This window comes from Enterobacter sp. RHBSTW-00901, assembly GCF_014103115.1.
GTDB lineage: Bacteria > Pseudomonadota > Gammaproteobacteria > Enterobacterales > Enterobacteriaceae > Enterobacter > Enterobacter cloacae_P.
Genome location: NZ_JABXPB010000001.1, coordinates 4,427,461 through 4,485,131, shown reverse-complemented (window position 1 = coordinate 4,485,131; position 57,671 = coordinate 4,427,461). Strand labels below are relative to the sequence as shown.

Below are 57,671 nucleotides of genomic sequence, written 5' to 3'. Positions count from 1 at the left end.
TGACCGGCGACAGTGGTGAGTACACCTGTGACGCGCTGATCGTTGCCACCGGTGCATCCGCCCGTTACCTGGGTCTGCCGTCTGAAGAAGCGTTCAAAGGCCGCGGCGTATCTGCCTGCGCCACCTGCGACGGTTTCTTCTACCGCAACCAGAAAGTCGCGGTCATTGGCGGGGGTAACACCGCAGTGGAAGAAGCGCTTTATCTGGCGAACATCGCCTCTGAGGTACACCTGATCCACCGCCGCGACACCTTCCGTGCGGAGAAAATCCTGATCAAACGTCTGATGGATAAAGTGGCGAGCGGCAACATCGTGTTGCACACCAACCGTACGCTGGAAGAAGTCACGGGCGATCAGATGGGCGTTGCGGGTCTGCGTATCCGTGATACCCAGAACACCGATACCGTGGAATCGCTGGAAGTGGCTGGCCTGTTTGTGGCGATCGGCCACAGCCCGAACACGGCGATCTTCGACGGTCAGCTGGAGCTGGAAAACGGCTACATTAAAGTGCAATCCGGCATTCACGGCAACGCAACCCAGACCAGCATCCCGGGAGTATTCGCCGCAGGTGACGTCATGGATCATATTTACCGTCAGGCAATCACCTCCGCCGGTACCGGTTGTATGGCCGCGCTGGATGCTGAACGCTATCTGGACGGGCTGGCCGAGCAAGGCAAATAATCTTTACAAGTCAGTAACAAACGTAAATAAAGGCGGCGATAAGTCGCCTTTATTGTCTCTCCGTTGTAACATTGCGCTGCCCAATTTCTAATAACGTCACCTGCAAAGTACGCAATGGAAAAAACCCGTCAACAAGAGTTAACACGCTGGCTGAAACAGCAAAGCGTTCTTTCCCGCCGCTGGCTCATGATTTCCCGCCTTCTGGGGCTGATCAGCGGTCTGTTGATTGTTGCCCAGGCATGGCTGCTGGCCCGCATTCTTAACCACATGATCATGGAGAATATTCCGCGCGAAGCACTCCTGATGCCGTTTATCGTCCTTGTTCTGGTTTTTGTTCTGCGCGCCTGGGTGGTCTGGCTGCGTGAACGCGTCGGTTTCCATGCGGGGCAACATATACGCTATGAAATCCGCCGTCAGGTACTCGACCGTCTGCAGGAAGCCGGGCCCGCCTGGATCCAGGGTAAGCCTGCCGGAAGCTGGGCGACGCTTATCCTTGAGCAAATTGACGATATGCACGACTACTATGCCCGCTATCTTCCTCAGATGGCGCTGGCCGTTTGCGTGCCGCTGCTGATTGTGATCACCATTTTCCCGACCAACTGGGTAGCGGCATTGATCCTGCTGGGTACCGCCCCGTTGATCCCGCTGTTTATGGCGATGGTGGGAATGGGGGCTGCAGACGCTAACCGCCGCAATTTCCTGGCGCTGGGTCGTCTGAGTGGCCATTTCCTTGACCGTCTGCGCGGTATGGAAACCTTGCGTATTTTTGGCCGTGGTGAAGCGGAAACTGAAAACATCCGCCTGGCGTCGCAGGATTTCCGCCAGCGCACGATGGAAGTGTTACGCCTGGCGTTTCTGTCGTCTGGCGTGCTCGAATTCTTTACCTCGCTGTCGATTGCACTGGTGGCGGTTTATTTCGGTTTCTCCTACCTCGGTGCGCTGGATTTTGGCCACTACGGTACGGCAGTGACGCTGTCTTCGGGCTTCCTGGCGCTAATCCTGGCTCCGGAGTTTTTCCAGCCACTGCGCGATCTCGGTACCTTTTATCATGCTAAAGCGCAGGCCGTTGGCGCGGCCGATAGCCTGAAAACATTCATGGAAACGCCGCTGGCACACCCGGAACGGGGTGACGTTACGCTGAATACCAAAGAACCAGTGACAATTGAGGCGAGTGATTTTTCTATTCTGTCGCCTGAAGGCAAAGTGCTGGCAGGCCCGCTGAATTTTACCCTGCCCGCCGGGCAGCGAGTGGTGCTGGTCGGTACCAGCGGTTCAGGTAAAAGTTCGCTGCTTAATACACTGTCCGGCTTTATGGCTTACACCGGTTCGCTACGGATTAACAAAACCGAGCTGCGCGATCTCGACCCGGATGCCTGGCGCAAACAGCTAAGCTGGGTGGGACAAAACCCACAGCTACCGGCCGCCACGCTGCGGGAGAACGTGCTTCTGGCTCGCCCGGATGCACGCGAAGATGAGCTGCAATCCGTCCTTGACCGCGCCTGGGTCAGCGAGTTTCTGCCCCTGCTTGTGCAGGGGGTCAACACTATCGTTGGCGACCAGTCTGCCGGGCTGTCCGTAGGCCAGGCGCAGCGTGTAGCCGTTGCCCGTGCTCTTCTTAATCCCTGCCAGTTGATGCTGCTGGATGAGCCTGCCGCCAGCCTGGATGCACACAGCGAGCAACGCGTAATGCATGCCCTTAACGCAGCCTCATTGCAGCAAACCACCCTGATGGTCACACACCAGCTGGAAGGCATTGCCGACTGGGATCAAATCTGGGTGATGGAAAACGGTCAAATTGTTGAGCAAGGCGATTACGCCTCTCTCGTTACCGCGCAGGGGCCATTTGCCACCCTGCTGGCGAATCGTCAGGAGGACATCTGATGCGTGCCCTGCTCCCGTATCTTGCGCTGTATAAACGCCATAAATGGATGCTGACGCTGGGCATCGTACTGGCGATCGTCACTCTGCTTGCCAGCATTGGCCTGCTGACGCTCTCCGGCTGGTTCTTATCGGCGTCTGCCGTCGCGGGCGTCGCCGGGTTATACAGCTTTAACTACATGCTCCCGGCCGCGGGCGTGCGTGGCACCGCCATTACCCGTACCGCCGGACGCTATTTTGAGCGGCTGGTCAGCCACGATGCGACCTTCCGCGTGCTGCAACACCTGCGCATTTACACCTTCAGCAAACTATTGCCCCTCTCCCCTGCCGGGCTGGCGCGTTTTCGCCAGGGTGAATTGCTCAACCGCGTGGTCGCGGATGTCGATACGCTGGATCACCTCTACCTGCGCGTCATTTCGCCGCTGGTCGGCGCATTTGTGGTGATCGCGGTGGTTACGCTGGGGTTGTGTGTTCTGGATGTTCCCATTGCGCTGACGCTCGGCGGCATCATGCTGTTGACGCTGATGATTCTGCCGCCGCTGTTCTACCGCGCCGGTAAATCCACCGGGGAAAATCTGACTCGCCTTCGCGGTGAATATCGTCAGCAACTCACCTCCTGGTTACAGGGGCAGGCCGAGCTGACCCTTTTTGGTGCCAGCAAACGCTACCGCGCCCGTATGGAAAGCACGGAGTTAAACTGGCACGAAGCGCAACGTCGCCAGTCTGAACTGACGGCGTTCTCCCAGGCCTTGATGATGTTAATTGGCGGGGTGGCTGTCATTGCTATGCTGTGGATGGCTTCTGGCGGAGTGGGCGATAACTCACAGCCCGGCGCACTGATTGCCCTCTTCGTCTTCTGTGCGCTGGCGGCCTTTGAGGCACTGGCACCGGTGACGGGGGCATTCCAGCATCTTGGGCAGGTTATCGCTTCTGCCCTGCGCATCACGGAGATTGCCGGGCAAGAGCCGGAAGTGACGTTCCGCGACGGGCAAACCGTTGTGCCAGAGCGCGTCACTCTGACACTGAATGACATCACGTTTGCTTATGACAAGCAGGCACAAAACGCGCTGGAAGGCATCAATCTCGTCGTGAACGCAGGCCAACGCATTGCGCTTCTTGGCCGCACGGGTTGCGGTAAATCGACGCTCCTGCAGCTGTTGACCCGCGCCTGGGATCCGCAGCAGGGACAGATCCTCCTTAACAATGTGCCACTGGCAGACTTCAGCGAACAGACGTTGCGCAAGGCTGTCAGCGTGGTACCGCAGCGTGTGCATCTCTTTAGCGCAACGCTGCGCGATAACCTGCTGCTTGCCGCGCCAGATGCCTCTGATGCGCTGCTTAGCGTGGTGCTGGAGCAGGTTGGGCTGCATAAGCTGCTTGAAGATGACGGGTTAAACAGCTGGCTGGGTGAAGGGGGTCGTCAGCTCTCCGGCGGTGAGTTGCGCCGTCTGGCAATTGCGCGAGCACTGCTGCACGATGCCCCGCTGATGTTGCTGGATGAGCCGACAGAAGGGCTGGACGCCACTACCGAGAGCCAAATCCTTGATTTACTGGCCACTGTCATGGCCGGTAAAACCGTGTTGATGGTGACACACCGACTGCGCGGACTGGCGAGTTTTGATCAGATAATTGTGATGGACAACGGGCACATTATTGAGCATGGTAGTCACGCAGAACTGTTGGCGAAACAGGGTCGCTACTACCAGTTTAAACAGCGTCTGTAGACTATATTTGTACCGATCCTCACTCGCGTATTGGAGTTCTGCTGTCATGCGCCTGGTCCAGCTTTCTCGTCATAATATTGCGTTCCCTTCTCCGGAGGGGGCGCTGCGTGAACCCAATGGGCTACTGGCGCTTGGCGGTGACCTCAGTCCTGCACGGCTATTGATGGCTTACCAACGCGGGATTTTCCCGTGGTTTTCCCCCGGTGACCCTATTTTATGGTGGTCGCCCGACCCGCGTGCTGTACTGTGGCCAGCCCAGTTTCATCTGAGCCGCAGCATGAAACGTTTCCATGCGAAATCACCGTACCGTGTAACGCTCAACCACGCGTTTGGTCAGGTCATTGAAGGTTGTGCCAGCGATCGTCATGAAGGCACATGGATAACCCGCGATATTATCGACGCCTATCACCGCCTGCATGAGCTTGGCTACGCCCATTCAATAGAAGTGTGGGAGAAAGGTGAGCTGGTTGGTGGCATGTATGGCGTGGCACAGGGTACGTTGTTCTGTGGCGAGTCGATGTTTTCCCGCGCAGTTAACGCCTCGAAAACTGCACTGCTGGTTTTCTGCAACGAGTTTGCCCTACGTGGCGGACAGTTGATGGATTGTCAGGTACTTAATGAGCATACCGCCTCGCTCGGTGCCGTAGAAATCTCCCGTCGTCACTACATTGAGCACCTGGATACCTGCCGCCAGGAGAAGCTTCCGCGCGACTTCTGGGTACCAAGGACACTCTTTATGCCCAATGTCTAAATGTTTTCCGCACATTTTTCATGAGGGTGTTATAATTACGCCGCAGAGTAGCTTCTGCCTGTTGCCCCGCCGCCGTTTGGGACCTTCGCTTCAGATAACGTCCTGACGTTTATCCTGTCGTCTCCCCTTTACGAATGCGCTTTTCGTTCGGTAGTACCGTGACGCTTGGGCAATGCGCCGAAACTGTTTTGCTGCGTTTTAATCGCGCAATTCTTTACTTAATTGATGAATTTCGGCATTATCTTGCCGGTTCAAAACTTGGTAGTGATACCCCAGAGGATTAGATGGCCAAAGAAGACAATATTGAAATGCAGGGTACCGTACTTGATACGTTGCCTAACACCATGTTTCGCGTAGAGCTGGAAAACGGTCACGTGGTAACTGCGCACATCTCCGGTAAAATGCGCAAAAACTATATCCGCATTTTAACGGGCGACAAAGTGACTGTTGAACTGACCCCGTACGACCTGAGCAAAGGCCGCATTGTCTTCCGTAGTCGCTAATTATTTTCGCCTGTAATGGCAGATGAATATATACAAGGTCGGGATAATCCCGGCCTTATTTTTTTGTAGGCCACGACACCTTTAATCCCTCCGCTCTTAATGCGCAAAAAGTATCCATTCCATAAGTCATGACAAATGACTATACTTCCCTATGACAAATGACATTCATCAGGAGGTACAGATGAGAACATGGGTTCCCGCGCAGAAACCTGCTGACAACGCACTTTGGCGTTTTGCAGGTTTGCCTGCAAACAGAGGTATGCGGCTGATTGAATATCTCAATCAGGGCTTGCCCGTCAGCGTACTTGACAACATTCATGAATGGACCGCGATGTCAAAAGCGGACATTTTACGCGTGACAGGGATTAACGAGCGCAATGTCGCGCGCCGCAAAAGTGCGAGCCGTACGCTGACGCCCGATGAAAGCGAACGCGTGGCTCGTTTCGTTCGGGTACTGGATACCGCTGTCGATTATTTTGGCAGTAAAGACGAGGCATGGAACTGGCTGCAATCACCGGTTCGCGGGCTTGGCAATATAGCACCTGTCGACCTGATTGCCACAGAAACCGGCGCACTGGAAGTCACCGACCTGATTGGCCGTCTGGAACACGGAGTGCTGGCATGATTTTTTATCGTCTGGTGACGGGACGTTATGCCAGCGAAGCGTGGAGTGGAAGCGGTGCAAACCAGTATGGTGGCCGCTGGAATCATAAAGGACACCCTGCGGTGTACGTCTCCACATCCATCTCGCTGGCAGCGCTCGAAATTCTGGTTCACGTTAAAAGGGATACCGTACTGAATCAATACCAACTGTTCAGCATCGATATCCCGGACGATCAGATTGATCATCTGGATAAAGAGTGGCTGCCCGGGGACTGGCAGGAAAATCCAGCTCCGGTTTCAACGATGGACCTGGGAACCAGCTGGCTACAGGCCAGTGATGCACTGGCACTTATTTTACCTTCCTGCATTATTCCTTATGAAAACAATGCCATTCTCAACCCATTGAACCCGGCATTTCAACAGGCTTTATCCTCCGTTCAGCGCCACTCTTTTGTATTCGATACCCGGCTGGCAGAAAAAACCGCACCCTGAAACAGATGCGGTTGTTATTTCTCAGAACCAGGGAACCGTCGCTGTCGCGCTTAGCCCGTAAGTCGCCCGTAGAAAGGTCCCCCAGTCAGCGAGCCGATCCTTATTTAATAAGAGTTGCTGACCTTATTTTCCACTTCCCATTTTCCTGAATCAGGCAATCTGCAACGACATGCTCCTGCTTCTGTCCGAATGCGATATAGATGTTTGTGCACACAGCGTCAAAATCAGATGAAACTACCGCAACATGATCCCAGTCATTACCCCAGTCCTGGGCTTTTATAAACATGTCAGCATCTGGCATGTCTTTATCATTGCTGTCACCTGAATAAAGTTTTTTTATCGCTGCGATCGTTTCTGATGCTACGTAATCACCCATAGTGTCCGGGTTGAGGACAGGTGCATTATTCTGATTAAGCTGACTGATATACCACTGATTAAATTTTATGGCTATGGTAGCGGGTTGATTGTGTTCACTTGCCACAGCAATTGAAGACAGCGTGAAAATGATTATCAGGAGCGATCTCATTAGTTATCCCTGAAAATTTCATAATGGGATTTTAATTATTCACTAAAGTGGCCCCCATACTTTTTGCTTCTCTCGTGTTTGGGATGTCCAGGCCACCACCATTTCTTATCACATCCGTGACGTAATGGGTGCAAGAACCCGTACCGATGCAACAAATCAGATTCAGGGAATAATATGGATTACGGTTTTTTCACGACAAGGCGTAATCACATCTGCGGCCATTGAATGCGCTATGTCATGCAATAAACCCGTAAGATGCGGCAACATATCGCGATCAAAATGCGAAATCAGCAATACGTGATTTAATGCCCGGCAGTAATCGCATTTGGTTTCGGTATCTTCCAGCATCCACTCTTTATACCGCGGCGGCTCCTCTGCGTCTTCAAATTCCACCACCTGAAAATCGCGCATTGATTCTGTGAGTCCCGTTTTAACTTCTTCCAGATAAGCGCCCAGACAGCGGCAAACGGGCTGGGTTTGAGGAAGCGAAGTGCAATCCAGCAGGATTTCGGTGAGCAACTTACAACGCTCGGCAAGGGTTGGGAGATCGGGGTTGAGGGAGAGTTCGCTGTAGAGTTGGGAGAAAGATTGGTTTTCCATATCATAATTTCCATATTTAGAAGCCGAAAACTACCACCAGAAACGCCAACTTCAGGTGGCAGACTGAACCGGTTTGGCGTACCGACCATATGGAAAATCGGCGCTTCAAAAGAAGCCCCAGTTCAGCCCACCATATTTGAAGATACGGATTATACCGCAGCTAAAAAAAGAGTGAACGAAACCAGTAACGTTGCTGTGAGCAACATCTTTCCATATGTGTGTATCAGGACGCCAATCCTGACACCTGATTTTGCAGGTGTGTCGCCATTTTATTACTGTGAATTTATCCAGCAATCGGCATCATCAAATACTGGAAAGCGCCTCGCAAAATTCCTCTGCGCCCTGATGCCCTCACCCTAGCCCTCTCCCACAGGGAGAGGGAACAGATAGTGCGGTCTGCCAGAATCAGGCATAAAAAAACCGGGCAAATGCCCGGTTTTTAAGTTTAACGTTCAACTCAGTGAGCCGCTTCCGGCTTATGCTTCGCCGCACTCTGGAAATCGTACGTCAGCTCATTCTTCGCCTGATCCAGCGCCACGGTCACCTGACCACCGTCCACCAGCGAGCCAAACAACAGCTCGTTCGCCAGCGGTTTCTTCAGGTTATCCTGAATCACACGCGCCATCGGACGCGCACCCATCGCACGGTCGTAGCCTTTCTCAGCCAGCCAGTTGCGGGCCTCCTGGCTCACTTCCAGCGACACGCCTTTCTGATCCAGCTGAACCTGCAACTCGACGATGAACTTATCCACCACCTGATGGATCACCGCGGTAGAGAGGTGATCGAACCAGATAATGTTGTCCAGACGGTTACGGAATTCCGGCGTAAAGATCTTCTTGATCTCTTCCATCGCATCGGTGCTGTTATCCTGGTGGATAAGGCCGATAGATTTACGTTCAGTTTCACGCACCCCGGCGTTGGTGGTCATCACCAGCACCACGTTGCGGAAGTCCGCCTTGCGCCCGTTGTTGTCGGTCAGCGTCCCGTTGTCCATCACCTGCAGCAGGATATTGAACACATCCGGGTGCGCTTTCTCGATTTCATCAAGCAGCAGTACCGCGTGCGGATGCTTGATCACCGCATCGGTGAGCAGGCCGCCCTGATCAAAGCCCACGTAGCCCGGAGGTGCACCAATCAAACGGCTGACGGTGTGACGCTCCATGTACTCAGACATATCAAAACGCAGCAGCTCAATGCCCAGCGCTTTGGAGAGCTGAACCGTCACCTCGGTTTTCCCGACACCGGTCGGGCCGGCGAACAGGAAGGAACCAACAGGTTTATGATCATGCCCCAGTCCGGCGCGAGCCATCTTAATCGCTTCGGTTAAGGCCTCAATGGCTTTGTCCTGACCAAAGACCAGCATTTTCAGGCGGTTGCCGAGGGTACGCAGCGTATCACGGTCGCTCTGAGAAACGCTCTTCTCAGGGATACGCGCGATGCGTGCCACCACCGACTCAATATCCGCCACGTTAACGGTTTTCTTACGCTTGCTGGCTGGCATCAGACGTGCCCGCGCGCCCGCCTCATCAATCACGTCAATCGCCTTATCCGGCAGATGACGGTCGTTGATGTATTTCACCGCCAGCTCCACCGCCGCACGCACCGCTTTGGCGGTATAACGCACGTCGTGGTGGGCTTCATATTTCGGCTTCAGACCGTTAAGGATCTGCACCGTTTCCTCAACGGACGGCTCCGTCACGTCGATTTTCTGGAAGCGGCGCGCCAGAGCACGGTCTTTTTCGAAAATGTTGCTAAACTCCTGGTAGGTCGTGGAGCCAATCACGCGGATCTTGCCGCTGGAAAGCAGCGGTTTGATCAGGTTAGCAGCATCCACCTGGCCACCGGAGGCTGCACCTGCACCGATGATGGTATGAATTTCATCGATAAACAGAATGCTGTTGGTGTCCTGCTCCAGCTGTTTTAACAGCGCCTTGAAGCGTTTTTCAAAATCACCACGGTATTTGGTGCCCGCCAGCAAAGAACCGATATCCAGCGAGTAGATGGTGCAATCGGCAATCACTTCCGGCACATCGCCCTGCACAATACGCCAGGCAAGGCCTTCGGCAATCGCGGTTTTACCCACGCCAGATTCCCCCACCAGCAGCGGGTTGTTCTTACGGCGACGGCACAGCACCTGGATAGCGCGCTCCAGCTCTTTATCGCGGCCAATCAGCGGGTCGATACCGCCAACGCGAGCGAGCTGGTTAAGGTTGGTGGTGAAGTTTTCCATACGATCCTCCCCTCCTGCTTGCTCTTCATTGTTATTGACCTGATTGCTGGAGTCCGACGCCGGGTTAGGCTCGTCTTTCCGCGTTCCGTGAGAGATAAAGTTAACCACGTCGAGTCGGCTGACTTCGTGTTTGCGCAGCAGATAGGCCGCCTGGGACTCCTGCTCGCTGAAGATGGCGACTAATACGTTTGCACCAGTCACTTCGCTACGTCCGGAAGACTGGACGTGGAATACCGCACGCTGCAAGACACGCTGGAAGCTGAGCGTCGGCTGCGTGTCGCGCTCCTCTTCACTGGCTGGCAGCACCGGTGTGGTTTGTTCGATGAAGGCTTCGAGTTCCTGACGTAGCGCCACCAGATCCACAGAGCAGGCTTCCAGCGCTTCGCGGGCGGATGGGTTGCTAAGCAGCGCGAGCAGTAAATGCTCGACGGTCATAAACTCATGTCGGTGCTCACGCGCTCTGGCGAAAGCCATGTTTAAACTGAGTTCCAGTTCTTGATTGAGCATAGGCACCTCCCCCAATTTTATGCCTTATCAGGCCTTTTCCAGCGTACATAGCAACGGATGCTCGTTCTCCCTCGCGTAGTCGTTCACCATCGCCACTTTGGTTTCCGCCACTTCGGCTGTAAAGACACCGCAGATAGCTTTGCCACGATAATGAACGGTAAGCATCAGTTGCGTTGCACGTTCTACATCATAAGAAAAGAACTTTTGTAGCACGTCAATAACAAATTCCATCGGCGTGTAATCATCGTTCATTAACATAACTTTATACATGGATGGCGGTTTTAGCGCGTCACGCACTTTATCTTCCGCCAGCTGGTCAAAATCCAGCCAGTCGTTAGTCTTACCCATTTTGCATAATCACTTTGAATCTACCTCAGATGTTAGATAACAATCATCTATTACTGTCATCCGCGATGTCTGTCACAAACCGTAGCAATAGCGTTAACTGCTTCAAACTTTGGTTGATTGTTGTCCCAACTCCAGCGCCAAACGCTTGACGGCTTCTTTCGTTTATCTAAATTGTACAAGCGTGAGATGGCGAGGTTTTGAACAGCCCCCACTCCACCACCGGTTCATTCCATCTTAATTTATAAGATTTACGAAGGATGTCGAAGCATGGAAATGGGTACTGTTAAGTGGTTCAACAACGCCAAAGGGTTTGGCTTCATCTGCCCCGAAGGCGGCGGCGAGGATATCTTCGCTCACTATTCCACCATTCAGATGGATGGTTACAGAACGCTCAAAGCCGGGCAATCCGTCCGGTTCGATGTACACCAGGGGCCAAAAGGCAATCACGCAAGCCTTATCGTGCCCATTGAAGCAGAGACGGTTGCATAGCTCTCTGTTTCATTGTGTACATCCCGCAGGCAAAATGCCAGCCCGATCGGCTGGCATTTTTATTTTCGGGTTATTCCCGAGCCAGCGCATCCACCGGATCCAGCCGCGCCGCATTTCGCGCCGGCAGCCAGCCAAACAAAATACCGGTAACGGTTGAGCATAAAAACGCCGTCAGGATCGCCACCGGTGAGAAGCCAATTTCCCAGCCGGGTAAAAAGAGCTGAAGCATAAAGGCGATCATCATCGAGAGTGCAATGCCCATCGCACCGCCAACCAGACACACCAGCACCGCTTCAATCAAAAACTGTTGCAGCACATCGCTTGCCCTGGCTCCAACCGCCATGCGGATACCAATCTCCCGCGTGCGCTCCGTCACCGACACCAGCATGATATTCATCACTCCGATCCCACCAACAACCAGTGAAATCACCGCCACCAGCGTCAGGAACATCTGAAGAGTACGTGTGGTCTTTTCCGCCGTTTTCAAGAGGCCATCCATGTTCCAGGTGAAGAAATCCTTCTTCCCGTGGCGCAGGGTTAACAGCCGCTCAAGCTGCTGCTCGGCCAGCGCACTGTCGTAGCCCTCTTTCACGCGCACGGTGATGGAGTTGAGCCAGGACTGCCCCATGATCCGCCCGGAAATGGTGGTATACGGCAGCCAGACGCGCAGGATTTTACTGCTGCCAAACATCGACTGTTTCTCTTCCGCCACACCGATAACCGTCGCAGGCATGTTCCCGACGAGGATCACTTCGCCCACCACGCGGGTTTTATTGGGGAAGAGCTGCCTGCGTGAGTTGGCATCCAGAACCACCACCTGCGCCCTGCCCGCCAGTTGCTCGGCATTAAAGGTAGCCCCTTCGCTAAAGGTCATACCGTAAACAGTAAAGTAGTCGCCGCTGACGCCGTTGGCGCTGGCCGCCACGTCGACATTGCCTACGCGCAGACGCAGGTTTTGCGACACCGCAGGTGTGGCTGAATTCACCCACGGCTGCTTCTGGATGGCCGTCAGGTCGTCATATTTCAGCGCCTGCTGATACTGCGGTTCGTCATCACCAAAATCTTTGCCGGGGTAGACGTCAATGGTGTTGGTGCCAATGGCACGGATATCCGCCAGCACCAGCTGTTTTGCCGCGTCACCTACCACCACTATCGACACCACCGACGCGATACCGATGATAATGCCGAGCATGGTCAGCAATGTGCGCATTTTATTGGCCGCCATTGCCAGCCAGGCCATTGTCAACGCTTCGCGAAAACTGCTGGAGAACTGCCCCCAGCCGGACGAGGTGGGCAAAGTCTCTTTCTGTACGGCATCCTTCGTCCGTCGGGCTGGCGGGTTACTGACCAGCTCGCCGTCATAGATCTCAATAATGCGTTCGGCCTGCGCAGCCACCAGCGGATCGTGAGTCACGATGATCACCGTATGCCCCTGGTCGCGAAGCTGGTGGAGGATCTCCATCACCTCTTCGCTGGAACGGCTGTCGAGCGCACCTGTGGGTTCATCGGCGAGGATGACTTGTCCACCGTTCATCAGCGCCCGCGCAATACTGACGCGCTGCTGCTGGCCGCCGGAAAGCTGCGACGGTTGATAATCCACCCGCTCCGCCAGCCCCAGACGCGTCAACAGCTCTCGTGCGCGCTCAAGGCGTTTTTTCCGCTCCACACCGGCATACACCGCCGGAACTTCAACGTTCTGTGCCGCACTCAGATGAGAAAGCAGATGATAGCGCTGAAAAATAAAGCCGAAATGTTCACGGCGCAATTTCGCCAGCGCGTCATCATCCAGCGTGGAGACGTCCGCCCCGGCAACGCGATACGTCCCGCTGGTCGGTTTATCCAGGCAGCCGAGAATGTTCATCAGCGTCGATTTGCCGGAACCCGACGCGCCAACAATCGCCACCATCTCGCCCGCCTCGACGCGCAGGGAAATACCCTTCAGCACCTCCACCGGGCCATCACCCGACGGATAACTGCGACGGATGTTATTTAACTCAAGCAACGCCGTCATTTAACGGCTCCGGGCAGACTTTCGCTGGTGACAACCTCCTCACCCTCTTCCAGCCCTTTCACTACCACCACATCAGTGTCGTTACGCGCGCCAATCACCACTTCACGTTCACGCGTTTCGCCATTGCGCAGCACTTTCACCTTATAGCGGCTGTCCCCGGCGGCTCCGCCCAGCGCAGAGAGTGGAATGGTCAATACGTTTTTCACACCGGTCAGCTGAATATGCACCTGCGCGGTCATGTCCAGACGCAGCACACCTTGCGGGTTTGGCACTTCAAAGCGGGCATAGTAGAAGATGGCATCGTTGACTTTTTCCGGCGTTGGCAGAATATCTTTCAGCACACCTTCATAGCGGGTCTGCGGATCGCCCAGCACAGTAAACCAGGCGCTTTGCCCCGGTTTAAGGTGAATCACATCCGCTTCAGAAACCTGTGCTTTCACCAGCATGGTGCCCATATCCGCCAGCGTCAGAATGTTCGGTGCCTGCTGCGCCGCAATCACGGTTTGTCCCTGCAGGGTGGTTATCTGAGTGACTTCCCCGGCCATCGGTGCCACGATTTGCGTGTAGTCGAGGTTGGTTTTTGCCGTATCCAGCGAAGCCTGATTGCGCTTAATTTGCGCGTCGATAGTGCCAATCTGCGCCTGTTTTACTGCCAGCGCCGTTGTTGCGGTATCCAGATCCTGTTGCGATATCGCCTGCGTTTTAGCCAGCGCCTGCTGACGGGTCAGCGTGACCTGAGCAAGATTACGCTCCGCCAGGGCCTGGCTGCGCTGCGCACGCAACTCCATCAGCGTCGCTTCCACTTCGCGGATCTGGTTTTCGGCCTGTTCAGGATCGATAACGCCAAGCAGCTGACCTTTTTTCACCTTATCGCCAATCTCAACCGACAGCGTTTTCAACTGACCGCTCACCTGAGCACCCACATCAACCTTGCGCAGAGCATCAAGTTTGCCCGTCGCCAGCACGTTTTGTTGCAGTTCACCCGGACGAACAATCAGCGTCTGATATTGCGGCACGGGCGCATTCAGCACTTTCCAGAGCCAGAATCCGCCGACTAAGGCCACCACCGCCAGCAGCAGAACCAGCTTTCTGCGTTTTCCCTTAAGATTCATAAATATTCCCAATGAATGTTCTGGCAATCATAACTGTTGATTCTATCTAAACCGCACCTCAACGAAACCTCAAATTTCTGGAATCGTCACAATTTGTTTACGAGACGTTGATATACCTCCTGTTGAAATAAAGATCTTCCACAAGAAGGGATCTAACATGTCTTCCATCGTCGATACACCTCATTCACACTTGCCACAGCCTAAATCCGGCTGGCAATTATTTAAAAGCCTGGCCTCCGGGACAATCACGCCCGGGCTTGCGTGGCAAAACCCGTCCTATCGACGTAAGTTTGTACTACGTTCTCTGGCTACACCGTTCAGCACGGCACGCCTGCTGGCAAGCCTGGCAAAACAACCTCGCCTGATGCAGATGTTACATGTGCAGCCAGGGTTACCGTGCCGTCTGCATCGCCCGTGGCTGACCGTAAATATGGATCGCCGACATACGCTGGAATCGCTTAGCTGGCACTATCAGACAATGAGTCGTCAGCTTCCGTCGACGCTGCTAAATGGCTATCTTTCTAAACAGGGTATAACGTTGCTGACGTTAACCGGTAAAGATGAGCAGCAATTTACCATCCGCCTGTGCGCCGATGCGTTTCTGGATAAAGAAGGCGAAGCCACTCTCGCTTTTTGTGACCAACAAAACACGGTGCTGGCAGAAATGACCTTCACCCTGTGCCCGTTTGAAGGGAAAACAACGCTCTTTATCGGTGGCCTGCAGGGGGCAAAAGCCCATGTTCCACATGAGCTGATCCAGGGCGCGACCAAAGCATGCCACGGCCTGTTCCCGAAACGTCTGCTGGTTGAAGCCGCCATGACGATCGGAGCCGTCTTCCCGGTGGAGCAGATTGTCGCGGTCAGTAACGCCACCCATATCTACCGCAGCTGGCGCTATCGTAAGAAAAAAGAGGGAAAACTGCTGGCCGATTACGACAGCTTCTGGCTCTCCATCGGCGGCCAACAGCAGGACAACGGTAACTTTGCGCTACCGCTGACCATGCCACGCAAACCGATGGAAGAAATTGCGAGCAAAAAACGCTCGGAATACCGCCGCCGCTATGAGCTACTGGATAGCCTGATCGACCAGGTAAACCAGGCCACCCACGGTTAATCCGCTCTCCCGCGAGCCAGCCAGAGTACGCGGGAGAACATTTTGCGCAGCAGCGTTGGAACAGACTCCACGCCTCTCTTCCCGGCTTCTATTGCCACTTCAATAGCCAGATCGGGTTTTGACGAACGGTGGATCGCTTTGGCGATCACCCGGCGCATATTCATAGGCACATCCACCGGCACCATCGCAACGCGGTGGAAAACATCGTCGAACCCCTGACGATACATAAAGTGTTCCATATCCATCGCTGGCAGCATGGTTAAATGGTCACGTTCTTCTTCCCGCTCGTTATTCAGCAGGCTGCGGACCGTAGAAGCATATTTTTTACCGGCCTCGTCACCGTCCACCAGTACGTGCCATTCAATGCCCATCCGACGGGCGAATCTAATCAGTGGCTTTAACCCTGACTGGGCAAACTCGATGACCTTAATACCTTCCGCATCGAAATGGTGTCCACACTGGCGCGCCAGTTCGTTGATAACCCAGGTTTCCGTTTCCCCTTCAACCAACAGCCAACATCGCGCAAACAGCGACGATGCGCGGTTAAAGCGGATATGAAACGCGATACGGCGTCCATCTTCCGCGTTTAGCCCACCCGGCCCAAGCCGGTAAGCAGAAACGCGTGATGATTCACGCACCAGGCGGCAGACATATTCGACCGGCGTAAGCGATAACAGCTCACCAGAGTTGGTAGTCGTAATGCGCTGGAGGGGCAGCAGGTTCAGTAAGTGCCACGCAACGGAGAGCATAATCGGGTGCAGGCGCGTTTCCGGGTCTTCCACCAGCAGCAGCGGACGTGCATCGCGATCCAGGTGGATAGTACCTTTAGCCTGCAAAAGCGTGGAGAACAGCCCCAGTAAGATCACCCGGTGCGTTCGACCGCCAGGCCTGTCGATCATCCGGTTAATGATGTCGAGATAACGCCAGCTTCGCTGTTCATCGTGAGAACGGCGGCGCATCAGGCGATTACGTGACTGCGATGTCCCCTGCTCGGAAAAGTAGTGCTCCAGCAGTTGTACCATTGCGGACAACCCCTGGCGAATTTGACCATCGGTAAGATTCTGCGGGCGCGAAACCAGCTCACGCGCCAGGAAATCCAGCTCGCGGGCGGTGACTTCCACTTCCGGCATATTCGGCACCGTACCGTTACGGATACGCCGCATAAAGCGTGCATCTCGCAGGCGCAGTACCGGCGTCAGGCGGATCAAATGACGGGCCAGTTCGTCAATGTCATTTAACGGAATAGTGTCGCCTTTGGCATCCAGGAATTCGCGCAGGGTTAGCACGCTGCCGTTCTCGGCCAGCTCACCTTCCAGCCGGTAGAAAATACGATGAAAATCATCATTGCATTGCACCCAGCACTCTGACATCGGGCGGAAGCGGCGCACACGGTGACGCCCCGGCTCAGATTCACGGAAGGTCAGAATAATGTGCAGATGCTTCTCGCGCCCCGCCACATCCCCGGGCGGGAACCAGAAATCATCATGCACGAAGTGGTAGAGATCATCCTCGGGCGAAAGCAACAGCGTAAGCGCATCCAGCAGGCTGGACTTACCCCAGGCATTCTCCCCAATCAGAACATTGTTCTGCTCAAGAAGCAGAGATAAGCGGTTGATACCGCGAAATCCGACTATTTCCACACGTTCGAGAAGCATAAATCCCCCGAGAAACGATCACTTTTTCCTTCAAGTTATCAGGAGTATAACGGCACAAAGCCCGGCAGGACACTGTAATACACCTCGATTATTCCGAAGTAGCCAGAAAAAACCAGAATCTTCCTGTCAGATTTAATTTGAATTAGGTATAGCTGCACAAGATACTACCGCCCGAGAATTGGTCTATGCTGTATTCACTACCAATTTGAACAAGGATTGACATCACATTGCCTTAAATCAAACTTACAGAGTTTATTTGAGTGGCGAAGGGGTGTTGTTGGTTTTTAAAATAATGGCTCTTTGAGTCGTCATCCCTTTTATGGCGATATAGCCTGCACGCAAGCAAGCGTGCGGAATTTTATTATTGAGGTGGTTATGTTCAGGAAATTAGCAGCGGAATGCTTTGGTACATTCTGGTTAGTGTTTGGTGGCTGCGGTAGTGCTGTTCTGGCAGCAGCATTCCCGGAATTAGGAATTGGTTTTGTCGGTGTCGCGCTGGCATTTGGCTTAACCGTATTAACCATGGCGTATGCCGTGGGACATATTTCCGGTGGTCACTTTAACCCGGCAGTGACATTAGGCTTATGGGCGGGCGGTCGTTTCCCGGCCAAAGACGTTATCGGCTACATTGTTGCCCAGGTCGTCGGTGGTATTATTGCTGCGGCGGTTCTGTATGTCATCGCCAGCGGCAAAGCAGGCTTTGACGCAGCAGCCAGCGGCTTTGCCTCTAACGGCTTCGGTGAACACTCTCCAGGCGGCTACTCCATGCTGTCTGCCATCGTCATTGAAATTGTGCTGACCGCAGGCTTCCTGCTGGTTATCCACGGTGCAACAGACAAACAGGCACCGGCGGGCTTTGCCCCTATCGCCATTGGTCTGGCATTAACGCTTATCCACCTGATCTCTATTCCGGTCACCAACACCTCTGTTAACCCGGCGCGTAGTACTGCAGTCGCGATTTTCCAGGGCGGCTGGGCGCTTGAGCAGCTGTGGCTGTTCTGGGTGATGCCAATCATCGGTGGTATTTTGGGCGGCTTGCTGTACCGCACTCTGCTGGAAAAACGTGATTAATTGTTTTCTTCCTCTCCCCGTGGGAGAGGGTCGGGGTGAGGGCATCTTGCCGCACAACCCCTCCTGAATACAGGCCGGGTAAGCGTTCACGCTACCCGGCTTTCTTTTGCCGCTTTACTGGACAGCCTTTATTGGGTAGTGTTTCTGGCGCTTAACAGATACTTAACAGACATTCAAAAGGACCGGCTGTTCATGTTTTCAGGACTCCTCATCATTCTGCTGCCCCTGATTGTGGGCTACCTTATCCCGCTGCATCGTGAATCAGCACTAAGGCTCATCAATCGTTTTCTCAGCTGGATTGTCTACGTCATTCTTTTCTTTATGGGGATTAGCCTGGCGTTTCTGGATAACCTGACCGCCAATTTGCTGTCGATCCTGCATTATTCTGCCGTAACTGTTGTGGTTATTTTGCTGTGCAATATTGCCGCGCTGTTCTGGCTGGAACGCTCTATTCCATGGAAAAATAATCATCATCAGGAAAAACTGCCTTCCCGTATTGCAATGGCGCTGGAATCGTTAAAATTATGCGGCGTCGTGGTACTCGGTTTTCTTCTGGGACTCACCGGATGGTCCTTTTTACAACACGCCACGGAAGCCAGCGAATATACGCTGATATTCCTGCTGTTCCTGATTGGTATACAGCTGCGAAATAATGGCATGACGCTGAAACAGATTGTCCTCAACCGCCGGGGAATGATTGTGGCCGTTGTGGTGATTGGCAGTTCAATGGCCGCTGGGGTGATTAACGCCTTTATTCTCGACCTGCCGCTGAAAACCGGCCTGGCAATGGCGTCGGGTTTTGGCTGGTATTCCCTTTCCGGTATTCTGCTCACCGAATCTTTCGGCCCGGTCATTGGCAGCGCCGCTTTCTTTAATGACCTGGCACGCGAGCTGATTGCCATCATGCTGATCCCGGGACTGGTGCGCCGTAGCCGCTCTACCGCGCTCGGTCTGTGTGGTGCGACCTCAATGGACTTTACCCTGCCGGTGTTACAACGTTCTGGCGGCCTGGAGATGGTGCCTGCCGCCATCGTACACGGCTTTATTTTGAGCCTGCTGGTACCTGTTCTGATGGCGTTCTTCTCCGCCTGATACTTCTTTGGCGGTAGTCAACCTGCCGCCAAAATTGCGCTAAATCAATATCCCTCTATTTTGTAGCAGAAAGAACTTTTCTCCGTTCTGGCACAGGCATAATCTAAAACATGTATATCAAATATAACTTTAACAGGTGTGATTATGTTTTGTGTGCAATGTGAACAAACCATCCGTACTCCGGCAGGTAATGGCTGCTCCTACGCGCAAGGTATGTGCGGCAAAACGGCAGAGACGTCAGACCTGCAGGATCTGTTGATTGCTTCCCTGCAAGGACTTTCCGCATGGGCATTCAAAGCCCGTGAATACGGCATTATTGACCACTACGTAGACAGTTTCGCCCCTCGCGCATTTTTCTCCACGCTGACTAACGTAAACTTTGATTCTCCTCGCATTGTGGGTTACGCCCGCGAAGCCATCGCCCTGCGCGAAGCGCTCAAAGCACAGTGTCTGAATGCAGACGCCAGCGCCCGCGTGGATAACCCAATGGCGGAGCTGCAACTGGTGAGCGATGACCTGGGCGAACTGCAGCGCCAGGCGGCAGAATTTACCCCGAACAAAGACAAAGCGGCGATTGGCGAGAACATTCTCGGTCTGCGTCTGTTGTGCCTGTACGGCCTGAAAGGTGCGGCGGCCTATATGGAGCACGCGCACGTTCTCGGCCAGTACGACAACGATATTTATGCGCAGTACCACAAAATTATGGCGTGGCTGGGTACCTGGCCTTCCGACATGAACGCGCTGCTGGAGTGCTCGATGGAAATCGGGCTGATGAACTTCAAAGTGATGAGCATTCTGGATGCCGGTGAAACCAACACCTACGGCCACCCGACCCCAACTCAGGTCAACGTGAAGGCGACCGAAGGTAAGTGCATCCTGATCTCCGGCCATGACCTGAAAGATCTCTACAACCTGCTGAAGCAGACTGAAGGCACCGGCGTTAACGTTTATACCCACGGGGAAATGCTGCCCGCGCACGGCTACCCTGAACTGCGTAAGTTCAAACATCTGGTCGGTAACTACGGCAGCGGCTGGCAGAACCAGCAGGTTGAGTTCGCCCGCTTCCCTGGCCCAATCGTGATGACCTCTAACTGCATCATCGACCCAACCGTAGGCGCGTATGACGACCGCATCTGGACCCGCAGTATCGTTGGCTGGCCGGGTGTGAGCCACCTCGAAGGCGACGATTTCGGCCCGGTTATTGCCCAGGCACAGCAAATGGCGGGCTTCCCGTACAGCGAAATCGAACACCTGATCACCGTCGGCTTTGGCCGCGAAACTCTGCTGGGCGCTGCGGATTCGCTGATTGACCTGGTCAGCCGTGAAAAACTGCGTCACATCTTCCTGATCGGCGGCTGTGACGGCGCGCGCGGCGAACGTAACTACTTCACCGATTTTGCCACCAGCGTACCGGACGACTGCCTGATCCTGACCCTGGCATGCGGTAAGTACCGCTTCAACAAACTGGACTTCGGTGACATCGAAGGTCTGCCACGTCTGGTGGATGCCGGTCAGTGTAACGATGCTTACTCTGCCATCATTCTGGCCGTCACTCTGGCTGAAAAACTGGGCTGTGGCGTGAACGATCTGCCGCTGTCGCTGGTGCTCTCCTGGTTCGAACAGAAAGCGATTGTCATCCTGCTGACCCTGCTCTCTCTGGGTGTGACCAACATTGTGACCGGCCCAACAGCACCAGGCTTCCTGACGCCGGATCTGCTGGCCGTACTGAACGAGAAATTCGGTCTGCGTTCCGTCACTAACGTTGAAGATGATATGAAGCAACTGCTGAGCGCGTAAGGAGCTATTGATGACGATGCCAACCTCACAGTGTCCGTGGCGGATGCAGGTTCATCACATCCGTCAGGAGACGCCGGACGTGTGGACGCTGTCACTGCTGTGTCATGACTACTATCCGTATCGTGCCGGTCAGTATGCGCTGGTCAGTGTCCGCAACGCGGCGGACACCCTGCGCGCCTACACCATCTCCTCTACGCCGGGTGTGAGCGAGTACATTACGCTCACTATCCGTCGCATTGATGACGGTGCTGGCTCTCAGTGGCTGACCCGTGACGTGAAACGTGGTGACTATATCTGGTTGTCTGACGCGCAGGGGGATTTCACCTGTGACGACAAGGCAGAGGATAAATTCCTGCTGCTGGCAGCTGGTTGTGGCGTAACACCGGTGATGTCAATGCGCCGCTGGCTGGCTAAAAACCGCCCGCAGGCCGACGTGCAGGTGATCTTCAGCGTCCGTTCACCGGAAGATGTGATTTTTGCCGACGAATGGCGTAACTATCCGGTCACGCTGGTTGCTGAAAACAATGCTACCCACGACTTTGTGGCCGGTCGCCTGAGCCGCGAGCTGCTGCAAAACGTGCCGGATATTGCCTCACGCACCGTGATGACCTGCGGCCCTGCGCCGTATATGGACATTGTCGAAGAGGACGTGAAAGCGCTGGGTGTCACCCGCTTCTTCAAAGAACAGTTCTTTACGCCTGTGGCGGAAGCGGCGACCAGCGGTATGAAGTTCACCAAACTGCAACCGGCGCAAACCTTCTTTGGCCGCGTGGGCACCACGCTGCTGGAAGCGCTGGAAAGCAACAACGTGCCGGTCGTTGCTGCCTGTCGTGCTGGCGTGTGCGGTTGTTGTAAGACGAAAGTGGTGGACGGTAACTACACCGTGACCAGCACCATGACGCTGACCGACGCGGAAATCGCCGAAGGGTATGTACTGGCCTGCTCATGTCACCCGCAGGGTGACCTTGTTCTCGCATAAACGGTAAACGTTCACTCGTAGGCCCGGTAAGCGTTAGCGCCACCGGGCTTTTTTGTCGGGTGGCACTGCGTTTACCCGACCGACAATGACACTACCGCCACGCGGGGTCTTTCCCCACTGCGTAACGCCCTGCCCCTAAAAACGCTATCGCGAGTGAACCCATAAAGAAGTAGACCAGGCTCTCCATCGCCCACGCGCCTACGGCGTCGAGCGCAAAGGTTTCACCCGTGCCCACCATCAGCCATGCCACCACCATCGTAAATGCCAGTACCAGCGCTGCGGGACGTGTAAGGAAACCAAGAATGATCAGGATCGGTGCCACGACTTCGCCAATCAAGACGCCATAAGCAATGAACCCCGGTAGCCCTTTTTCCACCAGCAAATGACTGATGAACCCAACGCCGCCCAATAATTTGTGTAATCCGTGAAACAACATCAGCCCGCCAACGGCAAGTCGTAACAAAAGTTTGCCAAGATCGTCGCACGCTAGCTTTTTATTAACAGCAATTAACAATGATTTAACCATTTGGAATGATTCCTGTTTTCACCCGAGGTATCACCAGATTATGTCGGATAATGACATCTGAAAAGCACCCGTTAATAGGGGGGATTTGGCAGGCAATACAGAGGCTTTCTTCTAAGCTTGTAAGCGATATGACAAAAAGGAGCGGGACACTCATGAAACAAACCGTGGCTGCATACATAGCAAAAACCCTCGAACAGGCTGGTGTAAAACGTATCTGGGGCGTCACTGGCGACTCCCTGAACGGACTCAGTGACAGTCTCAACAAGATGAAAACCATTGAATGGATGCCAACCCGTCATGAAGAGGTTGCCGCCTTTGCCGCCGGAGCCGAAGCGCAACTCACGGGTGAACTGGCCGTCTGTGCCGGGTCATGCGGGCCGGGAAACTTACACCTGATCAACGGCCTGTTTGACTGCCACCGCAACCATGTGCCGGTGCTGGCGATAGCGGCTCACATCCCCTCGACGGAAATCGGCAGCGGCTATTTTCAGGAGACCCATCCTCAGGAGCTGTTTCGTGAATGCAGCCACTACTGCGAGCTGGTTTCCACACCGGAGCAGATCCCTCAGGTACTGGCGATTGCGATGCGCAAAGCCGTACTGAACCGGGGAGTTTCCGTCGTGGTGTTGCCGGGCGATGTGGCACTCAGGGCAGCACCGGAAAGTGCCAGCAGCCACTGGTATCACGCGCCGCAGCCGGTGGTTACGCCCACCGAAGAGGAACTGAAAAAACTGGCGCAGTTGCTGCGTTACTCCAGCAACATCGCCCTGATGTGCGGCAGCGGCTGCGCGGGGGCACATCAGGAACTGCTGGCGTTTGCCGGTAAACTGAAATCCCCGATTGTCCACGCCCTGCGCGGCAAAGAACACGTGGAGTACGATAACCCGTACGATGTTGGCATGACCGGGCTGATTGGTTTTTCCAGCGGTTTCCACACCATGATGAACGCCGACACGCTCATTTTGCTCGGCACTCAATTCCCTTATCGTCCGTTCTACCCGACGGATGCCAAAATCATTCAGATTGATATCAACCCGGCCAGCATTGGCGCGCACAGCAAAGTCGATATGGCGCTGGTGGGTGACATCAAATCCACCCTGGCCGCCCTGCTGCCGCACCTTGAAGAAAAAACAGATCGGACATTCCTCGATAAAGCCCTGAGCGATTACCGCGATGCGCGTAAAGGCCTGGACGATCTCGCCAAACCGAGCGATAAGGCCATCCATCCGCAATACCTGGCACAGCAAATCAGCCATTTTGCTGACGACGACGCCATCTTTACCTGCGATGTGGGCACGCCAACCGTCTGGGCAGCGCGCTACCTGAAAATGAACGGTAAGCGCCGCCTGCTGGGCTCGTTTAACCACGGCTCAATGGCCAACGCCATGCCGCAGGCGCTGGGAGCGAAAGCCACCGCGCCAGAGCGTCAGGTGGTGGCAATGTGTGGCGACGGCGGGTTCAGCATGCTGATGGGTGATTTCCTGTCGGTGGTACAGATGAAGCTCCCGCTTAAAATCGTGGTCTTTAACAACAGTGTGCTGGGCTTCGTGGCGATGGAGATGAAGGCCGGTGGTTATCTCACCGACGGTACCGAACTGCACGATACCCATTTCGCCCGTATCGCTGAAGCGTGCGGCATCACCGGTATCCGCGTGGAAAAAGCCGCTGATGTGGACGAAGCGCTCCAGCGCGCCTTCACCATCGACGGACCGGTGCTGGTGGATGTGGTGGTCGCCAAAGAAGAGCTGGCAATCCCGCCGCAGATCAAGCTGGAGCAGGCCAAAGGATTTAGCCTCTACATGCTGCGCGCCATTATCAGCGGACGCGGTGATGAAGTGATCGAACTGGCAAAAACCAACTGGCTCAGGTAAAACATTTCACATGACCTCTGACATTAAAGGGATGTGAAATGATTGATTTACGCAGCGATACTGTTACCCGCCCGGGCCGTGCCATGCTCGAAGAGATGATGGCCGCCCCGGTCGGGGACGACGTCTATGGTGACGATCCAACCGTCAACGAACTGCAGCGTTATGCCGCAGAACTGAGCGGTAAAGAGGCCGCGCTGTTCCTGCCAACCGGCACCCAGGCGAACCTGGTGGGGCTACTCAGCCACTGTGAACGCGGTGAAGAGTATATCGTCGGCCAGGGTGCGCATAACTACCTGTATGAAGCGGGCGGCGCAGCGGTGCTCGGCAGCATTCAGCCACAGCCGATTGATGCCGCACCGGACGGCTCCCTGCCGCTCGATAAGGTCGCCGCAAAAATCAAAGCTGACGATATCCACTTCGCCCGTACAAAACTGCTCAGTCTGGAAAATACCCATAACGGCAAAGTGCTGCCGCGTGAGTATCTGAAAGCCGCATGGGAATTTACCCGCGAGCGCAAGCTGGGGCTGCACGTTGACGGCGCGCGCATCTTTAACGCCGTGGTGGAGTATGGCTGCGAGCTGAAAGAGATCACCCAATATTGTGACTCGTTCACCATTTGCCTCTCTAAAGGCCTGGGTACACCAGTAGGTTCCCTGCTGGTCGGCAATGCGGACTACATCAAACGCGCCAACCGCTGGCGTAAGATGACCGGCGGCGGAATGCGTCAGGCGGGGATTCTGGCGGCGGCAGGGTTATATGCCCTGAAAAGCAACGTGGCGCGCCTGAAGGACGATCACGACAACGCGGCATGGATGGCGACTCAATTGCGCGAAATCGGTGCCGACGTGATGCGTCACGACACCAATATGCTGTTTGTCCGCGTGGGTGACGAGCACGCTGCCGCGCTGGGTGAATTTATGAAAGCGCGTGGCGTGTTGATTAATGCCTCTCCGGTGGTGCGTCTGGTTATGCATCTCGATGTTAGCCGTGAACAGCTGTCAGAGGTGGTGAAACACTGGCAGGCATTTTTACAGCGTTAAGTAAGGAGCATAACGTGCCGCAACGTATTCTGGTGCTTGGTGCCAGTGGGTATATCGGTCAGCACCTGACGTCTGCGTTAAGCCAGCAGGGGCACCAGGTGCTGGCAGCGGCACGCAGCATTGAGCGCCTGCAAAAACAAAATTTGCCCGGCGTGACCTGTCACAGCGTCGATCTCAACTGGCCACAAGAACTTCCTGCCCTGCTGGAAGGGGTCGATACGCTTTACTACCTGGTCCACAGCATGGGTGAAGGTGGGAATTTTATTGCCCACGAGCGTCAGGTGGCAATGAACGTCCGTGACGCCCTGCGGCAAACGCCGGTAAAGCAGGTGATATTTTTAAGCTCGCTACAGGCTCCCGCAAATGAACAGTCCGATCACCTTCGCGCCCGCCAGCTCACGGCTGACACGTTGCGCAGCGCGAATATTCCCGTCACCGAACTACGGGCGGGGATCATCGTGGGAGCCGGTTCCGCCGCATTCGAAGTGATGCGCGATATGGTCTACAACCTGCCGATACTCACGCCACCGCGCTGGGTGCGCTCGCGCACCACGCCAATTGCGCTGGAGAATTTACGTCATTATCTGGTGGCGTTGCTGGATCACCCAACCGACACACATCGCGTACTGGAAGCCGCTGGCCCTGAAGTGCTGAGTTATCAGGAACAATTTGAACATTTCATGAACGTCAGTGGCCGCCGACGCTGGCTGGTCCCTATCCCCTTCCCGACCCGCTGGATCTCGGTCTGGTTTTTAAATGTTATTACCTCGGTGCCGCCAACCACCGCGAAAGCGCTGATCCAGGGGCTAAAGCACGATCTACTGGCAGACGATCGCGAACTGCGCGCGCTGATCCCACAGACGTTGATCCGCTTTGACGACGCGGTTCGCAACACGCTGAAAGAGGAAGAGAAACTGGTGAACTCCAGCGACTGGGGTTATGACGCACAGGCATTTGCCCGCTGGCGACCGGAGTATGGCTATTACCCAAAACAGGCAGGCTGCACGGTCAAAACCTCTGCCAGCCTCGCGGCGCTGTGGGAAGTCGTGAACCAGATTGGCGGTAAAGAGCGCTATTTCTTCGGCAATATCCTCTGGCAAACGCGTGGCGCGATGGATCTGCTCGTCGGCCATCGGCTGGCGAAAGGCCGTCCTGCTCACCCGTATCTTGAGGTGGGCGATACGGTCGACAGCTGGAAGGTGATTATCGTCGAGCCGGAAAAACAGCTGGCGCTGCTGTTCGGTATGAAAGCGCCAGGGCTGGGTCGACTCTGCTTTACCCTCAAAGACAAAGGCGACCACCGTGAACTGGATGTGCGCGCCTGGTGGCATCCTCACGGTATGCCGGGTCTGTTCTACTGGTTGTTCATGATCCCCGCGCACCTGTTTATCTTCCGCGGAATGGCCAAACGTATTGCGCAACTGGCAGCACAAAAGCAGGAAAAATGCTAAATAAAACTCTTATTCTTTCACCTTTCCCATTGCATAGCGCCGTAATTCACGAAAGAATGCGCACGAAATTCTTTTTCAACACAGTGGATTGATATGAAGGTACTGGTTACCGGGGCGACCAGCGGCTTAGGCCGAAATGCGGTCGAGTTTCTGCGCAACAAAGGCATCAGCGTCAGGGCGACCGGTCGCAATGAAGCAATGGGTAAACTTCTGCAAAAAATGGGTGCAGAATTTGTCCACGCCGACCTGACGGAGCTGGTTTCTTCTCAGGCAAAAGTGATGCTCGCCGGTATTGATACGCTGTGGCACTGCTCCAGTTTTACTTCCCCGTGGGGCACGCAGGAAGCCTTTGATCTCGCCAACGTGCGCGCCACGCGCCGTCTGGGCGAATGGGCCGTTGCATGGGGCGTACGTAACTTTATTCATATCTCTTCACCATCACTCTATTTCGACTATCACCACCACCGCGATATTCAGGAAGATTTCCGTCCGGCGCGTTTTGCCTGTGAGTTTGCCCGCAGCAAGGCGGCCAGCGAAGAGGTGATCGACCTGCTGGCGCAGTCGAACCCGCATACGCGGTTTACCGTGCTGCGTCCGCAAAGCCTGTTCGGCCCGCATGACAAAGTGTTTATCCCGCGTCTGGCGCAGATGATGCACCACTACGGTAGCGTGCTGCTGCCACGGGGTGGCGATGCGCTGGTGGATATGACTTATTACGAAAACGCCGTACACGCCATGTGGCTGGCGAGCCAGCCGGACTGCGATAAGCTGGTGTCAGGCCGCGCGTACAACATCACTAACGGCGAGTCCTGCACGCTACGCAGCATTGTGCAGCGGCTGATTGACGAGTTGCAGATCCACTGCCGTATTCGCTCTGTGCCCTACCCGATGCTGGATATGATCGCCCGCAGTATGGAGCGTTTTGGCAGTAAATCCGCCAAAGAGCCCGCGCTGACGCACTATGGCGTCTCAAAGCTCAACTTTGACTTTACGCTGGATATTTCACGCGCTGAGAACGAGCTGGGGTATAAACCGATTGTGACGCTGGATGAAGGGATTGTGCGCACGGCGGCGTGGTTACGCGATCACGGGAAATTGCACCGCTAAGAGACCCGGCCTCATGTAGGCCTGGTAAGCGCTACGCCATCCGGCAAAAGACAGGGAGTGCGACCTGATGTCCTCACCCTGCACCTCTCCCATAGGGGAAGAGGCAAAAAAATATTACGATAAAAAGAATAAGGCGTTGTCTGTTCCTCCGGCGATTTCGAAAACAAAAAAATGGTATCATTTCATCCTCTGCGATTCCGCAATAGAATTGATCGACATAATGATTTCACGTTATCCTGAACATGAATATTTATTCCCTAATCAGGGTTACGATCAAAAGGTCAAACGCTGGAAAGATAAATTAGCTTCTGGTTTGAATGGAAAACATTCACAGGGACCAACAAAACATATGTCCAGCGATATGCTGTCTGATAATATTGAACGCTTCTGTAAAAAACACCAGGTGATTAAATTTATCCCACGAGATTTCCGCCGAACGTTTAAGACTCTGGCTGGACAACTGAAAATCACAAAAGAAATTCGTGACAGAATACAGCACCATGCTTTACATGATGTTTCATCTGTACACTACGACAGATATGATTACAATGAAGAAAAATTAGAAGCGCTTTTAAAATTGGAAAGTAAACCGCATGAGTTAATGAAGTTCTAAATCAGTTATTCCACAGTAATTATCACCACCAGGAATGATATTCAATATATAATTCTCGGTGGTGATAATTTGATTTTTAGTTACTTTTCCCCACGTAATAAATGTGATCCCCCCCCCCAATTCTCATATGTAAAATGTATAATATCTTACAGCCAAAATGTCACTTAATTATTAACGATTCAACTAATGGAGAAGGAGAATATTATGGCGAGAGGATATTTTTTGACTGTGGGCTGTAAAACAACATGTGGTGGCTCAATCATTACAGGTTATGCGCAACATTCATTAACAGGGCAACCTACAGCCAGAAATGGAGATAAATACATATGTGGAGTTGATAAACAGGTTCATACTATTTTGGGCGGAATTCCGTTCTATTCTATAGATGGTGTAGCAGCAGCAGGGACTTTGCATAGTCGGGGAAGTTGTGATTGTAAATGTGAATTTATCCCTTCTGATTTTTCGATGTCTTATGATGATGAGCCTGTATCCAGACCTCAAAGACTTCAATCGTCCATATCAACCCCGATAGCACCAAAACCGGCGTCAACACCAACTTTCTCTCCTCAGCCACCAGCAGCCACACCTCCAAAACCAATTTACCCTGTGCCAGTAAAAGAGGAAGAACAACGCGAACCAGTAGATGCGGGATTTTGCGTATTACCCTATGAGGCTACTCCCTCAACATATGAATCTTATATTTTTGTTAATCCCCCGGAGGGAACGCATGAGCTGTATAAGAAATTAAATCCCGATATAAAGAAAAAACCTGGTTCAATTTTGATTATTGCAGATCCAGAAAAGCAGGATGCAGATCAAATCAAACATATCGAGAAAGCCAGAGATAGAATTGATAGTGCACTGGAATCATTAACATTAGATGAAGCAAGATTTTTGTATCAAAGCAGACATGTAATAGATATGTTTACTTCATATGGTTCTGACTATGGTGGCATTCTTAGTGACATGTCAGAAAAATATTTTGGAGAAATTGAAAATACATTAAATCAAATCCAGAATGCATATAAAAACCAATATGCAACGCATGGGGCATTAATTAGTGAGAAATTTTTTGTAGAACGAAAACAATTATTCAAAAAGCTGGATGGGATATTTTTTAAAATATTTAGGGAGCACATTGGTCTTGCTCAGTATGATGATATAAAAAAAGCACTAAGATTATCTTCGTCTTCAATTGTCCATAAATGGAATCAGACAGGGGTTAACGATATTGAAGGTTATGCAACATATATAGAAAAATCGGCAAAATTGGCTAAGCTAATGAAAACATTCAATGCAGTTAGTATTTGTCTATCAGCATTGAATGGTGCTAATTCTATTTATGATGCCTGTACAATTGGCAGAGATTGTGAAAAAACGGCTTATACCGAAATTGGCAAGTTTTCAGGAGGTTTGTTAGTTCCTGCGATGTTTAATGCTTCAATCGAGTCTGGTGCAACCGCAATATGTTCAGTAGTATTGACTGCATTAAGTGCTCCAGAGGGCGGCGTTGGAGGTATTGCTTGCGGGATCGTTGTACAGGCAGCGGCAGCATTTGGCGTAAGCAAGGCTGGAGAAAAGATAGGTGAAACATCCGGTGAGGTAATATACAATGCGACAAAATAAAACAGGGGAAAAGTAAGAGTTATTATTTTATCTATAGGGCATAGAGAGAAAATGATTAATAAATCATCAATTACTTTAAGTTTAATAGGTATAGTATTTTTAGGAGGTATAATTATATACATTCTAATGTTTATAGCCAATAGAAATTTTTATACTATATGTGATTTATATAAAAATAAATTTGGAAAGTTACCATTGAGTACAGATTTATTTTATACATCATCACCATTTTTTTAGCGGGATATAATATGAAGATGAGTTTCATATTATGGCCTATGTTATATAATAAAAAGTCCAAATATAGTGAAAATATTAATGATGTAGAGTTTATACGTTCGCTTCCTAAAAAACTCACCAGAATATACGTGATACATTTTTATTTTAGCATGATTATTGCCTTTTTCGCTTGTTCACTTGCGGTAATGTTATATGCAATAAAGTAAATGTTTCATCATACTGGTGATAATGGTATACACGAACTAAAACGGCAACCTTTCGGTTGCCGTTTGTTTTTACAGAGCCGTCCAGGCGTCAGACCATGCCAGACCTGCGCCTGGTTCATAGTATGCCGGGGCGTTGTTACACCAGCCGCTGTACGGGAACGGTTTGCACTGGAACAGTTTACCGTGGTTGTTCACGATATCACCTGCCTTGTACTTGCTGTTCGCGCTCCACGCTGCGTAAGAGCCGGAAGTGCCTTCGTCTTTCGACGGTGCGGCCGCTTTCGCTTTCACGTTCAGCAGATAGGTCGTCGTGCTGCTCAGTTCACCGTCGCTGACGGTCAGGCTCACTTCAATCTGCTGAGCCGTAGCAGACTCCGGAGCCGTGAAGGTGACAACCGCTTTGTCCTGGCCGGTCACCGTGGTGCCGTCCTGGGAACGCCAGGTGTAGGTCAGCGTGTTACCATCCGGATCGGTTGAACCTTCCGCACTCAGGGAAACCTGAGCACCGGCTTCAACCGCGCCGACCGGGCCGGCAATCTGCGCGACTGGCGCATGGTTTACCACCGCCGATTCAGCCGGGGTCTCGTCTGGCGTTGGCGTTGGCGTTGGTGCTGGCGTCTCGTCAGATGGCGCTGGTGTTACCGGTGTTTCATCAGCAGGCGTGACGGAAGAACCATCATCGTTGATGATGTTAACGTTGTAGAATTTCTTCACGCAGTTAGTGTAATCACCCTCTTTGAACGCGCTGAATGGCGTCTGGTAGCCCACCAGCTGGCAAGAGTACGTCTTGCCGTCTGGCGTGTCCGCGCTCCATCCCCAGTCCTGCTCCCAGTAGATCTTCAGCGCACCGGAACCCCCTTCATCAAACTGCTTCATGTTGGCACAACCCAGCACTTCATTAGCCGGAACAGGCACTTTCAGGTAGTTAGCAAACTCCTTGTAGTACTTGATACGGTTCTGGGACTGAGCGATTTCAGTCGGGCCGCCGCACTCTACGCCACCGTTGATGATCTGGGTAGTCACGCCGAAGCCCGGTACCAGACCGTTGGCTTTATCGTGATCGTTCGGCTGCCAGGTTCCGTCGATAACCTGAAGCATGCTTGGTTTTGGCGGCTGCGGATAGGCGAAGAAGAAGATGGCACTCGCCAGGTTCAGCCAGGTATCAGCCACCAGCTCCGGTTTGTCGAGCAGAGTGCGAACGGTACCGAACATCGCTTCAGAGAACGGACCGTAGTTGTAGTTGTAAGACAACTGTTTAGCACCGCGACCAAAGTAGCTCACAAAGTCGCCATCTTTGTCTTTACCGCACGGCCAGGTCTGGCCCTGCCAGATTTCCGGGTTACATTCGCCGTTGTAACCCCCTTTCTGCCCTTCACTCCAGCCCATCTCACGGACGTGAACCAGCGCCTGACGCCATTCAGCCTCCGGACGCCAGCTTTCATGGCCGCCGGTTTCCTGGGCAAAGTGCGCAAACATGGTTGCCAACTCTTTACGGCAAATCGCGTCGCTGTCGCGTCCGTCATTATAGGACTTACACAGCGCCGGGAATTTGCCCACCGCTTTCAGGAAGTTGCTGTAGGTGTAAGAGGCTGCGCGCATCGGGAACAGGTATTCCCAGTCGCTCTCTTTCACGATACCTTCAACACGTTTTACGTTATCCGGGTTAGCCGCGCGACCTGGTTCGATCATTTCAACCTGCGCGTTATCCAGCGTACGGATGGTGTCCTTTACGGAAGCCATTAGTGGGAAACTGGTCAGCTCATGTTCTTTTTTCGCCAGATCGCTGGCTTTCATGGTGTACGGTTCGCTGCTGGTCGCCTGCAGTGATGCAGCCTGAGCCATAAACGGAGCAATACATGCTCCTGCAACGAGTACGCTCAGAAGAGTCCTTTTAGTCATCTCAAATAATCCTGTTTTTAAGCAACAATGGTTAATGCAAACCCGGTTTATGTATTATTCCGTTAATAAATAAACCTGAGCGTGCAGTTCTTTTCATTTTCTGAAGAACACTGAACGGTATTCTTCAAAAAACAAAAATCAATATTCATAGGTACTACGCGGTTTTATTTCCTGATATTTACGCCAGACCTTATGGGCATAAATCATCCGCTGCGGATAATTTTCTTTTTTCAATCCGGCATTATAGGTGCCCACTGCTTCCCAGTTATAACCGTATACTTTAATCATATTTGATAATATTGAGGCACCCACCATAATGGAGGTGCAGGGCTCAGTTATCAGACGGCGCTCATCAATCCCATATCGCTGTAACTCTTCAAAATGCGTGCTATTAATTTGCATTAACCCTACATCATGTGAACCATCACGGTTCCAGCCGATAGCGTAAGGGTTCATACCCGACTCCACTTTCGCGATGGCAAATAATAAATACGGATCGACATGATAATAATACGCCGCTTTATCCCAGCAGTTTGCAAATACGCTTTGGCTAACTAACAGTAATAATAAAATTATGCGTTTCATTTCTGCACCTGTTTACGTTATATCCCATCCTCTCCTTGCGCACGTCACTGTTATTTTAGAATTGACCACACCCGAAGCGGGGTGTGGTCGGGTATTGCGGGCGAATATCGCGCCCGCAATTTTGGTTCAGAAGATTATTTGCAGTCCGCAGACGCGCCTTCTTTCACCCATACATCGCTGTTGCCTGGCTTATCACCACGGGTCCACCATTTCGCACGGTATACAGAACCCTGATACGTGGTGGTTTCACCGCCGTTATAAACGATGTCTGAACGCCAGTTCATTTTCACCTGGCTGACCAGTTCCCACGCGTCGGCACCAAAGCCAGGTTTGTTACCCTGAGTCCAGTACTTCGCTTTCCACACCAGGTTATCGCTGCTGACGGTATCGCCGCTGTTGTAAACCTTGCTGGCGGACCATGCCGCATATTTGCTGGCATTGGCGTCAACCGGGTTGTCACAGCTGCCTGTCGCAGAACCTTCGTCAGCTGGCGGTGTTACGTCATCAGTTGGCGGAGTCACGTCGTCAGAAGGTGGGGTAACGTCATCTGCTGGTGGGGTCACGTTATCTACGGCTTTCGGAGTCACGGTGACCTGTACGTTGGACTGTACGCTGGTCTTACCGTCAGAAACGATCACGCTCAGGGTGTAGCTGGAGTCTGAACTTACCTCTGGTGCCGTGATTGTGACGCTGGAGGTATCCGTACCGGTGGCATGCATATCGGCAGGAACGCTCCAGGAGTAGGTCAGCGCATCACCATCTGGATCCGCAGCCTGTGCGTTCAGGGTAAAGCTCTGGCCTGCTTCCAGGGTCACGGCTTCCATCTGGTTCACAACCGGTGCCTGGTTAGCTTTCGGCGCTTTGTTCACGACCTGTACGTCAACCGCATTGCTCAGCCCTTTCGCGTCAGTCACGGTCAGGCGGAAAGCCAGCGTCTGGTTGCTGGTGACAGCCGACACGTTGAAGGACGCTTTCGCTTTCGTGCTGTTGCTGATGGTTACCGATGGACCAGAGATCTGCGTCCATTTGTAGGTGATCGCATCACCATCCGGATCGGCAGAAGCGGAACCGTCCAGCGTTACGGTGGCCGGGCCAGTGACGGTCTGGTCAGCCACCGTCGCAACCGGTGCATGGTTAGTCACAACCGGATCAACCGGTGCAGAGCCACCCATCAGGCTTTCGTTCATCGCATTCAGAATATCGCCGTTATCCGAGTCGATAGACCAGGAGAACAGGCCGCCCAGGTGTTTCGACAGAACGTACTTACCTTTCGCGGTCGCCGAGCGGGTATCTTCATAGGAGATCAGATCGCCGGTGGATTTGTTAAAGACGTAAGGCGCTTCGGCGTCAGCGTCATAGCCATATTCCCAGCCAGGCTTGCCTTTGTATTCGTTGACAATCTGACGATAGTCAACCACGCCGGGTTCCCAGGTCCCCTTCACAGGACCTGTTGCGGTACCCGTGAACGGATTGTTACCCGTCTGGCCATGCACGCCGGTCCAGCCACGACCATACATCCCGGTCCCCACAACGATCTTACCTGGCTGTACGCCCTGTTGCAGCAGCGCATCCACACCATTAGCCGTGGTGTAGTTGGTATCCGGACGCCATGCCGGAGCATGCAGTGCCGCCTGATGGCCCAGTTCAGTGTTGCTCCACGCGCCATAGAAGTCATAGCTCATCAGGAAGATGTGATCGAGGTACTGCTGAGCGGTGGTGTAATCCACGTCGTCGATCTTATCTTTGCCGGAACCAATCGCCGTGGTCAGTTCATAGGTACGGCCTGTTTCCGTCGACAGCTCATTCAGCATTGCACGCAGATCGTGCATCAGGGCCGTGTAGGTTGCTTTATCCTGCTGAATGTTACCCAGCGTTTCATTCACGCCACCGCCGCCAGGGAATTCCCAGTCGATATCCACACCGTCAAAGAATTTCCAGGTTTTCAGGAAATCTTTCACAGAGGAGACAAAGCGCGCGCGAATAGCAGGATCGTTCATTTTGAAGAACGGATCGGACATGGTCCAGCCCCCGATAGATGGCAGGACTTTCAGGCCCGGGTGCGCTTTTTTCAGCGCCATCAGCTGACCGAAGTTACCTTTGTATGGGTCATCCCAGTTGGAGACGCCAGACTGTGGTTTCTGCAGGGCAGCCCACGGATCGTGGATCGCCACGGTATAATCCGGACGGCCTGCACAGGCACGCTGCAACGCCGCAAAGCTATTGCCATTTTCGACGGTTTTCAGGCCATCGTTGATACCGTCGCCGCCACAGACGGGAATAAAGCCGTACAGAATGTGGTTCAGGTTGGCGGCCGGGATTTTATCCACCGGGAAGTTACGACCGTACACACCCCATTCAGGGAAGTATGCACCAACCACTTTATCCGTATGCTGAGCGAAGGTTTTGTTGTTTTCCTGCAGCGGTGTATTCAACGGCAGCAAATGGCTACCGTCGGTGTCCGCGACAATAATCAGCTTACTGGCGCTTTTGGTGCAACCGCTGGCGTTACAGAGTTCAACCTGCTCCTGGTAACGACCACCTTTTTTCACCTTAAAGGTCGCAGAGCCAGAGGCACTGCCCGCACCAGACCACACGGTTTGCCCGTCCAGCAGCACTTTCGCTGACGTCGGTGCATCACCGCTCCAGACGTTCCACTCCACCTTCACATCCACGCCATCGTTATGTACTTTGACGAGGCTGTTATAGTCCTGCGCGGCCTGATCGACTTCAACGAGGGCAAACTTATCATTGCCGCTGCTAATAGTCGGTGTACCTGGCGCAGCTGCAAATGCAGAGCTGGTTGCCGCTGCAATAAAGAGCGCCAGATATTTCGGCTTCATAAATTTCATTTTTATTTCCTGATAAATTTATTCACAAAGATTCGATCCCATATCTTCCTTTAAAATATGGGGTACTTTTCGCATAACTTGCATTTAAACAAAATCATTTGTAACGCGTGATATTTCTCCATCAAAAGATAAAAGCCTGAATTCCGTTTGACTTATATCTGTCACGATACACTGAAAGAAAAGAGCCATCTTTTCATTTTCTCGTCGAAAAGATTTTTAAAAAAAACTTGACCTGAATATTCAAATAATGAAAGCGAACGATTGGCCCATAAATACCACTATTCCGGCAAATGCCAGATAAGGTCCGAAAGAAATAGCGTGGTTATTTTTATTTAAATTATTAAATGCAAAATAGCCGACAATACCGCTTAACGCGGCAGCTAACGCAATGACGGGTATCTCCTGCCAGCCGCACCAGGCACCTAACGCGGCCAGAAGCTTAAAGTCACCATACCCCAACCCCTCTTGCCCGGTTGTCAGACGAAACGTCCAGTACAGAAGCCAGAGCGAGAGGTAACCCACCACAGCCCCCAATAACGCATCGCGTAGCGGTAGCGCATGGTCAAATGCATGTATCAACAACCCCGCCCACAGTAGCGGCTGCGTCAGGCAATCCGGCAGAAGCTGATGCTGCCAGTCAATCATCGCCAGCGGCAGTAAAAAGGCCGCCAGCACCCAGATCGAGAACAATGCCTGAACGCCGGGTATGCACCAGGCCGTCAACCCCAAAAACAGCGCAGTAAAAAGTTCGATTAAAAATAACCGCAGTGGAATTGCCGTCTGGCAGCAGCGACAACGCCCGCGAAGCACCAGCCAGCTGATAAGCGGTATATTTTCCCACGCGTGAAGTGAATGCTGGCACACCGGACAGTGCGACGCAGGGAAAAGGAGATTGCCGCAGTTTTCCTCATCCATCACCATTCCCGGCACACGCTCTGCGACCACGCCAAGAAAGCTCCCCAGGATCGCGCCGAGTCCTCCGCTCATGACAGCAAACCCGACAGGATAGCTCTCCCGCGCGAGTATCAGCGTATTCATACTGCCTTTTTCCAGGTCAACTGGATTTCGGCTTTAACATCGCTGAGATGATCCACCGGTGTGAGATTCATTTTCTGTAGCCTTACGCCCGACGTCAGATTGATCTCTCGCAACCAGTTTTTTAATTCATAAACGTTAACCCGGTTAATGGCAAATGCCAGCGTCTGACCATCCTGGCGGACATCCGTCAGCGTTAAGTTAATCTCGTGCGCACTGTTCTCCACCACACTACGTGGATTATCTGTTTTAATTTTTTGTACCGGGAGATGATGCCTGTCAATTTCTGCTTTCATCCAGTTCAGCGTTTCTGTTTGTCGTGCCAGTACCGACTGACTCTCTTTAATCATCGTATCCAGTGGGATCACCCCGGCGTAATAAACAACAGCACTACATATTGCAGCCAAACATATTTTTAATATTGCTTTTTCTCTGGCGCTGTAATTCTGGTAACGAGATTTGAGCTGTGTGATTCGTGCCTTCATTTATATTTCCCTGTGATCATGGCGGTATACGGCGCATCCTTTGAAATCGGATGTAAAGAGAAATCAAAATGCGTACCGGCCTGATGAATAAAATCCTGTAATGCCTGAGCGTTTTGCGCCCTGACGCTCAGCGTCAATGCACCTTGCGCGTCATCGTATTCAAGCAGATTAATTTCCATCGCCGGGACGGACTGCCGGGCTTTTTCCAGCGCGTCCAGCTGAAGGAAAATCCCCTTTCTCTGCTTCTTCATGTTCTGACCAAAGTGGTATTTGATGTTGGTCTGCTGTCGCATGCTGGGGAAGTGGTGCTGATAAAGCTGCACGATCGCCTCCTGAACCTGGTTTTCCTGCTGCACCAGCGTCCACGCCATTGCAATACGCGGCCCTGACAACAAGCCAAGCGAGAGAAGGCCCATTGCCACGAAAGCGGCTTTTAGCCCTTTCGTCGCCCCGCGGTTTGCCGCTTTAGCGCTAAAGGCACCGTGCAGGAGATTGACTCGGCAGTTTTGCCACTGCGGCTGGATCAACACTAACGGGTGCTGCCACGCCAGCTGTTCATCCGCCTCAACACCGGCAGGGATGTCACCATAGCAGCACACCTCTCCTTCACCGGTTTTTTGCATGAGCAGCGGCAGCAGGCTCGCCTCAACGTTACAGGCGGTATGGGGGGATAAGCGCAGCCAGTAGTTTTCCTCCAGCGCGATAAGCGTACTTCCACCTGCGGCCACAGGCAGCAACCAGGCATCCGGCAATACCTGAATGACCTTCAGGCCCGCCTCATGAAAACGGGCCAGCCACTGATGCAAGATCCCGGTATCAATGGCCACCGCATCCACTTCGCCCCCCTTCTTGTGGAGTACCGTCCAGTGAAGATTATCCACCTCGCCAATCAGCGTCTCCTCCGCCATCCACGAGAACGCCGTCGCCTGCGACGCCACTTTTTTCGGCAGCGTAAAGTGACGGAAGATCATCTCGCTGGCAGGCAACAGCAAACAGACGCGGGATGCCAGCGGGTGTTCAGCAAGGATCGTCAGTGCCTCCTGGCTGTCCAGCGTTGTCACCTGCTGGCTGCCGGAGTCACACCACCCGATTTTCCCGTCCTCACGGCTGTCGGGACGAATAAAAAGTACCTGTTTCATAGCGTTCTACTTTTCTTATTCAATCATTCGGTAACGACGTTGCCACGTCACAATTTCACCCGCTTCGTTATTCACCTGAAGCTGGCTCACCATGCGAAGCGTTAGCTCATCGGTATTGCCGGTATAGTTGACGCGGAAATACCGACTATTGATGGCGAGCTGTTCTGCCACCTGCGGTAACTCATCTTTCAACTGCGGGAAAGCCTGTTCCAGCGCTTTGCTGAACGTTTCCATACTTTCCCAGCCGGTTTCAGGACGCGAAGCGATCAGGCGAGCGGCATCGTCTTCATTTATTTTTCCAGGAAACATGGCGGCCAGTACGGCGGCCTGTTCCGGTTTAAGGGTATTCACATCCACCTTGCTGGCCGTGTCCGGCAGCGCGCATAACAGCTTGCTCACTTTCGGGTACGCTGCGGCGGGAAACGCAGGTAACAGCTTTATCTCTGCAATGGTGCGCATCATCTGGTTTGCCGGCAGGCGGGCAGGCACAACAGCCGCCCAGGCATCCGTCTCTGCTCCCTCTTTAGCCGTCGTCGTATCGCCATCCAGGTAATCCACCAGCTGCAGATAGATCTCTTCGGCCGTGGTCTGGCTGATACCGCTGTCCGTCAAAACGTGTTCGACAATCTGTTCCTTGCGCGGTTTTTCCGGCACGGCAGGGGCATTTTGCCCCTGAGCAATCTTGTCTGCGGCAAGCAGGTTATTAACGTTGAAGCAGTCCTGCGCATCCTCCACCTGGCTTACCACCGTATAATCATCGCCCTGAGTTTCCAGCGGCTGATGCCAGTCACCGTCAGGCGCGAGCGCTTTGCTTTCACCGCTGGCATCGGTCTGCAGCCGGTTTTTCACCACCTTTTCCTGCTCCTGCATCGCCCAGCGCAACTGCTGCTGGCTCACCTGATAGTGGGTTTTCTGCAGGTTGCGACAGAACTGCTGGCTAATTTTGGCCGCCAGTGCCGACATCATGACCAGCAGGATCAGCACAACTAACAGGGCAACCCCTTTCTGTTTATACGATCGCCTCATGGTTTGACTTCCGGTGCCGGGGCTGGCGCATCTGTTCTCTCTTTTGGTGCGCTGACAGAGGCCTCTGGCCTATCTCCGGGAGTGGTAAACACCCATCGCCAGGTGTCACCGTTTTCCATGGTGAGCGTCAGCTCCACGCCATCCGGTTGATGGGCACTGTCCGTCCAGCTTTTCAGCCAGCCGTTGCGATAAAAGCGCCATTGCAGTGATTTCACCTCTCTGACAATCGGCACCTCTTCCGGTTTGACGTCCGCAGGGCTATCAATGGCTGGCCAGACATCCCGATACAAGCGACCTTCGTCCAGCCGCCAGCGCACGCGCTCCAGCTGAACAGTTCCACTCACCCCGTTCAGGGTCGTCAGTTCAATGGCATCGCCATCCTGACGAAACAGATCCGGTTCATTACGCGGCGCACGCGCCTGGAGCTGGAAAAAATCGCGCTCCATCAGGCTCCAGGCACGCTGAAGCTGGTTGAGCTTCGCCGCGCTGGCATCGGTTGCCGAGCTGGTGCGCATCGCCCCGTCCAGGATTTGCCAGGCCAGGGTGCTGATCACCGCAAAAATGGTCAGCGCAATCATGATCTCCAGCAGGGTAAATCCTCGCTGGCGTCGGGTCTTATTCACTTGCTCTCTCCCGGCGGGATGATCTGCAGCGCGATAACTGGCTGGCTTTCATCGCCTTCCGCATAAACGCGGATCGTGTTCGCCCAACCGTTGTTGGCCGTTTTCACCCGCTGTTTGCGCCAGTTCCAGCTGCGTCCCCCCATGATTTCCGTTCCCTGCTCTTCGGCATCAGGGAAATCGCTTTTGGTCAGTTGGGCTTCCGCGAGCTGGTTTTCCGCGACCCAACTGGCCTGCAGCGTATCGGCCAGACCGTGGGTGAAGCGTACGTTCAGGGAAACCGAGTTCATCAGCGCCAGCGCGGCGGTGGAGAAGATGACCAGCGCCACCATCACTTCCAGCAGCGTCATCCCGTGTTGCTTAACCTTGCCTTTAGTCATCGTTCTCTACCGATACCGGGGCAGCACCTTGCGACACCACGCGAAAGTGATGCTGTTTGTCGTAGCTTTGCAGCGTCAGCGTAAAGCGGCTGATCTCACCATCAGGCAAAAAGACCACCTGCGGTTCGGCCTCTGGCGTCGCCGCCAGACGCTGTGGAGAAAGCGAAACATGCATCTCTTCCGGAAAATCGCCGTTGGTGGTAATCCGTCCGGCGGATAACGGTACCCAGTGGCGTTCGCCGTTTTTATCTTCAGGCGTGACCAGCTGATACTTATCCGCCGTCAGTACCAGACCCACGATATTTCCGTCCATCACGGCGCGGTCTGAACCATAATCAACAAGGGCTTTTAATTGCTGGCCAAATATATCCGCACCGCTGCGTGACGGTATTGTTGACACCACCATCATGGCGCAACTGGCAAATATCACCAGCGCCAGAATAATTTCCAGCAACGTAAAGCCACGTTGTTTTTTCATTATTTATCTTTTTTATCCAGTGACCAGTTGGTGATGTCATCTGCAGTATTTGCTTCACCATCCGGACCAGCGGAAAATACATCTACCGCACCATGTTCACCCGGGCTCACCATCAGATAATCATTACCCCACGGGTCCTGCGGCAGGCGGCGAATATAGCCATCTGCGCGGTAACCGTTCGGAACTGGCGCGATTTCAGGTTTGGTCACCAGCGCCTGAAGCCCCTGCTCCGTGGTCGGATAGCGGTGGTTATCCAGCTTATACATATCCAGAGAACCTTCGAGGGCGACAATATCGCTGGTTGCTTTTTGTGCATCCGCTTTTTCTTTGTTACCCATTAAATTAGGCACCACCATACTCGCCAGTACACCGAGAATAACAATGACCACCATTAATTCGAGCAATGTGAAGCCCGCCTGGTGAGCCAGGTGTTTTCTTTTTATAGCCATGATTTAACCTACCATATTATTAAGTTGCAGAAGCGGTTGTAATATTGACAGGACGATGAATAAAACAATCGTCGCCATTGATACCACCAGCGCCGGTTCAAATACCGACAGTGTTAATGTAATGCGATGCTGTAAGGCCGATTCCTGGTTTTCCGCCGCGCGATCCATTAAATTGCCTAATTCACCGCTCTCTTCACCGGAGGCAATCATATACAACATGGTGGGTGGAAAGAGTTTCGCCTGTTCCAGCGCCGCATATAATGATGCCCCCTGGCGCACAGTATCCGCCGCCTGCTCCAGCACCTGCCGGGCATAAAGGTTTTCGATACCGTCCATCGCGATATACATCCCTTCCAGCAGCGGCACGCTGCTTGCCTGCAGAATACTCAGCGTGCGGATATAGCGGGCGCTGTTGATGGCGCACACCAGCTTTTTGATCGGCGAACCATTCACCAGCCAGCTGTTCCATTTGAAGCGGTTTTTGGCATTTCTGAGCCAGGCCCTGAAGCCGACGAAACCACCACCCAACACGCCGACAATGTAAATGCCATACGCCTGCAGGAAATCGCTCACCGCAATCAGCGTGCGGGTGGTAATGGGCAGTTGCTGTTTCATGTGGGTGAACTGTTCAATCACCTGCGGCACCACCGCCACCAGCAAAATGCTGATCACCGCGATGGCCACAACGGTCAACGTAATCGGATAGACCATTGCCTGCGTCAGCTTGCTTTTCATCTTCTGGCGCTGCTCGTTGTACTCCGCCAGTTTTTCCAGCACATCGCCCAGATGACCGGTTTTTTCACCGGCCATCACCAGCGTACAGTAGAGTTTGTCGAAGGTGCGGGGAAACTGGCTGAATGCGTCGAACAGGGTGTGTCCTTCCACGACTTTCTCGCGGATCTCCACCACCATCGCCGCCAGCTTTTTATCTTCCGTCTGCTTAGAAATGGCCTTCAGCGCGCTCTCCAGCGGCAGCGCGGCATTGACCAGCGTCGACAGCTGACGGGTAAACATCGACAACACCGGCGTGGAGAGCTTTGTGCCCGTTTTCGCCTTGCCAGACTCCGCTTTCTCACGGGTTTCGGTGATGCTGACGGGCATAAGCTTCTGCTCACGCAGCCACTGGCGAACCTGCTTTTGCCCTTCGGCCTGCTGAGTACCGCGCCGTGTTTTACCTGCCGCATCCGTCGCCGTCCACGCGTAGAGGGCCATTACTCATCCCCTCCGCGTTCGGCGGTGACGCGCATCACCTCTTCCAGAGAGGTCACGCCGCTGATGACTTTCATCAGCCCGTTTTCACGCAGGCTGTAGGCCTGCTTAAAGAGCTGTGTCTCGATGGACATTTCATCTTTATCTTCATGAATGGCCCGGCGCATGGCGGTATCGACAACCAAAAACTCGTGGATCCCCGCACGCCCCTGATACCCACTCTGACGGCAATGTTCGCAGCCCACGGCGCGATAAATCGCGTGTGGTGGTGTGTCCATGAAGCTGAACAGTGCCTTTTCATTGTCATCCAGCGGACTGGTGGTTCGGCAATGGATACACAACCGACGCACCAGACGCTGGGCAATGACACCGAGCAACGATGATCCAATTAAAAACGACTCCAGACCCATATCACGCAAACGGGTAATCGCCCCTGCGGCGCTGTTGGTGTGCAGCGTAGACATGACCAGGTGACCGGTGAGCGACGCCTGCACCGCAATTTGCGCGGTTTCCCCGTCACGAATTTCGCCGATCATCACCACGTCCGGGTCCTGACGCAAAATGGCGCGCAGCCCGCGGGCAAAGGTCATGTCCACGCGCGGGTTAACCTGCGTCTGCCCCACCCCTTCCAGCTCATACTCGATCGGGTCTTCCACGGTCAGAATGTTACGTTCGTGTCCGTTAAGCGCCGACAGAATGGCGTACAGGGTGGTACTTTTCCCGGAGCCAGTCGGCCCGGTGACCAGGATAATGCCGTGCGGACGGTCAATCAGTCCTTTTAACCTCTCCAGCTCTTCGTCAATCAGGCCGAGCTTATTAATATCCGGCTTCAGGTTACTTTTATCGAGCAAGCGCATAACCACCCGCTCGCCATACTGTGACGGAATGGTCGACACACGCACATCGATCGCCTTGCGGCCAATGCGCAGTGAAATACGACCATCCTGCGGCAGACGCTTTTCGGCGATGTCCAGTTTTGACATCACCTTGATACGCGACACCAGCAGCGGCGCGAGTTTGCGCGCAGGCTGTAGCACCGGGCGCAGCACGCCGTCGACGCGAAAACGGATGCTCAGCGTGCGCTCGAAGGTTTCGATATGAATATCCGATGCCCCCTCTTTCACCGCCTCGCCGAGAATGGCGTTAATCAGGCGGATCACCGGTGAGTTTTCGTCGTTATCCAGCAGATCCTCGTTATCGGGGATCTCCTCGGTGAGCGCCATGAGATCAATATCCGCATCCATGTCATCCACCAGCTGTTGGGACACACCGCTGCTTTGCTGCCAGATTTTTGCCAGCATCTCCTCGAACGCCTCAGGCGTCAGGATCACCGGGATAAAGGCGCGCCCCAGCACCCGGCGCATTTCCAGCAGGGCAAACGCTGGCGCATCGTCACGAATATAGACATCGTTTTGGTAAAACAGGATGCCGTTATCCTTTGCGTAGCTACTGCTACAGAGCGCGTTACTCAGCTCGTCCACGTTGCACCTCCTGCTACTCTTTGAACGGGTTACGCGGCGTGGAGGCGCTGGCTTTTACCGCCGTGGTGCTACCCTGGCCCGGGAATGCCGGTAAAACGGCGTTATCTGACGGCTCGATAATCCCCAGCTTTTTCTCTTCCACGCGCTGCTGTTGACGAGCACGGATCTGGTCGTATTTCTCTTTCGAGGCCGCGCTGTAGTTGTCGTCGTCGCGCAGTACGGTGGTATGGATAAAGACCATCAGGTTACGCTTCGCCGTGTCCTGCGAGGTGTAGCGGAACAGCTGCCCGACAAGTGGAATATCCCCCAACAGAGGCACTTTGGAGACCGACTGTTTGGTGACGTTTTCCATCAGGCCGCCGAGCACCACCGTCTGCCCGCTGTGTACCATCACTTCGTTATTGATGGTGCGGGTGTTGAAGGTTGGGCCAAGGCTGGCATCTTCTGTTGCACTGTTGTCTACGCTGGAGACTTCCTGCTCGATCTTCAGATGGATCATGTCGCCATCGTTGATCTGTGGCACGATTTTGAGCTTAGTACCGACAGTTTTACGCTCAACAGAATTAAAGACGTTGTCGCCGCTGGTGGTTTGTGAACCGGAAAGTACCGGCACATCCTGACCGACGTTAAACGACGCTTCTTTGTTATCCAGCGTCACCACACTTGGCGTGGAGAGAATGTCGTTTTTGCCATCGGTCGAAAGCGCGGTCATCAGCGCACCGAAATCACCGTTAAAGAAGCCCGTTGCCAGACCGGTAAAACTCGCCCCTTTCATCGTGCCATTTTTAATCTGGCTAATCGGCAGGCCGGTAGAGCCAAACTGTACGCCGCCGTGCTTGCTGGTCCACTGCACGCCCAGATCCAGACCATTACCGTCCTGAACCTCAGCAATGATGGCCTCCACCAGCACCTGAGGACGGCGGATATCGAGTTTGTCGATCACCTTCTCCAGCGAATTCATCACGTTAGGTTGCGCGGTGATCACCAGAGAGTTGGTCGATTCATCGGCGGTAATATTCAGGTCAGTCGACGCCGCCGCGGTTTTACTTTTTGCCGTGCCCGGTTTATCTTTCAGCTGCTCGCCAATCCCGGTTAACACCGGAACCACTTTGCTGGCATTGGCATATTTGAGGTAGAACACGCGGGTGTTGCCCTCATTGCTCTGTTCGCGGTCGAGCTGGCCAATCAGCGAGCGGGTTCGCGCGCGCGCATCTTCCGGGCCGCTGATCACCAGGCTATTGGTTTCGTCGTCGGCCACCACTTTGGTCGCCAGCTGCGGTGCGTTTTGCCCTTTCTGCTCTTCGTTGTTGAGGTTATTCAACATATCCGAAAGCGCTTTGGCCGAGGCATAGTGCAGCGGCACAATTTCACGGCGCTGAACGCCATCTTTGTCGACGCGCTGTACCAGATCGACCAGGCGGTTAACCACGGAGGCTTTACCGGTCAGCAACAGCACGTTTGACGGTTCAAAATGCACGACGTTACCGATTCCGGAGGCGTCGTTTAACTGCCGCAGTAGCGGAGCCAGTTCACGTACCGGGACGTTCTCCATCCTGACCACACGGGTGATTATCTCATCGCCCTTGCCCGGATTTTTGCTGTCCGCAACGGGAACCCCGGCAGTACGCGCCACGCTTGAACGCACGACTTTCACCATCCCGTTATCCATCGGGATCACCGACAAACCATACAAATCGAGCACGCTCAGGAAGAACTGGTAATACTCATCTTCCGTCAGCACGTTGTAGGTTCTGACCGAGACCGTTCCCTGAACAGAGGGATCGACCAGAATGGTTTTATTTAAATTACGGCTCACCGTATCGATAAACTCGCGGATATCCGTATTTTTAAAACTCGCGCTAAAGTTAGCTGCGAACAGCGAACCCGAATATAACGACAATGCGGTCAGCGCCACGCACGCCCAGGGAAATTTCTTCATGTCTGTACACTTGTTAATTGTTTAGAACATTAACCCGAATATTTTCAAGGTGAGCGTGACGTCTGACGACGACCTCCGCTTCTTTCATTTTCGGCCAGTTAGCAACAATAGTTTTTGCATCACGTTCATTGGTCATATCGACAGAATTCACTTTTATCGCTACGTCCCCTTTTTGCAGCCCTGAATGCTTGTAGAAAGCGGACGCATTTCCTGGGTTAATGTTGTAACCTTCCAGTTGGCCCTTTTCGATTACGGGTTTTAACACCAGATAATCATTCAGATGTACGCTATCAGCACCGGCATCTTTCGTTGATTTAGCGACCGGGCCGCTTTCAACACCGCCCTTAAAATAATCAGGACGCTTTAATGCCAGTACCTGCGGAGTACCTTCATAATTAACCACCACATTATCTTTATTGATCTCCTGAATATAAGCATCGCCAAAACCAGACAGCGATTCCCCTTCACGATAGCTTTTCTGCCCACCCGACGTTTTAATCACAGCAAAGGAAAGCCAGGGATCGTCACTGCTGACAATCCCTTCTATTTCCGCCGCCAGAGGGGCTTTTACCGCAGCCGGTAAATTATCCTGACGCACTGCCGCTGTAAAAAGTGTAAACGTATTTTCTTCGGTACGTTTTCTCAGTGGCTGTTCATCCGAATTAGCCAAATTATTCGTAACTTTTTTATAATCTTTAAACGTCATATACCCTTGCTGACCGCAGAAAACCAGCAGCGCAAACATAATACAAGGGGTGATCCACTGTGACAGAAATGAGAATCTCATTTTTCACCTGGCCTTTAGCAAAGCAAAAATAAGCAGCGTCGTACTGCGCCAATATGTGAGGAAATAGTAATTACCCGCCCCGAATGCGACCACTGACTTTGCCACCAACTTTCATAAAGAAAAATATTGACCGTATAAAAACCAGATGTTAGGGCTCACCAGGAAGATATTTTTACCCTGTGTGCAAATTGACCATTTCCGGTGCTTACCTTACTTTCACGTCCTGTTGCTATGCCCTAAATAATTCGGGTTGCAGGCAGACGGCAAGCGAGCGAATCCCCGGACGCATAGAAAACTATGTGACCCGGGTGAGCGAACGCAGCCAACGCACCTGCGACCTGGAGTGTGACGGGTATATTCCTAATCAGAGACGGTAAATCGTTATGTATCAGAGCCACTTTTGTTTTAAACATCCGCCTTTCAGGAAGATCACCCGATTATCCGGGGATTTTCTGGTGCCTTATCATCAGGACGTGTTTAACCTGCTGAAAGAGAAAACCCAACAGGCGGGGATCACCGGGCTTTTTTATCATGACAGTCATCTGTTGGACTCGTTCAGCGACGTGCTGAAAACCAGCAACAGTGCCGTACTTTCCATTAATGCCTTTCCTAAACTGAGTGCCAGTAGCCTGCTGTACAAACTCAGCCCGGGAACAAAAGAGAGCAAGAACCGTATTCAGGCGGTGGATGCCGTGTTGCGCCAGTGGCAGGAAGAGCCGTCCTCACGCAAAGCGAAAGCCAAAATCCTGACGATCGCCCACAGCGAAGCCATGAAAGATAACTGCCGGGAAGTACTGGGGATGCTGCTCACGCGCGCCCGGGAGCTGGATTTCCGGTTGTCCGTCGTGCTGATGGGTTCTGCCGATCAGGACACCGCGCTGATGCAACAACCTGAACTGCGGGAATACATCCATACCCGTCATACTTTACGCCCCCTGACCTGCCGCGAATATCTCAGCTATGTGCAGGCGCAGTGTGAAGAACACGGGTGCGAACACGCCCCGTTACCCGCGGCACGCGTACGCAAAATGCATGCGCTGACAAAGGGAAACATCATCCAGTTGAATGAGCTGGCACATCTGTCGATGCTGGCGGCGTGGACGGAACGCGCGGAGAGTGTCGGCGCGCGCCATTTGCGCCTGGCAGCCGGTGAGATCCTGCCGGCAAAAAACCACGGTAAGCGCCTGGCAACCACTGGATTATTGGCCTCTGTGCTGTTCGCGGCCTGCGGCTGGTATTTGACCGCTTCTGTGAATGCAAGACTTCCCATCCGGCTACCCGTTCCGGCCAGCTGGAAACACCAGACGCCGGGCGCAGTCCGCCCCGTGGTACCGGTTATCGACAACGAAATGGTCAATCAGGCGGATGCGATGCACCAGCTTTACTTAATTTGGGGGTATGACACCTCGGCAGAAGAAGCATTGTGTCAGAACGCCGCGAAGGTAAACCTGATGTGTAAACAGGGGAATGCCTCACCGGACGCACTGGCGCATGAAGGTTATCCGTGGATCAGTGAACTGAAAACGGGCGGTCATCTTAACTATGCCGTCGTCGCCCGCGTCGGGGACAATTCAATCGATCTGCTGATGAACAACCGCACCTGGCAGGTGAGCCGTAACTGGTTCAGTCAGCATGCGACCGGCAATTATACGCAGCTGCATCGCCTGACGCCGGAGGGTAAAAACGCCATCAGTACCGCCAGTGACAGCAAAGATATGACCTGGCTCGATCAGCAATTAAGCCAGGTGCTCGCCCAGCCCGAAACACATTCCCGGAGCTGGACGGCGGAGATGATGAAACGCACTCGCGAGTTCCAGCAAAAAATGAACCTGCATGTGGACGGCATTCCTGGTGAAGATACGTTGATGCAGCTTATGCGTGAAACCCATACGACGCCGAGCGTGCTGATCCAGGTCCCTCAGACCACGACGGCGGTGAAACCGCAGGAGAAGAATTCCTGATGTCTACAATCTGTCTTGCGGCCCAGCGCAGCTACGCAACCGGGGAGGCCGTCTGGTTTTCGTACCGCTTCCCCAGCCTGAAGAAAATTGCCGGTAACACGTTATTGTGGATGCTGGGACTATGCACCATGCTGGTGGCCGGACTTTACGCACATGTTTACTGGAACCTGCGCCACCCGGCAGCCGAGCCGGTTAAGGCGAGCGTCGCCAAACCGGAAACGCAGCTTTCGGATATGCATTATGTGTACGTGAGTAAGCCGTTCCCGCATCCGCAACCCAAACCGGAGCCGCCAGCAAAAGCGATCCCTGCCATGCAGGATATGCCGATCAATAGTGATGCAGCAGACTGGCAGCAGGCACCTGACGGGGATATTCCGCGCGACACGTCGCACGATACCCTACCGGGAACCGAGGCACACGAGGATGCCCCCGCAAACACGGGCCAGGAAGATGCGTCAGTGGCCGAATTATTAAAGCAGGCATTAAAAGAACAGGAGCAGGATTATTCACAAGGCAAAATTCCCGCGCCACCGGTTGATGAAACGCAGGATAATTCACGGGCAAATGTGGGACATCAAGAGAACACCCGGTCTCCCTCAGGTAAAAAAGGAGACCAACTGGGATAATTAATATTTTTCCGGCAGGGTGGTGATGTTAAGGAGTCGACCCTTTTCCACCACAATATATTGCCCTTTTTTCAGATCGGACAGTATTTTGATGATGGTACTGCGCGCCAGGTTAGTGTATTCCTGAATATAGTCATAAACGTTGATATCACGTTGATGATAAATAATCAGTTCATTTATCTCTAACAAAAACTCGCGCACAACAGAGTAAGCACTGCGGGCAACCAAAACGTCATCACGTTTGCTCAGCATGCAGATATACCAGGAGAGCACCTTAGTGAGCTGTGGCCACAGGTTTTTCTCCGTCATCAGCTGAGCAAAAACCACTTTCGGGATAGAGCGAACCACCGCAGTCGTCCGTACCATGCCATACATGTGGGACGACTGGTAATAAATTGATGACAGGCCAAAGATACACTGACCTTGTAGCATGAACATACACAGTTCGTCTGATTCGCGGCGGAACTCAACTTCACCGCTGACAATGATATGAATATAGTCATTATCGCTGGTTGTTATTTTCTGCCATTTCTTTAAGGTTTTTTCTTCATAGCCCTCAGTTGCAGAAATAATGGCGTCCAGTTCACTGTGAGGGCGTAATTTTTTACCGTAAATGCTTAACATTGTTATACCCGTTTTAAGATGTTTATTTAAGATGTGAGAACCCGCAGTAACAATACTGCGAGCATTCCATTTGAAATAAAAAACCAGGCCGAGAAATAATCTCTGATTATAAGATTTATTGTGTGATTGCTTAGCGAGCTATGTGTCTATCATAGATTCGGGTAATATTAAGTCAATTAACTATAATTTAAATATCATTAAACCTAAGATTAATCTTAGGTTCATTCTGGACAGGATCCCCACTCAAACCCTGAAAAACGGGGGGAATTACCCCTGCCCGTATTTCTCTAAAAGCGCTTCGGCGATGGCCATCGTTTCGACATCCGCGACACCGTTCCACAGCGAGGGGCGGTAATGCATCTGAAACGCTGTAATCACTCTTTTCTGCTGCTGCTCTGTCGCGTTGTCAGGGACTTCATAACCATAACGCGCCAGCAGATCGAGCAATGCCGCACGATCCACGTCCTGATTACGTGGGCGACCATTGATGTAAAACGCGACGCGAGCGGGATCTGGCCAGGCACCTATCCCCTGCTTTGCCAACGCCTGCCACGGAAACAGCGGGCCAGGATCGTCCTTGCGCTGCGGTGCAATATCAGAATGCGCCACCACGTTCTGCGGTTTGATGTCGTAGCGGGCAATAATATCTTTGGCGAGAGGGATCAGTGCCGCAATTTGCGCGGGCTCGAACGGTGTGAAGGATTTCGTCCCCCCGGTCTTTTGCCAGCCACGGTTTTCCAGCTCAATACCGACAGACGTATCATTAATGCGGTTAGTGCCGCGCCAGAAGCTGATACCCGCATGCCAGGCCAGTTCGCTCTCTGGCACCAGCTGCCAGATGCGCGGTTTACCATCAGGAACAGGCGGGTTCGCGGGGATCAAATAGTGGGAGCTGACGTTTTTATCCGTCAGCGTTGCCAGCGAGCTGTCAAAATCATCGGCGGTGTAGTGGAGCACCAGCACCTTTATGCGTGGGTAGGCTGCCTGCGCCTGATGACGGGTATCCAGCTCATAGGTACCTTTATCAACAATGCCTTTTTCCGTGGCACAGCCTGCCAGCAACAGCGCCAGCAGGAAGGTTGAGAGCGTACGCTTCATCGACGGGTTTTCACCGCCGTACCGCTTACGCTCACCATCAGCATGCTGGCATCTTTACCGACCGTTTCGTAGTCAATATCAATCCCTACAACCGCATCTGCGCCCAGTGCCTGCGCCTGCTCGCCCAGCTCTTTGAACGCAATTTCACGCGCTTTACGCAGCTCTTTTTCATAAGCGCCAGAACGCCCACCGACGATGTCGCGGATCCCGGCAAAGAAGTCCCGGAAGATGTTCGCCCCGAGAATGGCCTCGCCCGTTACCACACCGCAATATTCAATAATCGGTTGTCCTTCCAGGGTTGGCGTCGTTGAAAATTGCATACTTTATCTCCTTCTTTAGCGTTCAATGCGTTAGCGTGTTGCTCAGGCAGCATTATCGGTTCGTTACGCTATGATTGAAAGGATAGTTAATAAATAAGGAAATCAACATGCGCTACTCTGCTTTAACGCTTTTAGTGCCCTGTGCGCTGGTGCTCAGCGCCTGTACCACCACGGTTACGCCAGCCTTTAAGGATATCGGTACCCGCAGCGGCCCATGTATTGATGGCGGCCCGGATACCGTGGCGCAGCAGTTTTATGATTATCGCATTCAGCACCGCAGTAACGACATCACGGCCCTGCGTCCGTACCTGAGCGATGGTCTGGCAAAGCGGCTCACCGATGCGTCGCGCGATCCGCAGCATAACGCGTTGCTGAAATCCGATCCGTTCTCCAGCCGGGCTACGCTGCCAGACAGCGCCGAGGTTGCCAGCGCCTCGACAATCCCGAACACCGATGCACGAAACATTCCCCTGCGCGTAAAACTGACCCAGGGCACCCAGACCTGGCAGGATGAAGTGCTGATGATCCGTGAAGGTCAGTGCTGGGCGGTGGACGACGTACGCTACGTTGGCGGTAGCGTTCATGCCCCGGCAGGTACGCTTCGCCAGTCGATTGAAAACCGCTAAACCAACCGTTATAAAATTGTACCCCCCGTAAAATGTGCGGCATTTCATACGGAATGCCGACATTTATACTTGTCGCCCTTGCGGTTCACTATTTTGTGCTATGTTTAGAGAGGTTTGCGGGTTATATTTAACTTTTAACGCAGAAATATTGCATAACTATTCTGTCAACGGTACTATCTGCGGCTTCAATGGCTATAGATTGCCTGGATGAGTAAAGACTGCCTCGATGAGTATTAAACTAAACGGCATTAACTGCTTTTACGGCGCACACCAGGCGCTGTTTGACATCACGCTGAACTGCCCGGAAGGCGAAACGTTGGTTTTGCTTGGCCCAAGCGGCGCAGGTAAAAGTTCTCTTTTGCGTGTCCTTAATCTGCTTGAAATGCCCCGTTCCGGTACGCTGGCGATTGCCGGCAACCATTTTGACTTCGCGAAAACCCCGTCAGAAAAAGCGATTCGCGAACTGCGTCAAAACGTCGGCATGGTCTTCCAGCAATACAACCTCTGGCCTCACCTGACCGTCCTGCAAAACCTGATTGAAGCGCCTTGTCGCGTGCTCGGTTTAAGCAAAGATCAGGCGATGGCACGTGCCGAGAAGTTGCTGGAACGTCTGCGTCTTAAACCGTACAGCGACCGTTATCCTCTGCACCTTTCAGGTGGTCAGCAACAGCGCGTGGCCATTGCCCGTGCTCTGATGATGGAGCCTGCGGTTCTGCTGTTTGATGAGCCGACCGCAGCGCTGGACCCGGAAATTACCGCCCAGATCGTGAGCATCATTCGTGAGCTGGCGGAAACCAACATTACACAAGTCATCGTTACCCATGAAGTGGAAGTGGCGCGCAAAACCGCCAGCCGCGTGGTTTACATGGAAAACGGGTATATCGTTGAGCAAGGTGATGCGAGCTGCTTCACGAACCCGCAAACCGATGCCTTCAAAAATTACTTATCTCACTGATGTGTTAGGGAAAATGATAATGAAAAAAGTATTGATTGCCGCGCTGCTTGCTAGCGTCAGCCTTTCCGCTACCGCAGCCCAGACCATTCGTTTCGCTACCGAAGCGTCTTATCCTCCGTTTGAATCCATCGACGCCAACAACAAAATTGTTGGCTTCGACGTGGATCTGGCTAACGCCCTGTGTAAAGAGATCGACGCCACCTGTACCTTCAGCAACCAGGCGTTTGACAGCCTGATCCCAAGCCTGAAGTTCCGCCGTATCGACGCCGTGATGGCGGGTATGGACATCACCCCTGAACGTGAAAAGCAGGTGCTGTTCTCCACGCCGTACTATGACAACTCCGCCCTGTTCATTGGTCAGAAAGGGAAATTCACCTCTATTGATCAGCTGAAAGGCAAGAAAGTTGGCGTGCAGAACGGTACCACGCACCAGAAATTCATTACCGATAAGCACCCGGAAATCACCACCGTTCCGTATGACAGCTACCAGAATGCGAAGCTGGATCTGCAGAATGGTCGTATTGACGGTGTGTTTGGTGATACCGCCGTGGTGACTGAATGGCTGAAAGCGAACGACAAACTGGCGGCTGTCGGTGACAAAGTGACAGATAAAGCGTACTTCGGTACCGGTCTCGGCATCGCCGTGCGTCAGGGCAACACTGACCTGCAGCAGAAATTCAACGCTGCGCTGGAAAAAGTGAAGAAAGACGGCACCTACGAAACCATCTACAAAAAATGGTTCCAGAAGTAATTCCTGATGAATGAAATTTTTCCTTTAGCAAGCGCCGCCGGGATGACCGTCGGCCTTGCCGTTTGTGCACTGATTATCGGCCTCGTGCTGGCGATGTTCTTTGCGGTATGGGAATCAGCGAAATGGTTCCCTGTCGCCTGGACGGGTTCCGCGCTGGTGACCGTGCTGCGTGGATTACCCGAGATTCTGGTCGTCCTGTTTATCTATTTCGGTTCCTCACAGCTGCTGTTAACGCTGTCAGACGGCTTTACCATCAATCTTGGGTTTGCGCAGATCCCGGTGCAGATGCAGATTGAAAACTTTGACGTCAGCCCGTTCCTGTGTGGCGTGATCGCCCTCTCCCTGCTCTACTCCGCCTATGCCTCGCAAACCCTGCGCGGCGCGCTGAAAGCGGTACCGCAGGGGCAGTGGGAATCTGGCCAGGCGTTAGGTTTATCGAAAGCGGCTATTTTCTTCCGTCTGGTGATGCCGCAGATGTGGCGTCATGCTCTGCCGGGTCTGGGTAACCAGTGGCTGGTACTGTTGAAAGACACCGCGCTGGTGAGCCTGATAAGCGTGAATGATTTGATGCTGCAAACCAAAAGTATCGCCACCCGTACCCAGGAACCGTTTACCTGGTACATTGTGGCGGCCGCTATCTACCTGGTGATCACGTTGCTGAGTCAGTACATCCTGAAGCGGATTGACCTGCGTGCAACACGTTTTGAACGGAGACCAGGCTGATGCTTGACTACTTACCCGAGCTGATGAAAGGGCTGCACACCAGCCTGACGCTGACTGTGGCGTCCATCATCGTGGCGCTGATCCTGGCACTCATCTTCACCATCATCCTGACGCTGAAAACGCCAGTGCTGGTGTGGATTGTGCGCGGCTACATCACCCTGTTTACCGGTACACCGCTGCTGGTGCAGATCTTCCTGATTTACTACGGCCCGGGCCAGTTCCCGTCGCTGCAGGAGTATCCGGTTATCTGGCATCTGCTCTCTGAACCGTGGCTGTGTGCCCTGATTGCTCTCTCCCTGAACAGTGCGGCCTATACCACCCAGCTGTTCTACGGTGCTATCCGGGCGATCCCGGAAGGGCAATGGCAGTCCTGCGGTGCGCTGGGCATGAGCAAAAAAGACACGCTGGCTATACTGCTGCCGTACGCCTTTAAGCGTGCGCTGTCCTCGTATTCCAACGAAGTGGTGCTGGTATTCAAAAGTACTTCTCTGGCCTACACCATTACGCTGATGGAAGTGATGGGCCACGGACAGCTGCTGTATGGACGCACCTACGACGTGATGGTGTTCGGTGCAGCGGGTCTGGTGTATCTGGTGGTGAACGGTCTGCTGACGTTGATGATGCGTCTGATTGAACGTAAAGCGCTGGCGTTCGAGCGCAGAAATTAATCACTCAGGTGCATAAATCTATATTCCCGATGCGGGTAACCTTATGGGTTGCCCGCTTTTTTTTGTGATAAAAATAATATTTAATCATTTTTATTGAATATAAATTCAATCACTGGCATTGTACATCCATGCCGCAGACACGGCGCATAATGACAAGATTGACAGACGGGAGTATTCAATGAAAAAGTTAGTTCTGGCCGCATTACTGGCAACTTTCGCCGCTGGCGCATCCGCCGCTGAGAAAATCAATTTCGGTGTTTCTGCTACCTACCCACCGTTTGAATCACTGGATGCCAGCAACCAGATTGTCGGGTTTGATATTGACCTGGCAAAAGCGCTGTGCAAACAGATGCAGGCCGACTGCACATTCACCAACCACGCATTTGACAGCCTGATCCCGTCTCTGAAATTCAAGAAATACGACGCGGTGATCTCCGGTATGGACATCACCCCAGAACGTAGCAAACAGGTCTCCTTCACCGACCCGTACTATGCAAACTCTGCGGTAGTGATTGCCAAAAAAGGCGAGTACAAATCCTTTGGCGAGCTGAAAGGCAAACGCATTGGGATGGAAAACGGCACCACGCACCAGAAATACCTGCAGGACAAACATCCTGAAGTGAAAACCGTGGCCTACGACAGCTACCAGAACGCGATTATCGACCTGAAAAATGGCCGTATCGATGGCGTGTTTGGTGACACTGCCGTGGTCAACGAGTGGCTGAAAACCAACCCGCAGCTGGGTACCGCCACTGAAAAAGTGACCGACCCGCAGTACTTTGGCACCGGTCTGGGTATCGCGGTTCGTCCGGATAACAAAGCCCTGCTGGAAAAACTGAACGGCGCGCTGAAAGCAATTAAAGCGGACGGGACGTATCAGAAAATCAGCGAGCAGTGGTTCCCGCAGTAATACTTTGTTGTCGGGTGGCTCGGCCTACGGGGGGTCTGTAGCCCGAGCCATCCGGCAACGTCTCACAGTGGTACAAAGAAGCGAAAACGGGCTCCGCTCACCGAATCCATCAGCCTGATCCCACCGCCGTGCAATTCCAGCATCCGTTTCACAATTAACAACCCTAACCCCCCGCGATTCTCCCGTGACGCCTGCGGGTTTAACGCAGAAGGACGCTGAAACAGCCCGCAGCGCAGCGCAGCATCAATGCCTGCCCCGCTGTCCGCCACTTCGACCTGCAGCTGCTCGTTCTCCTGCCACACCGCCATGCGGATCTCGCCACCCGGGGGCGTATGGCGTATCGCGTTATCCAGCAAATTGGTCACCACCCGCTCAATCATCGACACGTCGGCGTTTAAAAGTGGCAGAGGCCCCGGCACATCAATATGCAGATTCAGCTCACGCGTGCGCGCCGCCAGTTCAAACTTCTGCGCCACATCGGAAATCAGCTCTCCCATCGCAAAGCGCTCGCGCTGTGGTTTTATACCGCCGTGCTCAAGACGCGCCAGTTCAAACAGCTGTTGCGACAGATGCCGCACCTTTTGTCCCTGGCGCAGCGCGGTGGTGAGATATTGCTGGTGCTCCTGCGGCGTCAGCGTGGCGGATTTGAGCGACAGCGTCTCCAGATAGCCCAGCAATGAGGTAAGCGGCGTGCGCAGATCGTGCGAAATATTGGCAATAAACTCCCGGCGCTGACGGTCGCTATCGGCCAGGAGATCCCATTGCGTGGTGATTTTGCGCGCCAGCTCGATAAAGGTATTGCGCAGGATCGCCACTTCATCATTTGCCGCGGGCTCCGGCGGTTGTGCCGCCAGCTGTTTGATGGCAGTCATGCTGTCCTGCTCCAGCCCGGCGACCTCCAGCGTCAGGCGTTTCACCGGACGCGTCACCCAGTACCAGACCAGCAGCCCCGCCAGCAGGCCAAACAGCGCCACCAGCAACAACGACCAGAGTGCCGTGCTCCAGAGCGCTTTATGCCAGGCCATCTCTGCCAGCGCATTTGACTCTTCGCCCTGCAAAATAATGTAGAGATAGCCTTTCAGCTCACCGTCCTGACGCAATGGGGTAACGCTGAAGACTTTCTGCCCCTGGCTACGGGGGTCGTCTCCAAAAACCGGCATTGCCGCACCGTTGAGGAAGGTTTGCAATGGCGCAATATCGATTTTTTGC

At 53.3% G+C, this 57,671-nt stretch carries 53 protein-coding genes and 1 pseudogene (2 of these 54 only partly in view); 27 read left to right on the top strand and 27 right to left on the bottom strand.

Features of this window, described 5'->3' with window-relative positions; translation table 11 throughout:
- The 7 genes from trxB to HV318_RS21600 form a co-directional block, all read left to right on the top strand.
- Positions 1-680, top strand: the 3' portion of a protein-coding gene (trxB, locus tag HV318_RS21630) for a thioredoxin-disulfide reductase (protein WP_182274371.1). Its footprint begins 289 nt before the window's first position; only the last 680 of its 969 coding nucleotides appear in the window; the start codon falls outside the window, past its left edge; the stop codon is at positions 678-680.
- Positions 681-794: 114 nt separating this feature from the next.
- On the top strand, positions 795-2,561 hold the full coding sequence (gene cydD, locus HV318_RS21625) for a heme ABC transporter permease/ATP-binding protein CydD (protein WP_182274370.1): 1,767 nt from the start codon (positions 795-797) through the stop codon (positions 2,559-2,561).
- Positions 2,561-4,282, top strand: coding sequence for a heme ABC transporter ATP-binding protein/permease CydC (gene cydC, locus HV318_RS21620; protein ID WP_182274369.1), 1,722 nt, complete (start codon positions 2,561-2,563; stop codon positions 4,280-4,282). Before cydD ends, cydC begins: the two co-directional genes overlap by 1 nt.
- 46 nt (positions 4,283-4,328) lie before the next feature.
- The gene (gene aat / locus HV318_RS21615) at positions 4,329-5,033 is read left to right on the top strand and encodes a leucyl/phenylalanyl-tRNA--protein transferase (RefSeq protein WP_182274368.1); all 705 of its coding nucleotides are present in this window, start codon (positions 4,329-4,331) and stop codon (positions 5,031-5,033) included.
- Between the two features lie 284 nt (positions 5,034-5,317).
- Positions 5,318-5,536 (top strand): translation initiation factor IF-1, encoded by a 219-nt coding sequence (infA, locus tag HV318_RS21610; RefSeq protein ID WP_002211347.1) that lies wholly within the window; start codon positions 5,318-5,320, stop codon positions 5,534-5,536.
- Between the two features lie 181 nt (positions 5,537-5,717).
- Positions 5,718-6,161, top strand: coding sequence for an Xre family toxin-antitoxin system antitoxin (gene parS / locus HV318_RS21605; RefSeq protein WP_182274367.1), 444 nt, complete (start codon positions 5,718-5,720; stop codon positions 6,159-6,161).
- Positions 6,158-6,631 carry an RES family NAD+ phosphorylase gene (locus tag HV318_RS21600; RefSeq protein ID WP_182274366.1) on the top strand — a complete coding sequence of 158 codons (474 nt, stop codon included), beginning with the start codon at positions 6,158-6,160 and terminating at the stop codon, positions 6,629-6,631. The genes parS and HV318_RS21600 overlap by 4 nt, the downstream gene beginning before the upstream one ends.
- 100 nt (positions 6,632-6,731) lie before the next feature.
- On the opposite strand, the gene HV318_RS21595 is transcribed toward HV318_RS21600, so the two are convergent.
- The 4 genes from HV318_RS21595 to clpS form a co-directional block, all read right to left on the bottom strand.
- The gene (locus HV318_RS21595) at positions 6,732-7,157 is read right to left on the bottom strand and encodes a DUF3828 domain-containing protein (RefSeq protein ID WP_182274365.1); all 426 of its coding nucleotides are present in this window, start codon (positions 7,155-7,157) and stop codon (positions 6,732-6,734) included.
- Positions 7,158-7,319: 162 nt separating this feature from the next.
- The gene (locus tag HV318_RS21590; RefSeq protein ID WP_182274364.1) at positions 7,320-7,757 is read right to left on the bottom strand and encodes a hypothetical protein; all 438 of its coding nucleotides are present in this window, start codon (positions 7,755-7,757) and stop codon (positions 7,320-7,322) included.
- Between the two features lie 457 nt (positions 7,758-8,214).
- A complete protein-coding gene (gene clpA, locus HV318_RS21585; protein ID WP_182274363.1) occupies positions 8,215-10,494 on the bottom strand; it encodes an ATP-dependent Clp protease ATP-binding subunit ClpA in 2,280 nt (759 codons plus the stop codon).
- Positions 10,495-10,521: 27 nt separating this feature from the next.
- A complete protein-coding gene (gene clpS, locus HV318_RS21580; protein ID WP_182274362.1) occupies positions 10,522-10,842 on the bottom strand; it encodes an ATP-dependent Clp protease adapter ClpS in 321 nt (106 codons plus the stop codon).
- A gap of 267 nt (positions 10,843-11,109) precedes the next feature.
- Here clpS and cspD point away from each other — a divergent pair, with 267 nt between their 5' ends.
- Positions 11,110-11,331, top strand: a complete 222-nt coding sequence (gene cspD / locus HV318_RS21575; protein ID WP_008499993.1) for a cold shock-like protein CspD — start codon at positions 11,110-11,112, stop codon at positions 11,329-11,331.
- Positions 11,332-11,401: 70 nt separating this feature from the next.
- Here cspD and macB read toward each other — a convergent pair whose 3' ends face one another.
- Both macB and macA read right to left on the bottom strand, forming a co-directional pair.
- Positions 11,402-13,342, bottom strand: coding sequence for a macrolide ABC transporter ATP-binding protein/permease MacB (gene macB / locus HV318_RS21570; protein ID WP_182274361.1), 1,941 nt, complete (start codon positions 13,340-13,342; stop codon positions 11,402-11,404).
- Entirely contained in the window at positions 13,339-14,454 is a 1,116-nt protein-coding gene (gene macA / locus HV318_RS21565) for a macrolide transporter subunit MacA (protein WP_182274360.1), read from the bottom strand. Before macA ends, macB begins: the two co-directional genes overlap by 4 nt.
- Positions 14,455-14,611: 157 nt before the next feature.
- On the opposite strand from macA, the gene HV318_RS21560 reads away from it, so the two are divergent.
- Positions 14,612-15,568, top strand: a complete 957-nt coding sequence (locus HV318_RS21560; protein ID WP_182274359.1) for a VirK/YbjX family protein — start codon at positions 14,612-14,614, stop codon at positions 15,566-15,568.
- Here HV318_RS21560 and HV318_RS21555 read toward each other — a convergent pair.
- The gene (locus HV318_RS21555; protein WP_182274358.1) at positions 15,565-17,223 is read right to left on the bottom strand and encodes an ATP-dependent endonuclease; all 1,659 of its coding nucleotides are present in this window, start codon (positions 17,221-17,223) and stop codon (positions 15,565-15,567) included. The two genes, HV318_RS21560 and HV318_RS21555, sit on opposite strands and share 4 nt — an antisense overlap.
- A gap of 375 nt (positions 17,224-17,598) precedes the next feature.
- On the opposite strand from HV318_RS21555, the gene aqpZ reads away from it, so the two are divergent.
- The 4 genes from aqpZ (at position 17,599) to hcr (ending at position 22,162) form a co-directional block, all read left to right on the top strand.
- The gene (aqpZ, locus tag HV318_RS21550; protein WP_182274357.1) at positions 17,599-18,294 is read left to right on the top strand and encodes an aquaporin Z; all 696 of its coding nucleotides are present in this window, start codon (positions 17,599-17,601) and stop codon (positions 18,292-18,294) included.
- 192 nt (positions 18,295-18,486) lie between these two features.
- Complete coding sequence (locus HV318_RS21545; protein ID WP_182274356.1) at positions 18,487-19,386, top strand: LysO family transporter; 900 nt, start codon at positions 18,487-18,489, stop codon at positions 19,384-19,386.
- Positions 19,387-19,530: 144 nt separating this feature from the next.
- Positions 19,531-21,183 (top strand): hydroxylamine reductase, encoded by a 1,653-nt coding sequence (hcp, locus tag HV318_RS21540; RefSeq protein WP_182274355.1) that lies wholly within the window; start codon positions 19,531-19,533, stop codon positions 21,181-21,183.
- Positions 21,184-21,193: 10 nt separating this feature from the next.
- Positions 21,194-22,162 carry an NADH oxidoreductase gene (hcr, locus tag HV318_RS21535; protein ID WP_182274354.1) on the top strand — a complete coding sequence of 323 codons (969 nt, stop codon included), beginning with the start codon at positions 21,194-21,196 and terminating at the stop codon, positions 22,160-22,162.
- A 91-nt stretch (positions 22,163-22,253) separates the two neighbouring features.
- Here the strand turns inward: hcr and HV318_RS21530 are convergent, their stop codons facing one another.
- Positions 22,254-22,688 carry a DoxX family protein gene (locus tag HV318_RS21530; protein ID WP_182274353.1) on the bottom strand — a complete coding sequence of 145 codons (435 nt, stop codon included), beginning with the start codon at positions 22,686-22,688 and terminating at the stop codon, positions 22,254-22,256.
- Positions 22,689-22,840: 152 nt separating this feature from the next.
- On the opposite strand from HV318_RS21530, the gene poxB reads away from it, so the two are divergent.
- The 6 genes and pseudogenes from poxB (at position 22,841) to HV318_RS21500 (ending at position 30,396) form a co-directional block, all read left to right on the top strand.
- The gene (poxB, locus tag HV318_RS21525; protein ID WP_182274352.1) at positions 22,841-24,559 is read left to right on the top strand and encodes a ubiquinone-dependent pyruvate dehydrogenase; all 1,719 of its coding nucleotides are present in this window, start codon (positions 22,841-22,843) and stop codon (positions 24,557-24,559) included.
- A gap of 38 nt (positions 24,560-24,597) precedes the next feature.
- Positions 24,598-25,599 carry a low-specificity L-threonine aldolase gene (gene ltaE / locus HV318_RS21520; protein WP_182274351.1) on the top strand — a complete coding sequence of 334 codons (1,002 nt, stop codon included), beginning with the start codon at positions 24,598-24,600 and terminating at the stop codon, positions 25,597-25,599.
- Positions 25,600-25,613: 14 nt separating this feature from the next.
- A complete protein-coding gene (locus HV318_RS21515) occupies positions 25,614-27,050 on the top strand; it encodes an SDR family oxidoreductase (protein ID WP_182274350.1) in 1,437 nt (478 codons plus the stop codon).
- A gap of 93 nt (positions 27,051-27,143) precedes the next feature.
- Positions 27,144-28,157: a 3-beta-hydroxysteroid dehydrogenase gene (locus HV318_RS21510; RefSeq protein WP_182274349.1), complete on the top strand. Its 1,014-nt coding sequence runs from the start codon at positions 27,144-27,146 to the stop codon at positions 28,155-28,157.
- Positions 28,158-28,569: 412 nt separating this feature from the next.
- A pseudogene (locus tag HV318_RS24395) lies at positions 28,570-28,770 on the top strand (hypothetical protein); the annotation flags it as partial.
- 204 nt (positions 28,771-28,974) lie between these two features.
- Positions 28,975-30,396 (top strand): PAAR domain-containing protein, encoded by a 1,422-nt coding sequence (locus HV318_RS21500; protein ID WP_182274347.1) that lies wholly within the window; start codon positions 28,975-28,977, stop codon positions 30,394-30,396.
- A 512-nt stretch (positions 30,397-30,908) separates the two neighbouring features.
- Here HV318_RS21500 and HV318_RS21495 read toward each other — a convergent pair.
- The 15 genes from HV318_RS21495 to gspC form a co-directional block, all read right to left on the bottom strand.
- A complete protein-coding gene (locus HV318_RS21495) occupies positions 30,909-32,738 on the bottom strand; it encodes a glycoside hydrolase family 19 protein (RefSeq protein WP_182274346.1) in 1,830 nt (609 codons plus the stop codon).
- 138 nt (positions 32,739-32,876) lie between these two features.
- The gene (iagB, locus tag HV318_RS21490; protein WP_182274345.1) at positions 32,877-33,323 is read right to left on the bottom strand and encodes a type III secretion system invasion protein IagB; all 447 of its coding nucleotides are present in this window, start codon (positions 33,321-33,323) and stop codon (positions 32,877-32,879) included.
- Between the two features lie 134 nt (positions 33,324-33,457).
- Positions 33,458-36,172: a glycosyl hydrolase family 18 protein gene (locus HV318_RS21485; RefSeq protein WP_182274344.1), complete on the bottom strand. Its 2,715-nt coding sequence runs from the start codon at positions 36,170-36,172 to the stop codon at positions 33,458-33,460.
- Between the two features lie 240 nt (positions 36,173-36,412).
- Entirely contained in the window at positions 36,413-37,210 is a 798-nt protein-coding gene (locus tag HV318_RS21480) for a prepilin peptidase (RefSeq protein WP_182274343.1), read from the bottom strand.
- Entirely contained in the window at positions 37,207-37,692 is a 486-nt protein-coding gene (locus HV318_RS21475; protein WP_182274342.1) for a type II secretion system protein M, read from the bottom strand. Before HV318_RS21475 ends, HV318_RS21480 begins: the two co-directional genes overlap by 4 nt.
- Complete coding sequence (gspL, locus tag HV318_RS21470) at positions 37,689-38,831, bottom strand: type II secretion system protein GspL (RefSeq protein WP_182274341.1); 1,143 nt, start codon at positions 38,829-38,831, stop codon at positions 37,689-37,691. The genes HV318_RS21475 and gspL overlap by 4 nt, the downstream gene beginning before the upstream one ends.
- Positions 38,832-38,846: 15 nt before the next feature.
- Positions 38,847-39,857, bottom strand: coding sequence for a type II secretion system minor pseudopilin GspK (gene gspK / locus HV318_RS21465; RefSeq protein WP_182274340.1), 1,011 nt, complete (start codon positions 39,855-39,857; stop codon positions 38,847-38,849).
- Positions 39,854-40,480: a type II secretion system minor pseudopilin GspJ gene (gene gspJ, locus HV318_RS21460; RefSeq protein ID WP_182274339.1), complete on the bottom strand. Its 627-nt coding sequence runs from the start codon at positions 40,478-40,480 to the stop codon at positions 39,854-39,856. The genes gspK and gspJ overlap by 4 nt, the downstream gene beginning before the upstream one ends.
- On the bottom strand, positions 40,477-40,857 hold the full coding sequence (gene gspI / locus HV318_RS21455; protein ID WP_182274338.1) for a type II secretion system minor pseudopilin GspI: 381 nt from the start codon (positions 40,855-40,857) through the stop codon (positions 40,477-40,479). Before gspI ends, gspJ begins: the two co-directional genes overlap by 4 nt.
- On the bottom strand, positions 40,850-41,335 hold the full coding sequence (gene gspH / locus HV318_RS21450) for a type II secretion system minor pseudopilin GspH (protein WP_182274337.1): 486 nt from the start codon (positions 41,333-41,335) through the stop codon (positions 40,850-40,852). The genes gspI and gspH overlap by 8 nt, the downstream gene beginning before the upstream one ends.
- Complete coding sequence (gene gspG / locus HV318_RS21445) at positions 41,335-41,784, bottom strand: type II secretion system major pseudopilin GspG (protein ID WP_182274336.1); 450 nt, start codon at positions 41,782-41,784, stop codon at positions 41,335-41,337. The genes gspH and gspG overlap by 1 nt, the downstream gene beginning before the upstream one ends.
- Positions 41,785-41,787: 3 nt before the next feature.
- Positions 41,788-42,996: a type II secretion system inner membrane protein GspF gene (gspF, locus tag HV318_RS21440; protein WP_182274335.1), complete on the bottom strand. Its 1,209-nt coding sequence runs from the start codon at positions 42,994-42,996 to the stop codon at positions 41,788-41,790.
- A complete protein-coding gene (gspE, locus tag HV318_RS21435; protein WP_182274334.1) occupies positions 42,996-44,474 on the bottom strand; it encodes a type II secretion system ATPase GspE in 1,479 nt (492 codons plus the stop codon). The genes gspF and gspE overlap by 1 nt, the downstream gene beginning before the upstream one ends.
- Before the next feature lie 13 nt (positions 44,475-44,487).
- Entirely contained in the window at positions 44,488-46,413 is a 1,926-nt protein-coding gene (gene gspD, locus HV318_RS21430; protein WP_182274333.1) for a type II secretion system secretin GspD, read from the bottom strand.
- Positions 46,414-46,426: 13 nt separating this feature from the next.
- On the bottom strand, positions 46,427-47,158 hold the full coding sequence (gspC, locus tag HV318_RS21425; RefSeq protein WP_182274332.1) for a type II secretion system protein GspC: 732 nt from the start codon (positions 47,156-47,158) through the stop codon (positions 46,427-46,429).
- A 425-nt stretch (positions 47,159-47,583) separates the two neighbouring features.
- Here gspC and HV318_RS21420 point away from each other — a divergent pair, with 425 nt between their 5' ends.
- Together HV318_RS21420 and HV318_RS21415 are read left to right on the top strand one after the other, a co-directional pair.
- Positions 47,584-49,161 carry an ExeA family protein gene (locus HV318_RS21420; protein WP_182274331.1) on the top strand — a complete coding sequence of 526 codons (1,578 nt, stop codon included), beginning with the start codon at positions 47,584-47,586 and terminating at the stop codon, positions 49,159-49,161.
- The gene (locus HV318_RS21415; protein ID WP_182274330.1) at positions 49,161-49,787 is read left to right on the top strand and encodes a type II secretion system protein GspB, cryptic system variant; all 627 of its coding nucleotides are present in this window, start codon (positions 49,161-49,163) and stop codon (positions 49,785-49,787) included. Before HV318_RS21420 ends, HV318_RS21415 begins: the two co-directional genes overlap by 1 nt.
- Here HV318_RS21415 and HV318_RS21410 read toward each other — a convergent pair whose 3' ends face one another.
- From HV318_RS21410 to HV318_RS21400, 3 genes are all read right to left on the bottom strand, one after another.
- Positions 49,788-50,411 carry a helix-turn-helix domain-containing protein gene (locus HV318_RS21410; protein ID WP_182274329.1) on the bottom strand — a complete coding sequence of 208 codons (624 nt, stop codon included), beginning with the start codon at positions 50,409-50,411 and terminating at the stop codon, positions 49,788-49,790.
- A 267-nt stretch (positions 50,412-50,678) separates the two neighbouring features.
- On the bottom strand, positions 50,679-51,509 hold the full coding sequence (locus HV318_RS21405) for an N-acetylmuramoyl-L-alanine amidase (protein ID WP_182274328.1): 831 nt from the start codon (positions 51,507-51,509) through the stop codon (positions 50,679-50,681).
- Positions 51,506-51,829 (bottom strand): heavy metal-binding domain-containing protein, encoded by a 324-nt coding sequence (locus tag HV318_RS21400; RefSeq protein ID WP_182274327.1) that lies wholly within the window; start codon positions 51,827-51,829, stop codon positions 51,506-51,508. Before HV318_RS21400 ends, HV318_RS21405 begins: the two co-directional genes overlap by 4 nt.
- A 107-nt stretch (positions 51,830-51,936) precedes the next feature.
- Here HV318_RS21400 and HV318_RS21395 point away from each other — a divergent pair, with 107 nt between their 5' ends.
- The 6 genes from HV318_RS21395 (at position 51,937) to artJ (ending at position 56,462) form a co-directional block, all read left to right on the top strand.
- A complete protein-coding gene (locus HV318_RS21395) occupies positions 51,937-52,455 on the top strand; it encodes a lipoprotein (protein WP_182274326.1) in 519 nt (172 codons plus the stop codon).
- Between the two features lie 226 nt (positions 52,456-52,681).
- A complete protein-coding gene (artP, locus tag HV318_RS21390; protein WP_182274325.1) occupies positions 52,682-53,410 on the top strand; it encodes an arginine ABC transporter ATP-binding protein ArtP in 729 nt (242 codons plus the stop codon).
- A gap of 19 nt (positions 53,411-53,429) precedes the next feature.
- A complete protein-coding gene (gene artI / locus HV318_RS21385; RefSeq protein WP_182274324.1) occupies positions 53,430-54,161 on the top strand; it encodes an arginine ABC transporter substrate-binding protein ArtI in 732 nt (243 codons plus the stop codon).
- 6 nt (positions 54,162-54,167) lie between these two features.
- Entirely contained in the window at positions 54,168-54,884 is a 717-nt protein-coding gene (gene artQ, locus HV318_RS21380; RefSeq protein WP_182274323.1) for an arginine ABC transporter permease ArtQ, read from the top strand.
- Positions 54,884-55,552, top strand: a complete 669-nt coding sequence (gene artM, locus HV318_RS21375; RefSeq protein ID WP_182274322.1) for an arginine ABC transporter permease ArtM — start codon at positions 54,884-54,886, stop codon at positions 55,550-55,552. Before artQ ends, artM begins: the two co-directional genes overlap by 1 nt.
- Before the next feature lie 178 nt (positions 55,553-55,730).
- Positions 55,731-56,462, top strand: coding sequence for an arginine ABC transporter substrate-binding protein ArtJ (gene artJ / locus HV318_RS21370; RefSeq protein ID WP_182274321.1), 732 nt, complete (start codon positions 55,731-55,733; stop codon positions 56,460-56,462).
- Positions 56,463-56,524: 62 nt separating this feature from the next.
- Here the strand turns inward: artJ and HV318_RS21365 are convergent, their stop codons facing one another.
- On the bottom strand, positions 56,525-57,671 hold the 3' portion of the coding sequence (locus HV318_RS21365) for a sensor histidine kinase (protein WP_182274320.1). Its footprint extends 320 nt past the window's final position; the window shows 1,147 of its 1,467 coding nt (coding positions 321-1,467); its start codon lies off the right edge, out of view — the gene reads right to left on this strand; it ends in the stop codon at positions 56,525-56,527.

Bases quoted from the DNA above. Each gene is read 5' to 3' on its own strand.
- HV318_RS21400 (WP_182274327.1), bottom strand. From the start codon at position 51,829: ATGCAATTTTCAACGACGCCAACCCTGGAAGGACAACCGATTATTGAA.
- HV318_RS21480 (WP_182274343.1), bottom strand. From the start codon at position 37,210: ATGAATACGCTGATACTCGCGCGGGAGAGCTATCCTGTCGGGTTTGCT.
- HV318_RS21420 (WP_182274331.1), top strand. From the start codon at position 47,584: ATGTATCAGAGCCACTTTTGTTTTAAACATCCGCCTTTCAGGAAGATC.
- HV318_RS21530 (WP_182274353.1), bottom strand. From the start codon at position 22,688: ATGGTTAAATCATTGTTAATTGCTGTTAATAAAAAGCTAGCGTGCGAC.
- gspC (WP_182274332.1), bottom strand. From the start codon at position 47,158: ATGTTTGCGCTGCTGGTTTTCTGCGGTCAGCAAGGGTATATGACGTTT.
- macA (WP_182274360.1), bottom strand. From the start codon at position 14,454: ATGAATCTTAAGGGAAAACGCAGAAAGCTGGTTCTGCTGCTGGCGGTG.
- gspF (WP_182274335.1), bottom strand. From the start codon at position 42,996: ATGGCCCTCTACGCGTGGACGGCGACGGATGCGGCAGGTAAAACACGG.
- HV318_RS21560 (WP_182274359.1), top strand. From the start codon at position 14,612: ATGTCTTCCATCGTCGATACACCTCATTCACACTTGCCACAGCCTAAA.
- cspD (WP_008499993.1), top strand. From the start codon at position 11,110: ATGGAAATGGGTACTGTTAAGTGGTTCAACAACGCCAAAGGGTTTGGC.
- HV318_RS21595 (WP_182274365.1), bottom strand. From the start codon at position 7,157: ATGAGATCGCTCCTGATAATCATTTTCACGCTGTCTTCAATTGCTGTG.
- clpS (WP_182274362.1), bottom strand. From the start codon at position 10,842: ATGGGTAAGACTAACGACTGGCTGGATTTTGACCAGCTGGCGGAAGAT.
- artP (WP_182274325.1), top strand. From the start codon at position 52,682: ATGAGTATTAAACTAAACGGCATTAACTGCTTTTACGGCGCACACCAG.
- ltaE (WP_182274351.1), top strand. From the start codon at position 24,598: ATGATTGATTTACGCAGCGATACTGTTACCCGCCCGGGCCGTGCCATG.
- HV318_RS21555 (WP_182274358.1), bottom strand. From the start codon at position 17,223: ATGCTTCTCGAACGTGTGGAAATAGTCGGATTTCGCGGTATCAACCGC.
- HV318_RS21510 (WP_182274349.1), top strand. From the start codon at position 27,144: ATGAAGGTACTGGTTACCGGGGCGACCAGCGGCTTAGGCCGAAATGCG.
- HV318_RS21410 (WP_182274329.1), bottom strand. From the start codon at position 50,411: ATGTTAAGCATTTACGGTAAAAAATTACGCCCTCACAGTGAACTGGAC.
- parS (WP_182274367.1), top strand. From the start codon at position 5,718: ATGAGAACATGGGTTCCCGCGCAGAAACCTGCTGACAACGCACTTTGG.
- hcr (WP_182274354.1), top strand. From the start codon at position 21,194: ATGACGATGCCAACCTCACAGTGTCCGTGGCGGATGCAGGTTCATCAC.
- artM (WP_182274322.1), top strand. From the start codon at position 54,884: ATGCTTGACTACTTACCCGAGCTGATGAAAGGGCTGCACACCAGCCTG.
- clpA (WP_182274363.1), bottom strand. From the start codon at position 10,494: ATGCTCAATCAAGAACTGGAACTCAGTTTAAACATGGCTTTCGCCAGA.
- HV318_RS21495 (WP_182274346.1), bottom strand. From the start codon at position 32,738: ATGACTAAAAGGACTCTTCTGAGCGTACTCGTTGCAGGAGCATGTATT.
- HV318_RS21395 (WP_182274326.1), top strand. From the start codon at position 51,937: ATGCGCTACTCTGCTTTAACGCTTTTAGTGCCCTGTGCGCTGGTGCTC.
- artQ (WP_182274323.1), top strand. From the start codon at position 54,168: ATGAATGAAATTTTTCCTTTAGCAAGCGCCGCCGGGATGACCGTCGGC.
- HV318_RS21415 (WP_182274330.1), top strand. From the start codon at position 49,161: ATGTCTACAATCTGTCTTGCGGCCCAGCGCAGCTACGCAACCGGGGAG.
- hcp (WP_182274355.1), top strand. From the start codon at position 19,531: ATGTTTTGTGTGCAATGTGAACAAACCATCCGTACTCCGGCAGGTAAT.
- gspD (WP_182274333.1), bottom strand. From the start codon at position 46,413: ATGAAGAAATTTCCCTGGGCGTGCGTGGCGCTGACCGCATTGTCGTTA.
- infA (WP_002211347.1), top strand. From the start codon at position 5,318: ATGGCCAAAGAAGACAATATTGAAATGCAGGGTACCGTACTTGATACG.
- aat (WP_182274368.1), top strand. From the start codon at position 4,329: ATGCGCCTGGTCCAGCTTTCTCGTCATAATATTGCGTTCCCTTCTCCG.
- gspK (WP_182274340.1), bottom strand. From the start codon at position 39,857: ATGAGGCGATCGTATAAACAGAAAGGGGTTGCCCTGTTAGTTGTGCTG.
- HV318_RS21590 (WP_182274364.1), bottom strand. From the start codon at position 7,757: ATGGAAAACCAATCTTTCTCCCAACTCTACAGCGAACTCTCCCTCAAC.
- gspI (WP_182274338.1), bottom strand. From the start codon at position 40,857: ATGACTAAAGGCAAGGTTAAGCAACACGGGATGACGCTGCTGGAAGTG.
- HV318_RS21485 (WP_182274344.1), bottom strand. From the start codon at position 36,172: ATGAAATTTATGAAGCCGAAATATCTGGCGCTCTTTATTGCAGCGGCA.
- HV318_RS21500 (WP_182274347.1), top strand. From the start codon at position 28,975: ATGGCGAGAGGATATTTTTTGACTGTGGGCTGTAAAACAACATGTGGT.
- gspL (WP_182274341.1), bottom strand. From the start codon at position 38,831: ATGAAACAGGTACTTTTTATTCGTCCCGACAGCCGTGAGGACGGGAAA.
- poxB (WP_182274352.1), top strand. From the start codon at position 22,841: ATGAAACAAACCGTGGCTGCATACATAGCAAAAACCCTCGAACAGGCT.
- cydD (WP_182274370.1), top strand. From the start codon at position 795: ATGGAAAAAACCCGTCAACAAGAGTTAACACGCTGGCTGAAACAGCAA.
- artI (WP_182274324.1), top strand. From the start codon at position 53,430: ATGAAAAAAGTATTGATTGCCGCGCTGCTTGCTAGCGTCAGCCTTTCC.
- macB (WP_182274361.1), bottom strand. From the start codon at position 13,342: ATGACGGCGTTGCTTGAGTTAAATAACATCCGTCGCAGTTATCCGTCG.
- HV318_RS21475 (WP_182274342.1), bottom strand. From the start codon at position 37,692: ATGAAGGCACGAATCACACAGCTCAAATCTCGTTACCAGAATTACAGC.
- cydC (WP_182274369.1), top strand. From the start codon at position 2,561: ATGCGTGCCCTGCTCCCGTATCTTGCGCTGTATAAACGCCATAAATGG.
- gspG (WP_182274336.1), bottom strand. From the start codon at position 41,784: ATGGCTATAAAAAGAAAACACCTGGCTCACCAGGCGGGCTTCACATTG.
- HV318_RS21405 (WP_182274328.1), bottom strand. From the start codon at position 51,509: ATGAAGCGTACGCTCTCAACCTTCCTGCTGGCGCTGTTGCTGGCAGGC.
- aqpZ (WP_182274357.1), top strand. From the start codon at position 17,599: ATGTTCAGGAAATTAGCAGCGGAATGCTTTGGTACATTCTGGTTAGTG.
- HV318_RS21545 (WP_182274356.1), top strand. From the start codon at position 18,487: ATGTTTTCAGGACTCCTCATCATTCTGCTGCCCCTGATTGTGGGCTAC.
- HV318_RS21600 (WP_182274366.1), top strand. From the start codon at position 6,158: ATGATTTTTTATCGTCTGGTGACGGGACGTTATGCCAGCGAAGCGTGG.
- artJ (WP_182274321.1), top strand. From the start codon at position 55,731: ATGAAAAAGTTAGTTCTGGCCGCATTACTGGCAACTTTCGCCGCTGGC.
- gspH (WP_182274337.1), bottom strand. From the start codon at position 41,335: ATGAAAAAACAACGTGGCTTTACGTTGCTGGAAATTATTCTGGCGCTG.
- iagB (WP_182274345.1), bottom strand. From the start codon at position 33,323: ATGAAACGCATAATTTTATTATTACTGTTAGTTAGCCAAAGCGTATTT.